General features: G+C 70.3%; 55 protein-coding genes (2 of these 55 running past the window's edge). 25 read left to right on the top strand and 30 right to left on the bottom strand.

Annotation, left to right across the window (positions count from 1 at the left end; translation table 11 throughout):
• On the bottom strand, window positions 1–405 hold the 5' portion of the coding sequence (locus FDA94_RS16485; RefSeq protein ID WP_137247944.1) for a MarR family winged helix-turn-helix transcriptional regulator. Its footprint begins 54 nt before the window's first position; the window shows 405 of its 459 coding nt (coding positions 1–405); the start codon lies at window positions 403–405; its stop codon lies off the left edge, out of view.
• Between the two features lie 74 nt (window positions 406–479).
• On the opposite strand from FDA94_RS16485, the gene FDA94_RS16480 reads away from it, so the two are divergent.
• Window positions 480–1844 carry a TrkH family potassium uptake protein gene (locus FDA94_RS16480; protein ID WP_137247943.1) on the top strand — a complete coding sequence of 455 codons (1365 nt, stop codon included), beginning with the start codon at window positions 480–482 and terminating at the stop codon, window positions 1842–1844.
• Window positions 1837–2496, top strand: a complete 660-nt coding sequence (locus FDA94_RS16475) for a potassium channel family protein (RefSeq protein ID WP_170990979.1) — start codon at window positions 1837–1839, stop codon at window positions 2494–2496. The genes FDA94_RS16480 and FDA94_RS16475 overlap by 8 nt, the downstream gene beginning before the upstream one ends.
• A 4-nt stretch (window positions 2497–2500) precedes the next feature.
• Here FDA94_RS16475 and FDA94_RS16470 read toward each other — a convergent pair whose 3' ends face one another.
• Both FDA94_RS16470 and FDA94_RS39915 read right to left on the bottom strand, forming a co-directional pair.
• Window positions 2501–4930: a hypothetical protein gene (locus tag FDA94_RS16470; RefSeq protein ID WP_137247942.1), complete on the bottom strand. Its 2430-nt coding sequence runs from the start codon at window positions 4928–4930 to the stop codon at window positions 2501–2503.
• Between the two features lie 219 nt (window positions 4931–5149).
• Window positions 5150–5410 carry a hypothetical protein gene (locus FDA94_RS39915; protein WP_212735358.1) on the bottom strand — a complete coding sequence of 87 codons (261 nt, stop codon included), beginning with the start codon at window positions 5408–5410 and terminating at the stop codon, window positions 5150–5152.
• Window positions 5411–5513: 103 nt separating this feature from the next.
• Here FDA94_RS39915 and FDA94_RS16465 point away from each other — a divergent pair, with 103 nt between their 5' ends.
• Window positions 5514–6647, top strand: coding sequence for an esterase-like activity of phytase family protein (locus FDA94_RS16465; RefSeq protein ID WP_137247941.1), 1134 nt, complete (start codon window positions 5514–5516; stop codon window positions 6645–6647).
• On the opposite strand, the gene FDA94_RS16460 is transcribed toward FDA94_RS16465, so the two are convergent.
• Both FDA94_RS16460 and FDA94_RS16455 read right to left on the bottom strand, forming a co-directional pair.
• Window positions 6638–7921, bottom strand: coding sequence for an ArsB/NhaD family transporter (locus tag FDA94_RS16460; RefSeq protein WP_137247940.1), 1284 nt, complete (start codon window positions 7919–7921; stop codon window positions 6638–6640). The two genes, FDA94_RS16465 and FDA94_RS16460, sit on opposite strands and share 10 nt — an antisense overlap.
• A 125-nt stretch (window positions 7922–8046) precedes the next feature.
• Window positions 8047–8490, bottom strand: a complete 444-nt coding sequence (locus FDA94_RS16455; protein WP_062336503.1) for a CBS domain-containing protein — start codon at window positions 8488–8490, stop codon at window positions 8047–8049.
• A gap of 182 nt (window positions 8491–8672) precedes the next feature.
• Between FDA94_RS16455 and FDA94_RS16450 the strand changes: the two genes are divergently transcribed.
• Complete coding sequence (locus FDA94_RS16450; RefSeq protein ID WP_137247939.1) at window positions 8673–9602, top strand: sensor histidine kinase; 930 nt, start codon at window positions 8673–8675, stop codon at window positions 9600–9602.
• Window positions 9599–10243: a response regulator gene (locus tag FDA94_RS16445; RefSeq protein WP_137247938.1), complete on the top strand. Its 645-nt coding sequence runs from the start codon at window positions 9599–9601 to the stop codon at window positions 10241–10243. Before FDA94_RS16450 ends, FDA94_RS16445 begins: the two co-directional genes overlap by 4 nt.
• Here FDA94_RS16445 and FDA94_RS16440 read toward each other — a convergent pair.
• From FDA94_RS16440 to FDA94_RS16415, 6 genes are all read right to left on the bottom strand, one after another.
• The gene (locus tag FDA94_RS16440) at window positions 10218–10754 is read right to left on the bottom strand and encodes a hypothetical protein (protein ID WP_137247937.1); all 537 of its coding nucleotides are present in this window, start codon (window positions 10752–10754) and stop codon (window positions 10218–10220) included. The two genes, FDA94_RS16445 and FDA94_RS16440, sit on opposite strands and share 26 nt — an antisense overlap.
• Before the next feature lie 42 nt (window positions 10755–10796).
• Window positions 10797–11690, bottom strand: a complete 894-nt coding sequence (locus tag FDA94_RS16435; RefSeq protein ID WP_137247936.1) for a GlxA family transcriptional regulator — start codon at window positions 11688–11690, stop codon at window positions 10797–10799.
• Window positions 11687–12214: a cysteine hydrolase family protein gene (locus FDA94_RS16430; protein WP_137247935.1), complete on the bottom strand. Its 528-nt coding sequence runs from the start codon at window positions 12212–12214 to the stop codon at window positions 11687–11689. The genes FDA94_RS16435 and FDA94_RS16430 overlap by 4 nt, the downstream gene beginning before the upstream one ends.
• A gap of 70 nt (window positions 12215–12284) precedes the next feature.
• Window positions 12285–13010, bottom strand: coding sequence for an amino acid ABC transporter ATP-binding protein (locus FDA94_RS16425; protein ID WP_137247934.1), 726 nt, complete (start codon window positions 13008–13010; stop codon window positions 12285–12287).
• The gene (locus FDA94_RS16420; protein WP_137247933.1) at window positions 13007–13891 is read right to left on the bottom strand and encodes an amino acid ABC transporter permease; all 885 of its coding nucleotides are present in this window, start codon (window positions 13889–13891) and stop codon (window positions 13007–13009) included. The genes FDA94_RS16425 and FDA94_RS16420 overlap by 4 nt, the downstream gene beginning before the upstream one ends.
• On the bottom strand, window positions 13852–14721 hold the full coding sequence (locus FDA94_RS16415; protein ID WP_137247932.1) for an ABC transporter substrate-binding protein: 870 nt from the start codon (window positions 14719–14721) through the stop codon (window positions 13852–13854). Before FDA94_RS16415 ends, FDA94_RS16420 begins: the two co-directional genes overlap by 40 nt.
• Before the next feature lie 155 nt (window positions 14722–14876).
• Between FDA94_RS16415 and FDA94_RS39910 the strand changes: the two genes are divergently transcribed.
• Together FDA94_RS39910 and FDA94_RS16405 are read left to right on the top strand one after the other, a co-directional pair.
• The gene (locus FDA94_RS39910) at window positions 14877–16220 is read left to right on the top strand and encodes a hypothetical protein (protein ID WP_212735357.1); all 1344 of its coding nucleotides are present in this window, start codon (window positions 14877–14879) and stop codon (window positions 16218–16220) included.
• On the top strand, window positions 16217–17635 hold the full coding sequence (locus tag FDA94_RS16405; RefSeq protein WP_137247931.1) for a hypothetical protein: 1419 nt from the start codon (window positions 16217–16219) through the stop codon (window positions 17633–17635). Before FDA94_RS39910 ends, FDA94_RS16405 begins: the two co-directional genes overlap by 4 nt.
• Here the strand turns inward: FDA94_RS16405 and FDA94_RS16400 are convergent.
• The gene (locus tag FDA94_RS16400; RefSeq protein WP_137248008.1) at window positions 17577–18539 is read right to left on the bottom strand and encodes a zinc-binding alcohol dehydrogenase family protein; all 963 of its coding nucleotides are present in this window, start codon (window positions 18537–18539) and stop codon (window positions 17577–17579) included. The two genes, FDA94_RS16405 and FDA94_RS16400, sit on opposite strands and share 59 nt — an antisense overlap.
• Window positions 18540–18646: 107 nt before the next feature.
• Between FDA94_RS16400 and FDA94_RS16395 the strand changes: the two genes are divergently transcribed.
• Entirely contained in the window at window positions 18647–19810 is a 1164-nt protein-coding gene (locus FDA94_RS16395; RefSeq protein ID WP_137247930.1) for a hypothetical protein, read from the top strand.
• Here the strand turns inward: FDA94_RS16395 and FDA94_RS16390 are convergent.
• A complete protein-coding gene (locus FDA94_RS16390) occupies window positions 19788–20129 on the bottom strand; it encodes a winged helix-turn-helix transcriptional regulator (protein WP_342778487.1) in 342 nt (113 codons plus the stop codon). The genes FDA94_RS16395 and FDA94_RS16390 overlap by 23 nt on opposite strands.
• Before the next feature lie 156 nt (window positions 20130–20285).
• Between FDA94_RS16390 and FDA94_RS16385 the strand changes: the two genes are divergently transcribed.
• A complete protein-coding gene (locus tag FDA94_RS16385) occupies window positions 20286–21611 on the top strand; it encodes an MFS transporter (protein ID WP_246059964.1) in 1326 nt (441 codons plus the stop codon).
• Here FDA94_RS16385 and FDA94_RS16380 read toward each other — a convergent pair.
• Window positions 21608–23905, bottom strand: coding sequence for a phosphoketolase family protein (locus FDA94_RS16380; RefSeq protein ID WP_137247928.1), 2298 nt, complete (start codon window positions 23903–23905; stop codon window positions 21608–21610). The genes FDA94_RS16385 and FDA94_RS16380 overlap by 4 nt on opposite strands.
• Window positions 23906–23986: 81 nt before the next feature.
• On the opposite strand from FDA94_RS16380, the gene FDA94_RS16375 reads away from it, so the two are divergent.
• The 3 genes from FDA94_RS16375 to FDA94_RS16370 are packed head-to-tail and all read left to right on the top strand — an operon-like array spanning window position 23987 to window position 26494.
• Window positions 23987–25024: an acetate/propionate family kinase gene (locus FDA94_RS16375; protein ID WP_212735356.1), complete on the top strand. Its 1038-nt coding sequence runs from the start codon at window positions 23987–23989 to the stop codon at window positions 25022–25024.
• 43 nt (window positions 25025–25067) lie between these two features.
• A complete protein-coding gene (locus FDA94_RS39225; protein WP_170990976.1) occupies window positions 25068–25634 on the top strand; it encodes a hypothetical protein in 567 nt (188 codons plus the stop codon).
• Entirely contained in the window at window positions 25631–26494 is an 864-nt protein-coding gene (locus FDA94_RS16370; protein ID WP_170990975.1) for a PrsW family intramembrane metalloprotease, read from the top strand. Before FDA94_RS39225 ends, FDA94_RS16370 begins: the two co-directional genes overlap by 4 nt.
• Here the strand turns inward: FDA94_RS16370 and FDA94_RS16365 are convergent.
• The 7 genes from FDA94_RS16365 to FDA94_RS16335 all read right to left on the bottom strand — a co-directional run bounded on the left by FDA94_RS16365 (window position 26438) and on the right by FDA94_RS16335 (window position 31431).
• Window positions 26438–27082 (bottom strand): pentapeptide repeat-containing protein, encoded by a 645-nt coding sequence (locus FDA94_RS16365; protein ID WP_137247926.1) that lies wholly within the window; start codon window positions 27080–27082, stop codon window positions 26438–26440. The genes FDA94_RS16370 and FDA94_RS16365 overlap by 57 nt on opposite strands.
• Window positions 27083–27099: 17 nt before the next feature.
• On the bottom strand, window positions 27100–27630 hold the full coding sequence (locus tag FDA94_RS16360; RefSeq protein WP_137247925.1) for an EF-hand domain-containing protein: 531 nt from the start codon (window positions 27628–27630) through the stop codon (window positions 27100–27102).
• 86 nt (window positions 27631–27716) lie between these two features.
• Complete coding sequence (locus FDA94_RS16355; RefSeq protein WP_137247924.1) at window positions 27717–28439, bottom strand: dienelactone hydrolase family protein; 723 nt, start codon at window positions 28437–28439, stop codon at window positions 27717–27719.
• 12 nt (window positions 28440–28451) lie between these two features.
• The gene (locus FDA94_RS16350) at window positions 28452–29006 is read right to left on the bottom strand and encodes a TetR/AcrR family transcriptional regulator (protein ID WP_137247923.1); all 555 of its coding nucleotides are present in this window, start codon (window positions 29004–29006) and stop codon (window positions 28452–28454) included.
• Window positions 28999–29820 carry an alpha/beta fold hydrolase gene (locus FDA94_RS16345; protein ID WP_137247922.1) on the bottom strand — a complete coding sequence of 274 codons (822 nt, stop codon included), beginning with the start codon at window positions 29818–29820 and terminating at the stop codon, window positions 28999–29001. The genes FDA94_RS16350 and FDA94_RS16345 overlap by 8 nt, the downstream gene beginning before the upstream one ends.
• A 19-nt stretch (window positions 29821–29839) precedes the next feature.
• Window positions 29840–31048: an RNA polymerase sigma factor gene (locus FDA94_RS16340; protein ID WP_137247921.1), complete on the bottom strand. Its 1209-nt coding sequence runs from the start codon at window positions 31046–31048 to the stop codon at window positions 29840–29842.
• Complete coding sequence (locus tag FDA94_RS16335) at window positions 31045–31431, bottom strand: YciI family protein (RefSeq protein ID WP_137247920.1); 387 nt, start codon at window positions 31429–31431, stop codon at window positions 31045–31047. Before FDA94_RS16335 ends, FDA94_RS16340 begins: the two co-directional genes overlap by 4 nt.
• An 81-nt stretch (window positions 31432–31512) precedes the next feature.
• Here FDA94_RS16335 and FDA94_RS16330 point away from each other — a divergent pair, with 81 nt between their 5' ends.
• Window positions 31513–32259, top strand: a complete 747-nt coding sequence (locus FDA94_RS16330; RefSeq protein WP_137247919.1) for an MBL fold metallo-hydrolase — start codon at window positions 31513–31515, stop codon at window positions 32257–32259.
• 46 nt (window positions 32260–32305) lie between these two features.
• Window positions 32306–33325, top strand: coding sequence for an NAD-dependent epimerase/dehydratase family protein (locus FDA94_RS16325; protein WP_246059963.1), 1020 nt, complete (start codon window positions 32306–32308; stop codon window positions 33323–33325).
• Window positions 33326–33329: 4 nt separating this feature from the next.
• Here the strand turns inward: FDA94_RS16325 and FDA94_RS16320 are convergent, their stop codons facing one another.
• Window positions 33330–34775: an MDR family MFS transporter gene (locus FDA94_RS16320; protein WP_281286592.1), complete on the bottom strand. Its 1446-nt coding sequence runs from the start codon at window positions 34773–34775 to the stop codon at window positions 33330–33332.
• A gap of 51 nt (window positions 34776–34826) precedes the next feature.
• On the opposite strand from FDA94_RS16320, the gene FDA94_RS16315 reads away from it, so the two are divergent.
• The 5 genes from FDA94_RS16315 (at window position 34827) to FDA94_RS16295 (ending at window position 40978) form a co-directional block, all read left to right on the top strand.
• Window positions 34827–35414 (top strand): acyl-CoA-like ligand-binding transcription factor, encoded by a 588-nt coding sequence (locus FDA94_RS16315; RefSeq protein ID WP_137247917.1) that lies wholly within the window; start codon window positions 34827–34829, stop codon window positions 35412–35414.
• A 167-nt stretch (window positions 35415–35581) separates the two neighbouring features.
• Window positions 35582–37039, top strand: coding sequence for a class I adenylate-forming enzyme family protein (locus FDA94_RS16310; protein WP_137247916.1), 1458 nt, complete (start codon window positions 35582–35584; stop codon window positions 37037–37039).
• Window positions 37036–39483 carry an AMP-binding protein gene (locus FDA94_RS16305; RefSeq protein WP_137247915.1) on the top strand — a complete coding sequence of 816 codons (2448 nt, stop codon included), beginning with the start codon at window positions 37036–37038 and terminating at the stop codon, window positions 39481–39483. Before FDA94_RS16310 ends, FDA94_RS16305 begins: the two co-directional genes overlap by 4 nt.
• Window positions 39480–39716: a phosphopantetheine-binding protein gene (locus tag FDA94_RS16300; RefSeq protein WP_137247914.1), complete on the top strand. Its 237-nt coding sequence runs from the start codon at window positions 39480–39482 to the stop codon at window positions 39714–39716. Before FDA94_RS16305 ends, FDA94_RS16300 begins: the two co-directional genes overlap by 4 nt.
• Entirely contained in the window at window positions 39713–40978 is a 1266-nt protein-coding gene (locus tag FDA94_RS16295; protein ID WP_137247913.1) for a condensation domain-containing protein, read from the top strand. Before FDA94_RS16300 ends, FDA94_RS16295 begins: the two co-directional genes overlap by 4 nt.
• On the opposite strand, the gene FDA94_RS16290 is transcribed toward FDA94_RS16295, so the two are convergent.
• The 4 genes from FDA94_RS16290 to FDA94_RS16275 are packed head-to-tail and all read right to left on the bottom strand — an operon-like array spanning window position 40975 to window position 44573.
• A complete protein-coding gene (locus FDA94_RS16290) occupies window positions 40975–41544 on the bottom strand; it encodes a carboxymuconolactone decarboxylase family protein (protein ID WP_137247912.1) in 570 nt (189 codons plus the stop codon). The genes FDA94_RS16295 and FDA94_RS16290 overlap by 4 nt on opposite strands.
• A complete protein-coding gene (locus FDA94_RS16285) occupies window positions 41544–42335 on the bottom strand; it encodes a class I SAM-dependent methyltransferase (RefSeq protein WP_137247911.1) in 792 nt (263 codons plus the stop codon). The genes FDA94_RS16290 and FDA94_RS16285 overlap by 1 nt, the downstream gene beginning before the upstream one ends.
• A gap of 12 nt (window positions 42336–42347) precedes the next feature.
• The gene (locus FDA94_RS16280) at window positions 42348–44141 is read right to left on the bottom strand and encodes a tetratricopeptide repeat protein (RefSeq protein ID WP_137247910.1); all 1794 of its coding nucleotides are present in this window, start codon (window positions 44139–44141) and stop codon (window positions 42348–42350) included.
• Window positions 44142–44186: 45 nt separating this feature from the next.
• Window positions 44187–44573 (bottom strand): rhodanese-like domain-containing protein, encoded by a 387-nt coding sequence (locus FDA94_RS16275; protein ID WP_137247909.1) that lies wholly within the window; start codon window positions 44571–44573, stop codon window positions 44187–44189.
• A 125-nt stretch (window positions 44574–44698) separates the two neighbouring features.
• Between FDA94_RS16275 and FDA94_RS16270 the strand changes: the two genes are divergently transcribed.
• The 4 genes from FDA94_RS16270 to FDA94_RS39220 all read left to right on the top strand — a co-directional run bounded on the left by FDA94_RS16270 (window position 44699) and on the right by FDA94_RS39220 (window position 49617).
• Window positions 44699–46663, top strand: a complete 1965-nt coding sequence (locus FDA94_RS16270) for an ATP-binding protein (RefSeq protein ID WP_137247908.1) — start codon at window positions 44699–44701, stop codon at window positions 46661–46663.
• Window positions 46664–46699: 36 nt separating this feature from the next.
• Window positions 46700–48637 (top strand): serine/threonine-protein kinase, encoded by a 1938-nt coding sequence (locus FDA94_RS16265; protein ID WP_170990974.1) that lies wholly within the window; start codon window positions 46700–46702, stop codon window positions 48635–48637.
• 141 nt (window positions 48638–48778) lie between these two features.
• Window positions 48779–49285: an excisionase family DNA-binding protein gene (locus FDA94_RS16260; protein WP_137247906.1), complete on the top strand. Its 507-nt coding sequence runs from the start codon at window positions 48779–48781 to the stop codon at window positions 49283–49285.
• Between the two features lie 86 nt (window positions 49286–49371).
• Window positions 49372–49617 carry a VapC50 family PIN domain-containing toxin gene (locus FDA94_RS39220; protein WP_170990973.1) on the top strand — a complete coding sequence of 82 codons (246 nt, stop codon included), beginning with the start codon at window positions 49372–49374 and terminating at the stop codon, window positions 49615–49617.
• Here the strand turns inward: FDA94_RS39220 and FDA94_RS16255 are convergent.
• From FDA94_RS16255 to FDA94_RS16250, 3 genes are all read right to left on the bottom strand, one after another.
• A complete protein-coding gene (locus FDA94_RS16255) occupies window positions 49614–50747 on the bottom strand; it encodes an acyl-CoA dehydrogenase family protein (protein ID WP_137247905.1) in 1134 nt (377 codons plus the stop codon). The genes FDA94_RS39220 and FDA94_RS16255 overlap by 4 nt on opposite strands.
• 387 nt (window positions 50748–51134) lie before the next feature.
• The gene (locus FDA94_RS39215; RefSeq protein ID WP_170990972.1) at window positions 51135–51311 is read right to left on the bottom strand and encodes a hypothetical protein; all 177 of its coding nucleotides are present in this window, start codon (window positions 51309–51311) and stop codon (window positions 51135–51137) included.
• A gap of 119 nt (window positions 51312–51430) precedes the next feature.
• Window positions 51431–51805 (bottom strand): hypothetical protein, encoded by a 375-nt coding sequence (locus tag FDA94_RS16250; protein ID WP_137247904.1) that lies wholly within the window; start codon window positions 51803–51805, stop codon window positions 51431–51433.
• 433 nt (window positions 51806–52238) lie between these two features.
• Between FDA94_RS16250 and FDA94_RS16245 the strand changes: the two genes are divergently transcribed.
• The gene (locus FDA94_RS16245; protein WP_212735354.1) at window positions 52239–54458 is read left to right on the top strand and encodes a rhamnogalacturonan lyase family protein; all 2220 of its coding nucleotides are present in this window, start codon (window positions 52239–52241) and stop codon (window positions 54456–54458) included.
• Between the two features lie 132 nt (window positions 54459–54590).
• Window positions 54591–55664: a hypothetical protein gene (locus FDA94_RS16240; RefSeq protein ID WP_137247903.1), complete on the top strand. Its 1074-nt coding sequence runs from the start codon at window positions 54591–54593 to the stop codon at window positions 55662–55664.
• A 23-nt stretch (window positions 55665–55687) separates the two neighbouring features.
• On the opposite strand, the gene FDA94_RS16235 is transcribed toward FDA94_RS16240, so the two are convergent.
• Window positions 55688–55778: the end of a hypothetical protein gene (locus FDA94_RS16235; RefSeq protein WP_137247902.1), read on the bottom strand. The gene runs 95 nt beyond the window's last position; only the last 91 of its 186 coding nucleotides appear in the window; its start codon lies off the right edge, out of view — the gene reads right to left on this strand; it ends in the stop codon at window positions 55688–55690.

Here is a 55778-nt window from a genome sequence, read left to right as displayed (position 1 = left end):
GCGGGCGGCGCACTCGCGGAAGACCTCCCGCTGGTCTTCCGTGAGGCCGCCGAGCACCTGTTCCTCGGCGTCGGCCATGCGCTCCTCGCCCTCAGCCTGGACCTTGCGCCCCTGCTCGGTGGCGACGATCCGGCGGGCCCGCCGGTCGCGCGGGTCGGGCTGACGCTCGATCAGCCCGGCCTTCTCCAGGTCATCGATCACATAGGTCAGGACGGTCCGGTCGACGGCCAGCCTGGTCGCGAGCGCGCCCTGGGTGCGGACCTCCTCGTGCACCACCACCGACAGCAGGTTGAACCCGCGAGCCCCGTGGGGGAGGTCTTTGAACGTCTCGTCGGCGAACTGCTGCCAGTGTCGCAGGACCACGCTCATGGACCAGCCGAAGGTGGATGCATGCCGGGGAGCCATGCGATCCACCCTAACCCGGCCGTTGCTGTTAGCGTGGGGGCCGATCACGCCGCGCTCCCGGAGGCGTTTCCCCAATGGCTGGGTTGTTAACGGCGCGGCGCGTCCGCCGGCCGTCGATCTTTCACCATCCCGCTCGTGTGGTCGTCGGCGGGTTCGGGTTCGCCATCCTGGTCGGCACCCTGCTGCTGTCGCTGCCGATCGCCACGACGTCCGGGACCTCCCCCGGGCTGATGCCGGCCCTGTTCACCGCCACCTCGGCGGCCTGCGTGACCGGTCTGGTCATGGTCGACACCGCGGCCCACTGGTCGGTGTTCGGCGAGATCGTGATCGCCGTGCTCATCAAGATGGGCGGCCTCGGGATCATGACCCTGGCCACCCTGTTCACCGTCCTGATCGCGCGGCGGCTGAAGCTGCGCACCCAGATGATCGCGCAGGTCGAGACCCGCGCGATGAACATGAGCGACGTGCGGCGGGTGGTCCGCAACGTCGTGCTGTTCAGCCTCCTCTGCGAGACCGTGGCGGGCACGATCCTGACCGTCCGGTTCGTCGTCGCCTATGACGAGTCCGTGCTGCGGGGCGCCTACCTGGGCTTCTTCCACGCGATCTCGGCGTTCAACAACGCCGGTTTCGCCCTGTGGCCCGACGGCCTGATCAGGTTCGCCACCGATCCGTGGATCTGCCTGACGATCGCGATCGCGGTCATCGTCGGCGGCCTGGGGTTCCCCGTCATCTTCGAGCTGGTGCGGATCTGGCGCCACCCCGGCCGCTGGTCGGTGCTGACCCGGATCACCCTGTTTGTGACGACCATCCTGCTGGCCGGGGGAACGCTCGTCTTCCTGTCGGCCGAGTGGCACAACCCGAAGACGCTGGGCGCGCTCGACGACCCCGGGAAGCTGCTGGCGGCGTTCTTCACCGCCGTGATGCCACGATCGGGCGGGTTCAACAGCATCGACATCGCCTCGATGGAGCCGTCGAGCTGGCTGGCCACCGAACTGCTGATGTTCATCGGCGGCGGCAGCGCCGGCACGGCCGGCGGGATCAAGGTGACCACCTTCGGGCTCATCATCCTCATCGTGTGGGCCGAGATGCGCGGCGAGAACCACGTCAACGTCGGCCATCGTCGGCTGTCGTCGTCGGTGCAGCGGCAGGCGATCGTCATCACGGCGATGAGCGCGGCGCTGGTGGGCCTGTCGACGTACGTGCTGCTGGTGATCAGCCCCCATCCGCTGGGCGAGGTGCTGTTCGAGGTCGTGTCGGCCACCGGCGTGGTGGGCCTGTCGACCGGCATCACGGCTGATCTGCCGCAGGCGGGGCAGGTGCTGCTGCTGATCCTGATGTTCATCGGGCGCATCGGGCCCCTCACTCTTGGCTCGGCGCTGGCGCTGAAGGAACGCACGCGCCGTTACGAACTTCCCGAGGAGCGTGTGATCGTTGGCTGACAAGAGCGACGCCGTCGTGGTGATCGGCCTGGGCCGGTTCGGGAGCTCGCTGGCTCTCGAACTCACCCGCCGCGGCACCGAGGTGCTGGCCATCGACAGCAATGCCAAGACCGTGCAGCATCTGGCCGGGAGCATCACCCACGTGGCCACCGCCGACGCGACCGACCTGGAGGCGCTGCGCCAGCTGGGCGTGCCCGACTTCTACCGGGCCGTGGTCGCGATCGGCACCGGCCTGGAGGCGAGCATCCTGACCGCCGCCCTGTTGGTCGAGATGGAGATCGAGGACATCTGGGCCAAGGCCATCACCAAACAGCACGGGCAGATCCTGCGCCGCATCGGCGTACACCACGTGGTGTTCCCCGACAACGACATGGGCGAGCGGGTGGCCCGGCTGGTGAGCGGGCGGATGCTCGACTACATGCAGGTCGACGACGACTTCGCGCTGTGCAAGACCCGCCCGCCGCGCGAATACGTGGGGCGCCCCCTTGGGGAGTCGAACCTGCGGCGCAAATACGGGGTCACGGTGGTGGCCGTGAAGAGTCCGAACGAGGATTTCACGTACGCGACCGCCGACACCGAACTCAGCTACGGCGACGTGATCCTGATCTCCGGCCGAACCGACGACGTGGAGCGCTTCGCCGAACTCCCATGAGCGCTCACGAGCGGCGGAGAGTGCGGCCGGCGGCGGCGATGACCACCGTGGTCAGCACCCAGCCGCTCATGGTCAGCGCGAGCGCCACCAGCTTGGAGACGCCGAGCGGGTCCCAGGCCTTCTCGTGGCCGAGGTCGACCAGCGGGATCAGCAGATCCAGCGAGTAGAGCCAGGCGTCCCAGGTGGGGTGTTCGTCGGCCTTGACCGGGCACAGCCCCGGACTCGCCGGCAGGCAGCCGGTCACGCCGACCGTGAACCACAGCCCGGCTCCCAGCAGGAGCAGCACGGAGATCGCGAGGGCCCGGCCGGGCGCGTAACCGTAGCCGACCACGAGATCCTGCAGGTTGCCCCACAGCCGGATCACCGGGTTCTTCGCCTGGTAGGAGCGCCGGATCGAGGCATGGCGGACGACGCGCGCGTCCGCGTCCTGCCCGGCGAGTTCGAGACAGGCGGCGAGCTTCTCGTAGGGGCCGGCGGCGTATACGGGGGTCGCCCGGCGTAACAGGTTCAGCCGGTCTTCGACGGGGAGGTCGGAGTCGAGCCGCTCATAGTGGAATCCGGAGAGGTTGATCGGCGCCGTGGACGGCCAGGAGGCCGCTCCGTCGACCAGTTCCGTGACGTGCGCCGACGCCAGCGAGACAGCGTGGACGGGCGGTGCGGCAGGCTTCAGGACGAGGGTCTCCGCGACGAGGCCGTCGGCGGTCAGTGCCGACGGGCCTTCCGCGGCCAGATGGGTGCCCTCGATCCGGACCGTCCGCCCGACGTTCACGCCGTTCAGCCCGAGTTCCCGGTGCAACTGCGCGCCCCGCAGATCGACGTCGCCGTCGACGCGCGCGCCGGTGCAGCGCACGGCCAGGCCACGCCACTCGCCCTTCGGGTCGACGACCGTGCCGCGCGAGGCTTCGTCGGCGCTCAGGCCCTTCAGTTCGGCGTCGACAAGACGCAGATCACCCTTGATCGCGCTGCCCGCGAGATCGATCAGCCCTGCGGTGGTGCATCGGTCGGCGATGAGGTCACCGGCGACCTGGAGGCCCGTGGCCGCCATCGCCTTGCCCCGGGGATTGGTCAGCGTCGCGTCTCTGAGCACGAGGTCGACGCCCACGGACGCGTTGGTGAGCGCCATCGTCCCGGTGACGGTCAGTGACCCCCCAGCCTGCAAGGAACCCTTGAGAATCGCTCGGCGCAGGTCGAAGGCCACCGCGGCGCCGTTTCGCAGCGTGGCGTCGATGAAGTTCGTGTTGCCTTCGATCTCCGCAGCGGTCAGCACGACTCCACCGTCGGCGGTGCAGTCCCTGGCGATGAGATGGTTTCCGATCCGCGCGCCGTCGGCGTTGAACGCGGCCTGCTTCTCCACACCACGGAGTTTCGCCCCGGAGAGGATCAGGTTGCAGGCGATCTTTGCGCCGTGCAGGTTGAGTGGGCCGTCCAGATCCACGTCGGCGAAGACCGCGGTACCGTCCACTTCGAGATGGTCGGCACGGACCGCGTCGACGCCCTTCTTGACCTGGGTGATCCGGGTGTTCTGCAGATCCACCTGGCAGCCGACGATCATGTGGTGGAGGCGTATGGCGCCGTGGATTCTGCCGTTCAGGCACTTGAATCCCAGCGCGAAGCGGCTGTGGTCGAGGTCGAGTGCCATCTCCAGCGGCCGCGAGATCTCTATTCGATCCAGCAGTACTTCGCCCGCCACACTGGATCCCCCAAGCATCACCCCTCCCGTCACCCGGATGCCCGACTCGCCGAAGACGGAGCCGCCGACGACAAGCCTCGGGGCGTGGACGGCCCAGCCTCCCGGCATGTCGAAATGGGCGTCCCTGAGGACGAGATTTCCGTCGGCCCGGAGGTTGACCATGCTGATCGCACCGATCGTTCGGGCCCCGTGCAGGACGAGATGGTTGGCGACGTGCGCGGCGTCGAGCTGGATGGCCACGCGGTCATGACCCGCGTCCACGGTCGTCGCCTTGATCCGCAGATCGCCGCCGATCTCGGTGTCCTCCAGCACGACAGGACCGAAGAACCGGGTGTCATCCAGCCACACCGGGCCGTCACAGCGGATCCGCGCGGCGTCGAGACCCGGGAGGCGGCACTTCTGAAACCCCATGAACTGGAGTTTCGCGTCGTTCATGAAAGGCGTCTGGTCGAAGACACACTCGATGAAGAGGAACGACGCGAGCTCGGCGCACCCGGCGTCGAAACGACCGGTTATCCGGGCGCCCTTGAGGATGAGCCGGGGCGGCTTGCCTGGTTCTTGTTCGGGGCCGTGGATCAGCAGGTGGGCGAGGGCCTCGGCGCGGATGATCTGGTCTTCGCCCCAGTACTCACCGTTGGGTGAGCCGACGACCGGACTCAACCCGCCCAGGTCGAGCTGGGTGCCGTGGGTGAAGGCGGTCCACAGCCGCTGCTCTGCCGGGCTCCAGTCCGCGGGCGCAGACATGTCACGCATATCGGTCACGTCTTCATTCTCTGCCGAAGACATCGCCTTGGATGGCAAATCGCCGCAACCGGCCCCCTCCGGAAACCCTGCACAATTCCATGGAATGGCCCGAATATTCGCAGTAGTTGAAATAAACATACTGTGTCACCATTATTTCATGCGTCGCCTCCTGATCGCATTGTTGGCCGCGGTATTGCCGCTTTCCGGATGCGGCTGGTTTCAGGGCAAGGTCTCCATCACTCCACTGGCGCTGCCGATCGAGATCGGTTTCGACCTGGTGAAGATGAATTCTGCGCCGCGACCCGGGAGCGGTGTCCCGCCTTCATGCCGGTGATCGACGGAAAGGGCGTTCCCTACCGGTACGCCATCGAAGCCCTCCACGGACGCATCCCCCCACTGCCCGGTGGAACCAAATTGCTCGTCGGATAGGGCTTTGGTGGCGGCATGCACGATATGCGTAAGCACGCCCAGGATTTCCACGCGTGACTTGTGCCGTCAAACGCGATCTCATAACCACGAACGGATTGTTCGGGGAACGAGGAGAATCGTGCGACACAATATTGCCCGGATTGCCGTGGTCGCTATGGCGTTGGCCGGAATGGCGCTCCCGGCGCTGCCCGCGCTGGCGGCCGACCGGCCCGATTTCCGGATCACCCGGTTCCTCGGTGAGCAGCGGCTGCCGCACCTGACCCAGGTCGAGGGGACCACGTTCGGCGGGATCTCCGGGATCGACCGTGACCCGGCCACCGGGACCTGGTATTTCATCTCCGACGACCGCTGGCGCTACCAGCCGGCCCGGTTCTACACGGGCAAGCTCGACATCAACAAGCGGACCGGCGAGTTCCGCGGGGTGTCGCTCGACAGCGTCTACACCCTGAAGCGGCCCGACGGGTCGCCCTATCCCGCCTACGCGCAGCCCGAGTCGGCCGATCCGGAGAGCATTCGCTGGGATCCGCTGAGCCGCAAGCTCATCTGGTCGAGCGAGGGTGACCGGCCCGATCCGCAGAACACCGCCATTCCGCTGTCGCAGCAGTTCATCCGCTGGGTCAACCGGCAGGGTGAGCACGTCCGGGGCCTCCAGCTGCCCGGCAACCTGCTGCTGACGAGCGAGAACCGGGGGCCGCGCCGCAACTTCGGCATCGAGGGCCTGACGCTGACCAAGCACCGGATCGCCGCGATCGTCGAGGGGCCGCGTTTCGAAGACGGGACCCCGCCGGCCGTCGACGGCGGCGCCCCGGCCCGGATCACCGTGTGGAACCGCAACGGCCGGGTCCGCGGTCAGTACGCCTACCCGATCGAGAAGCTGCCCGCCGCCCCGATCCCGCCGACGGGGGCCACCGACAGCGGGGTCTCGGAGCTGCTGGCCATCGACGACCACCGCTACCTGGCGCTGGAGCGGTCGTGGATCGAGGGCGTCAACTACCGGGTGCGCCTCTACGAGATCGACCTGCGCGGCGCGACCAACATCCTGAACCGCGACAGCCTGATGACCCGCATGTTCTACCGGCCGGTCCGCAAGACGCTGGTCCTCGACATCAACCGGCCCGAGCCCACGCAGAACCTCGAGAGCCTGGCCTGGGGACCGCGCCTGAAGTCGGGTGAGTGCACCCTGGTGATCGGTTCCGACGACAACTTCTCCGCCGAGGAGTCGACCCAGTTCCTCCTGTACGCGGCCAAGGGCTGCCCCGTCGGACACGCGAAGGCCCGTCAGAAGTAGCGGAGCCAGATGTAGGCCCACGCCATGGTCGTGCTCAGCAGGGTCACCACGATTCCGTACCGGGTGAACTGCCAGAACGAGATCGGGTTGCCCGTCCGGGCGGCGATGCCGATCGCGACCACGTTGGCGCTGGCCGCGACGGCCGTGCCGTTGCCCCCGAAGTCGGCGCCGAAGGCGAACGACCACCAGAGGGCCTGTGAGGTCTGCGGGTCGGGGGCGGCGGCGGCCATGCCCTCGACGACGGGGGCCATCGTGGCGACGTACGGGATGTTGTCGAAGAACGCCCCCAGCACGGCCGAGCCGAAGAGCAGTGACGTGGCGGCGGCGAAGTGGTTCTGGCCGAACAGGTCGACGGTCCACTCGCCGATCGCCCGAATCGCCCCGGTGTGGGTGAGGCCGGCGACCATCACGAACAGGCCCATGAAGAAGACCAGCGTGGGCCATTCGACCTCTTTGAGGACGTCCGAGAGGTCGACCTTGGTGACCAGCAGCATCACCCCGGCGCCCACGAGCGCGATGATCGACGGCTGCAGGTGGACGACGGCGTGCAGCCCGAAGGCGACGACCACGGCGCCCATGACGATCAGCGACTTGACCAGCAGCCGCTTGTCGGTGATGGCCCGCTTCTCCTGGAGGGCCATGACGGCCGCGACGTGCTCGGGGTGGTACTCGAAGGACTTGCGGAACAGCGGATAGGTGAGCAGCACGAACGCCACGAAGATCACGACGACGGCCGGGGCCATGTGGATCAGGAAGTCGTTGAAGGTCAGGCCCGCGCGGCTGCCGATGATGATGTTGGGCGGGTCGCCGATCAGGGTGGCGGCGCCGCCGATGTTCGAGGCGAGGATCTCGGCGATCAGATAGGGCTGGGCGGGGATGCGCAGCCGGTTGCAGACCATCACCGTCACCGGCGCGACCAGCATGATCGTGGTGACGTTGTCGAGGAACGGCGAGGCGACGGCCGTGATGGCCATCAGCATCACCATCAGCCGGTACGGCCGCCCGAGCGACCGTTTCGCCGCCCAGATGGCCAGGTAGTCGAACAGCCCGGTCTGTTTGACCACCCCGACGATGACCATCATGCCGAGCAGCAGGAAGATGACGTTCCAGTCGACGCCGGAGTGCTCGGAGAAGAACACTTCCGCTCCGGGCGCGAATCCGAGGACGGTCATGACCCCGGCGGCGATGAGAACGACCTTGACCTTGTTCGCCTTCTCCGTGGCGATGAAGTAGAACGCGATCACGAAGACGACGACGGCGAGGATTGCGCTCATCCCGGCCTGACCAGCGGAACGGTGGGCATGCGAAAACGACCTCCGGGCAAGTGAGGGGTTGGGCGCCGGCGGGGACCGCCCGCACAGTCGCGGCCGCCGGCGCCCAAGTCAGAAAAGGTCAGGCCTCAGATGGACAGGCTGATCAGCAGTCGTTCGAGCGTGATCGCGCCATGGAGTGTGCCGTCGTCGCGGACCACCGCCACCAGCGGGCTGCGGGCCCGCGCCATTAGCGCGGCGATCTCCAGCAGCGTCGCCCCCATCGGGACGGTCACGGGTCGGGCCACGGGTTTGGGCAGGCAGTCGCCCACGGTCAGGTTGCCGATCTCCTGCCAGAACACATCGGCGTGGGTCTCGTCCAGCGTCCGCGCCAGGGCGGGGTCCTCGTGGATGCTCAGCGGGATGGCCAGCCGGAGCACCTGGGTGCCCGGCAGGACCGTCCAGGGCCGGGACTGCCCGTCGACCACGATCAGGCCGGGGAGCCGGTTCAGGACCATGATCCGGACCGCGCGGACGACCGAGTCGGTCGACGTCACGGTCGGCAGGGTCGCTGCGATGTCGCGCGCTTGCATGTCACCATCCACTCGCGCCGGACGGTAGGGCGCGTAGATTTCGGTCACGGCCTGTCACCTCCGGATTAGGAACTCCTTCAGTCTTCCTGCTGGCCTTTTGTCCGACTATGGGGTCTGGCACCCATCTTTGCCGCCCCACAACCTGCATGGACAGAACGGGCAATGCTTGCCAACCTGGAGCCATGGGGCCCTTGTTCTGGCGACTGTGTGTGATCAACGGCGCGGTGTTCACGATCGGCACGCTCGCGCTGGCGTTCTCTCCGGCCACGGTGTCGTCGCCGGTCCTGCTCCGCGAGATCCTGGTGCTGGGCGCCGGGCTGGCCATCATCCTGATCACCAACGCGCTGCTGCTGCGGCGCAGCCTCGCCCCGCTGACCACCCTCACGGCCCTCATGCACCGCGTCGACCTGCACACCCACGACCGGGCGGTCGACCGGGGCAACGGCGACCTGACCTACCTGATCGACTCCTTCAACACCATGCTCGAACGGCTGGAGACCGAGCGGTCCTCCGCCAGTGCGCACGCCCTGGCCGCCCAGGAGAACGAACGCCAGCGCATCGCCCGCGAACTGCACGACGAGATCGGCCAGAGCCTGACCGTAGCGCTGCTCGGCCTCAAGCGGGTCGCCGACCGCGCGCCCGCCGAACTGTCGGAGGAGCTGCAGCTGGTCAGAGACACCGTCCGGGGCAGCCTCGACGAGGTCAGGCAGGTCGCCCGGCGGCTCCGCCCGGGGGTGCTCGAAGACCTCGGCCTGCACAGCGCGCTGACCGCGCTGGCCGCCGACGTGGCCCCCGCCGTCGACGTGACCCGCCGGATCGAGGCGCTGCCGCCGCTCACCCCCGAGGTCGAGCTGGTCATCTACCGCATCGCCCAAGAGAGCCTCACCAACGTGGTCCGCCACTCCAAGGCCTCGTCGGTACGGCTCTCGCTCCGCCCCGACGGCCCCGACCTGGTGCTCAAGATCACCGATGACGGAATCGGCGGCGCGCGTGCCGAAGGGGCCGGAATGCGGGGTATGCAGGAACGGGCGCTGCTGATCGGCGCCCGCCTGACCGTGACGTCGGCGCAGGGCACCGAGGTCACGCTGACCATACCCGGGGTGATCGGATGACGCGGATCCTGCTGGCCGACGACCATGCGCTGGTGCGCCGGGGGGTGCGGCTGATCCTCGACGCCGAACCCGACCTGGAGGTCGTCGCGGAGGCCGCCGACGGCGCCGAGGCGGTCGAGGCCTGCCGGGGGGAGGACGTCGACCTCGCCGTCCTCGACATCGCGATGCCCCGGATGACCGGCCTGCAGGCCGCCAGGGAGATCTCGAAACGGTGGCCGGGGATCCGCATCCTGATCCTGTCGATGTACGACAACGAGCAGTACTTCTTCGAGTCGCTCAAGGCCGGCGCGTCGGGCTACGTGCTCAAGTCGGTCGCCGACCGCGACCTGATCGAGGCCTGCCGGGCCGCCGTACGCGGCGAGCCGTTCCTCTACCCGGGCGCGGTCACCGCGCTGATCCGCGACTACCTCCATCGGCACCGCCGGGGCGAGGCCCTCCCCGACCAGATCCTCACCCCGCGCGAGGAGGAGATCGTCAAGCTGATCGCCGAGGGCAACTCGGCCAAGGCCATCGCCGAGACCCTGGTCATCAGCCCGAAGACGGTCGACCGCCACCGGGCCAACATCCTGGCCAAGCTCGGCATGAGCGACCGGCTCGACCTGACCCGCTACGCCATCAGGTCCGGTCTGATCGAGCCGTGATCGACGTCTCGTCGAGCACGACGGCGTCGCGCCAGGGAGCTCGCCCGGAGAACTCCACGAGACCGACGGCCAGCGCGATGAGACCCACGAGAGAGGAGATCACCGCGAGGCCCAGGCTCGGCGGAGTGGCGGCGTTCCAGACTTGCACGACCTCCGTGGACGGCGGGCCCTCCATGTAGAGGATCTCCAGTTGCCCGCCCACCCGCGCGCCCGACACCGTCTCGGTGCTCCCTGTCTGGGGCACACCCTCGGCGGTCGTGAAGGCGACCTGCATCCCCCGTCCGCCGACTTCGGTGATGGTCCCGGTCGCGGGCGTGCCGTGGGTCGGGGCGTACCAATCGCCGTAGAACATGGCGGCGGCACCCAGCAGGAAGAGCAGGGCGAAGACCATGGCGGCGGCGCCGCGGACACGGTGGCTCACCGAGGAGGGGGCGACCCGCGCGCTCTCCTTCGCCTTGGCGAGGGCCTCGTGATATTCGGCTAATCCGGCGTCTCGGTCGAACGCTGCCATGGCACCCCGCTTAATTGTGAAGATCACCCCATTCGTTCGGTTTTACCCAGGAGGTACCGGGCGGAAACGGGAGCGCAGGCGGCGCAGCATGCGGGCGTCGTCGAAGCCGGACTCTCTCGCCGCCGCCTCGACCGTCGTGCCGTGGCCGATCAGGTGTTCGGCGTGTTCCACCCGGAGGGCCTGCTGGTAGCGCAAGGGGGTGAGACCGGTGGCGCGGGTGAACAGACGGGTCAGGGTGCGTTCGCTGACCCCCGCGTGGGCGGCCAGGCGGGACAGCGGCAGGGGTTCGGTGAAGCGGGTGTCGATCAGGTCCTGGACCTGGTGGACGGTGTCGTCGAGGTGATTTCGATGCCGGAGCATCGCGCTGGCCTGCGGTTCCGCGCCGTTGCGGCGGGCGTAGACGACCATCTCGCGGGCCACCTGGGCGGCTCTGGCCGGGCCGTGGCGGGTGGCGACCACGTGGAGGGCCAGGTCGACGCCGCTGGCGATGCCGGCCGAGGTGATGACGCGGTCGTCCACGGTGAACAGCACGTCGCGGACCACGGTGGCCCCGGGGTGACGGCGGGCCAGGTCGTCTTGAAGGTCGTGGTGGGTGGTGCAGCGGCGGCCGTCGAGCAGGCCGGCCGCGCCGAGCGCGCGGGCGCCGGCGCAGACGCTCGCGACCACGCCGCCCGCCTCATGGTGGCGTCGCAGCCGCGCCAGCAGGCGCTCGGAGAGATCGGTCTCGCCGCGCCAGCCGGGCACCACGACCAGGTCGTCCACGCCCAGGGCGGGCAACTCCCGCGCGGCCACGACTGGCAGGCCCTGGGCGCTGGTCACCTGCGGTCGGTCGGCGACGTAGGCCAGGCGGTAGCCGGCCGTGTCGAACACCTGGGCCGGACCGGCCAGGTCGAGCAGGTGCACGTTGTCGACCAGGGCGAAGACGACCAGTGTCATACCAGCTCGGACACCGTCGCGATGCGAGCGAAGCGGTCGCGGAGCACGGCCTCGGTGCGGGCCGTGATCTCCTCGGGGGAGAAGCCGCCGACACCCTCGGTGGTGGTCGCGTCGGTCACGAAGACGACCTGATAGCCCAGGTCACCGGCCAGGCGGGCGGTGGTCTCCACACACTGCTCGGTACGGATCCCGCACACCACCAGCTCCCCCACTCCGGCCTCGGTGAGCTTCTGCTGAAGGTTGGTCGTGGTGAACGCGTTGTGAGAGGACTTCTCGATCAGCAGGTCGCCGGGGGCGGGCCGGTCGAGCTCGGGCATGAGCCGGACGAACCCGTTCTCCGGGTCGAACACCCCACCGCTGCCGCGCTCGGCGTGCAGCACCCACACGACGAGATCGCCGTTCGACCGGGCGGCCCGGACCAGCCGGTTCACCGGGTCGAAGATCTTCGGGTTGCCGATCGTGTCCCACTCCGGGCGGGCGCGGAAGGATTCCTGGACATCGATGACGACGAGGGCTCGCTTCATGTCCACCAGTCTCACCTCAGCGAACGCGCCGACGACAGACCGGATCGGGTCCCGCCCCGGACCGATCCGGTCACGTGCGCGACAGGAACTCGCGGGTGCGCGGGTGCTTCGGCGCGCCGAAGATCTGGTCGGGATGCCCGCGCTCCAGCAGCACCCCGTCGGCCAGGAAGCACACCGTGTCGGCGATGTCGCGGGCGAAGCCCATCTCGTGGGTGGCCAGGATCATCGTCATGCCCGACTGCTTGAGCTCCCTGATCACCCCGAGCACCTCGTTGACCAGCGTCGGGTCGAGCGCCGAGGTCACCTCGTCGAGTAGCAGCAGGCGGGGCTGCGTCGCGATGGCCCGGATGATCGCCACCCGCTGCTGCTGGCCGCCGGACAACTGGTCGGGGTAGTCGCGCGCCTTCGACTCCAGCCCGAACCGGGCCAGCAGCTCGCGCGCCTGGTCTTCGGCCTGGACGCGGCCGACGCCGTGCACCTTCCGGGGCGCGAGGGTGATGTTGTCCAGCACGGTCATGTGCGGGAACAGGTTGTAGGCCTGGAAGACGATCCCGATCCGCTTCCGTACGTCGTCCGCGTCGGCCCGGACGTCGGTGATGTCCACGTCGTCGAGCAGGATCGCGCCGTCGTCGACGGTCTCCAGCAGGTTCACGCAGCGCAGCAGGGTCGACTTCCCCGAGCCGGAGGCCCCGATGAGGCAGACGACCTCGTGGGTGTCGACGGTGAGATCGACGCCCTTGAGGACCTCGTGGTCCCCGTACCGCTTCCAGACCCCGTCGATCGTGAGGAGGGTCATGACGCGCCTCCGCGCTGACGTGCCGCGCGGGCGGCCAGGTGGTCGGTGAAACGGGCCATCGGCACCGTCAGCGCCACGAACAGCAGCGCGGCGGTGACGTAAGGGGTGTAGTTGAACATGTCGGCCGCGTGGATCTGCGCCTGCCGCAGCGCCTCCAGGGGTCCGAGAAAGGCGACGAGCGCGCTGTCCTTCTGCAGCGACGCGAAGTCGTTGAGCAGCGGCGGCACGACCCGCCTGACGGCCTGCGGGACGACGACGTACCGCATCGTCTGCCCGTGCGACAGCCCGAGCGACCGCGCGGCGGCCTTCTGGCTCGGGTGGATGGAGTCGATCCCCGACCGGAACACCTCGGCGACGAAGGAGGTGTACGACAGGATCAGCCCGATCGTGCCGAGCACCACCGGATCACTCGGCACCCCCTGCAACTGGAGCGCCGGTACGCCGAACCCGGCCAGGTAGACCAGCAGGACGACCGGGATGCCGCGGAACACGTCGGTGTAGATCGCGGCCAGCGCCCGCAGCGGGAAGAACACCGGCGAGCGCAGCCCGCGCAGCAGCGCCACCCCGAGCCCGAGCAGGAGGATGACCGGCTCGGCGATCAGGAAGATCACCACGTTCAGCAGGAAACCGCGGAGGATGTCGGGCAGCGACGTGACCAGGGCGTCCCAGCTGAAGAAGGTCTCCCGCACCCGGGGCCAGCCCGGCGAGGCGAGCAGCCCGAACACGACCAGCCCGGCCACGACGACCGTGGAGATCGTCGCGACCGACACCGAGCGCCGCCCCTGGGCCCGGAGAAGCTTCTCGCGCTCCTTCTGGCGGTCGCTCTTGACCCAGGTGGTCGTCACGAGAGTTCGGGCGCGCCCGCGGTCGAGGTCAGCCACTGCTGCTCGATCGCGGCCAGTTCACCAGACGACTTGAGGTCGGCCAGCGCCTTGTCGACGCAGCCGACGAGGGTGTTGCCCTTCTCGAAGAGCAGCCCGAACTCCTCGGGGGTGCCGCTGGACGCGGCGAACTGCCCGACGATCTTCGAGCCCTCGACCTGCGCGGCGGTGACGTAGAACGCGGTCGGCAGGTCGACCACGATGGCGTCGATCTGCTTGTTCTTCAGCGCGCTGACGGCGTCGATCTGCTGGTTGAAGACGCTCGGGTCGTCACCGGGCTGGATGACCTCGCGCACCGCGCTCAGCGCGGTCGTCCCGGCCTGTACGCCGATCTTCGCGTCCTTGAGCGCCGCGAGGTTGGCCGCCGAGGCGAACTTCGAGTCGCCGAGCGCCACGACCGCCTGCTTGACGGTGTAGTAGCCCTCGGAGAAGTCGACCGCCTTGGCCCGCTCGGGCGTGATGGAGATCTGGTTGATGTCGAAGTCGAACTTCTTCGGACCGGGCGCGAACGAGGAGTCGAACGGCACGGTCTCCCAGGCGACCTCCTGCGGCGTGAACCCGAGCCCCTTGGCGACGGCCGCGGCGACCGCGCCCTCGAAGCCCTGCCCGTTGGCGGGGTCGTCGTCCTTGAACCAGGGCTCGTACGCCGGCTTGTCGGTGCCGATGGTCAGCTTGCCGGGCGTGATGAGCTTGAGGCTCTCCTTGGCGCACGCGTCCACGGCCGGGCCCGAGGGGGTGAGCTCCGCGACCGCTGGCGCCGTCTCTTCGGGAGCGCAGGCGGTCGCGAGGATGAGCACACCGGCCGCCAGGAGAAGCGTGGAACGGTGCATGAGGGAGCCTCCGGGGTCGTACGTGACTAACCCCCCGATGATGTCGGAAATGTCCGACCTCGGCAAATACCTGGGGCGCATCGGCGCACGTACGATCCGGTTCCAAAATGATCACGGGTATCGGTTTCGGCGAGTTTGGCGCGTTCCCTTAGGGAGTGCGGCATACGTGGATAGGCCAGCCCCTGACCGTGCTGGCCCTGGTCGTTCTCGTCGTGAACGATCACGTGCTGAAAGCTGCCTGGCCCGGGTTCGTGACCGGGAAGCTGAGTGACGTCGCCGGGCTGATCCTCTTTCCCGCGCTGCTCGACCTGGTGGTCAGGCGCGCGAAGGTCTCCATCGCCGTCACCGGCGTCGGGTTCGCACTGGTCAAGACGACCGCGACCGGCGCGTGGCTGGCCTCAGAGGCGTGGACGGCCGTCTGGGGGCCGTCGCGAGTCCTCGCCGACCCGACCGACCTGCTGGCGCTGCCCGCGCTCTGGGCGGCGTGGTGGGCGTACACGCATCCGGTGCCGGTCCACAAGGCGGTGGTGTTCCTGGTCGTGCCGCCCGCCGTGCTGGCGGTGGCCGCGACGAGCGCCGCGCCGTTCGACTGGCCCTACAGCGCCTACGCCGTCGAGGCGGACGGGGACGCGATCGTCGTCCACACCCGGGGCGGCTACGGCATGGGCGACGACCTGGTCTCCTACCGGACCCGCGACGGAGTCACCTGGGACAAGTGGATCCAGCACAAGGAGGCCTGGCCGACGGCCAGGGACTGCCACGGCACGGCCTGCTACCGGGTCGTGCCCGGTCACCTGCGGGTCCAGGAGATCCGGGACGGACGCTGGACCACCGTGTGGGAGATCCCCGACGAGGCCCGGGACCGGCTGCTGCGCCGCAACGCCGACCCCGCGTTCGGCCATTCGGAACCGACGGAGTCGCTGGCGGTCGCGGTGACCGAACGGCTGGTGGTGGCCGCCAACGGCACCGACGGCATCGCCCTGCGGGACGCCCGGGGCGCCTGGCACCGGCTCGGCGTCGGCCCCGACGGCCTGACCGCCTCCGGCGCGGTGCCCCTGACCACGCCGGGCCGTTACGAGGTGTACGACCTCGTGGTACTGGGAGCACTGGCCGCCGCATTGCTGGCGCTGTGCGCGGGCGCCCGCCGCCCCGCGATCCTCTTCGGCGGAATCCTGCTGCTCGCGGGCTTGCGGATGGGACTGACCATGGTGGAGTCGACGTTGGGATTCCTGGGCATGCCGCCCGCGATCATGTTCATGGTGGGAGGGGTCGGGCTGTTGTCGTGGGGCGTCAGCCGGGCCAGGCCGCCCGGACGGCTGATCGTGGTGAGCCTGGTCTCCGGACTGGTGGCCGGGACGGCGGTGCTGGCGCCCTACGCCGCCTGGAGCGCGGGCGCGCTGGCGTTCTACGACGACGCCGATCAGGCGGCGCTGTTCGCGTTCGTGCTGGTGACCGCGGCGGGAGTCGCGGGCGGATTCCTCACGGGGAGCCGGCGATGAGCCGCGCGTCGTGGCTCGGCCACCCCCTGACGGTGCTGGCCCTGGTCGTGCTCGTCGTCAACGACCACCTGCTGAAGTACACGTGGCCCGGCCTCGTCACCGGGAAGCTCAGCGATGTCGCCGGGCTGATCCTGCTGCCCGCCGTGCTCGACCTGGCCCTCCGCAGGCCCGCGGTCTCGATCGCGGTCACCGGTGCCGGGTTCGCCCTGGTCAAGGCCACCGCCACCGGGGCCTGGCTGGCCTCCGAGGCCTGGACGCTGGTCTGGGGCCCCTCGGTGGTCCTCGCCGACCCGACCGACCTGCTCACCCTGCCCGCCCTGTACGTCGCCTGGTGGGCCTCCCGGCACCCCGTGCCCACCGGGCGGACCGTCGTCGTGCTGCTGACCCCGGCCGCCGTGCTGGCGATCACCGCGACCAGCCCCGCGCAGCCCTATGTGCCGCCCATGGCGTTCGCCACCGAGGTGCGCGACGGTGCGATCATCGTCGAGCTCAAAAGCGACGAGCGCTTCGTCTCGCGCGCCTACCTGACCCGCGACGGGGTCACCTGGGAGGAGTGGACGAGCGCCGTCCGGAGTTCCCCGACGCCGTCCTCCTGTGCCGGCGATCGATGTCTCCGCGTCGTCCCGGGACGTCTGAAGGTCGAGGAGTCGACGGGCGGCGGGGCTTGGACGACCGCGTGGGAGCTCTCCCCCGAGGTGCAGGACCGGCTGGTCCGGGCCTACCCGCCCGACGAGCCCGAGGACCTCCAGCCGGTGGAGTCGCTCAGCGTCTCGGCGATCCCCGGCCTGGTCGTCGTCGCCAACGGAGCCGACGGGGTCGCGGTCCGCGACGCCTCCGGAACCTGGCGCAGGATCGGCATCAAGGACTATCAGCTCGATCCGGCCGCCACGGTGCCCACCGACGCCCCGGGTCGCTACGACACCGCCCTCCCCCAGAACGCCCTCTTCATCGGCGTCGTGGTCGGGCTGTTCGCGCTCGCGACGGGCATCCGCACGCTCGGGTTCATCGTCGGCGTGGCGGTCGGCTGGGTGGCCGCGTGGTTCTGGCTGGCTCCCCGGGCGGAGTTCCACGACATCGTGTCCGGGGGATACGCGCCGCCGCTCTATCCCGATGTCAAAGTGCTGGCTCTCGCGCTGATCCTCCCAGTGGCGGCCTTCGCCCTGATGATGTTCTTCGCCGTCCTGGCCAGGCCGCCTCTGTGGATCCTGCCGGTCGGCCTGGCCACGGCCGGGCTGACCTGGCTCGTCATCATGGCCCCGTTCGCGGCCTGGAGCGTCGGTTGGGTCCCTGCCTACGCCCAGGCCACGGTGCTGGCCGTGGTGCTCAGCACGGTGGTGGGGGCGTCGGCGGCCTGGGTCACGGGGCGATACTCAACACCGCGGCCCCATTCACTCGGTCAGCGGCCAGGTCCCTGAGCGCCCGGTCGGCGCGGTCGAGCGGGTAGGGCGTGGTCTCGACGGTGAGCGGGTGCTCGGCGACGAACTCCAGGAAGGCGCGGCCGTCGGCGCGGGTGTTGGCCGTCACCGAGCGCAGGTCCCGCTCCTGGAACAGGTGCCGGTCGTAGTTCAGCACCGGGATGTCGGTCAGGTGGATGCCGGCGACGGCGAGGGTGCCGCCCCGGTCGAGGGCTTCGAGCGCGGTCGGCACCAGGTCGCCGACCGGCGCGAACAGGATCGCGGCGTCGAGCTTCTCGGGCGGCTGGTCGTAGGCGCCGCGCGCCGACGCCGCGCCGAGTTCGAGGGCCAGCCGCCGCGCCTCCTCCGCCCGGGTCAGCACGTGGACCGTCGCCCCCTGCGCGATCGCGACCTGAGCGGTCAGATGGGCGGACGCGCCGAACCCGTAGACGCCCAGCCGCCCGCCGGGGGGCAGTTCGGCCCGCAGCAGCGACCGGTAGCCGATGATCCCGGCGCACAATAGCGGCGCGAGTTTCTCGGCCGGATAGTCGTCGGGCAGCGGATAGACGTAGTCGCGCGGCGCGACGAGATATTCGGCGTAACCGCCGTCGGCGTCCCATCCCGTGTACGTCGAATTCGGGCACAGATTCTCGTCGCCGCGCAGACAGTAACGACAGCTCCCGTCGGTCGACCGCAGCCACGCCACCCCGACGCGTTCACCGGTGCCGGCGATCCGCCCGACCGCCTCGTGTCCGGGCACGGTCCGGGGCCGGTGGACGTCGAGGTCGCCGTCGCGAAGATGCAGGTCGGTACGGCACACGCCGCACACCTCGACCTGGACGAGCACCTCGTCCGGCCCCGGCTCGGGAACCGGCAGCCGGGTGAACTCCAGCGTGCCCGGCCGGGCCACCACCCAGGCGTTCATCTCCACACGTCCGACGATAGGCGGCACCCCGCAAGGAATTGACAAAAGGTGGCCAATAGCCGCATTTGCCGGAAGACAAAACGAATATCGCACCCCTTACTGGTGCTGTGGCCACCATCATGTCGAACACGACGCGTTATCTCTGCGCGGCCGGATATCTCGACACCCGGTTCCGCGAGGCGGTCCTCCGGGAGCTGACCCGCGACCCCTACCGGGGCGTGGCCCCCTCGGCCGGCGACTTCGACGTGGTCCCGGTGGTGCGGCACTGCCTGCGGGCGCGGCGGTTGATGGCGTACCGGGATCTGCTCGTCTCCCTGGTGATCGCGGCCGGGATGGTCCTCGACTTCTGGCGGATGGTGAGCTGGCTCGTCGTGCTGGGCGGGTTCGTCTGGTTCCGGCACTCCCGCCGGGGCGGCCCGGTCGTCGTGATGACCCTCGGTGTGCTGCTGATGGTCAAGGTGCCGTGGCTGGAGGCGCTGGTCAGCGGCCAGCCGGTCGACCTGGGCACCATGCCGGTCGGCATGTCGGCGATCGCGCTCACCCTGGTCGTGGTGGCCGGATTCCGGGTGAGGTCGGGGGTGATCCTGGCGAAGCGGCTGCGGGCCGGCGCGGCCGCGCCGCCGGTCGACGACCCGAGGCTCGACTACCTGGCCCGCGCCCAGCACGGCAACCTCACGCTGTCGAAGCGGGCGTTCATCGGGTGGGGAGAGGTCAGGGAGACGTGGCCCGCGCCCGGACTCGAACCGCCCGAGGGGACCGACGTCTTCGTCGCGCCGGGGGTGCTGGAGCCCACGTCACCGCTGCTCGACCACGCCCGCCCGGTGATCACCGTGACCGAGGGCGCCCGCTGCTACCGGCGGGTGGTCCTCCAGGACGACGAGATCATCGTCACCGCCTTCCTGCGCGCCGACGGCCGTTACGGCGAGGTCGTGGTGACCGTGCTGCCGCCGGTGGCCGACGACTACCGGCTGGCCGACCTGCTGCCGCGCGGCCTGGTGAAGATCGCGCGAGGCGCGCTGTCGGTCCGCCGGGAGGAGCTGGCCGTGGACGTCCTGCTCGCGCCGCTGCGGCTGGTCCGGCTCCTCGCGCCCAAGGCCAGGAGACCCGACGTCGCCCATGACTACGGGGCCCGCCTGTCCGTACGCGAACTGGGTGCCGGACCCCTCACCTGCCTGCAGGAACTCGACGTGCAGCGGCAGGTCACCCAGCTCAGGGAACGGCTGCAGCCGCGCACGCGGCTGACCCAGATCATCCCGGAGAAGATCCACTGACCACGCGGTCGTAGTTCTCCCGGGCGGCGGCGATCTGGGTCTGGTGGGCCTCGGTCCAGGTCACCAGGGCCTGGATCGTCTCGTGCAGGCTCTCGCCGAGCGGGGTCAGCTCGTAGTCGACCCGGGGCGGGACGACGGGGAAGACGGTGCGCTTGACCAGGCCGTCGCGTTCGAGGTGGCGCAGGGTGCGGGCGAGCATGCGCTGGCTGATGCCGTCGATCTCCCGCTTCAGCTCGGTGAAACGCATCGTCTTGTTGTCGAGGAGCGCGATCACCAAGAGCGACCATTTGTCGGCGATGCGGTCGAGAATCTGCCGCACTTCGCAGTCTTCGCGGCTGTCCCATTGGAATGCGTCGTAGTCGGGGCCGGTATCTCCACAGTGACCGGGTGTCAAAAAAGTCCCGTCTTCCATAGCTCGCAATGGTTACCCAGGATGGAGTCGCTTACAAGAGGTAACCGACTCAGGGGGCCACACATGCGCACGTGGGGTGTGCTTTTCGTGCTGTGCGGGACGATTTTCATGGAAGGCGTCGACGTCGCTCTGCTGAACGTCGCCCTTCCGGCCATCAGGGCCGACCTCGGGTTGTCGACGGGGGTGCTGAGCGGGGTGGTGTCGGCCTACGTGCTCGGGTTCGGCGGGTTCATCCTGCTGGGCGGGCGGGCCGCCGACATGCTGGGCCGCCGGCGGATGTTCCTGCTCTGGCTGGGGATCTTCGCGATCTTCAGCGGCTTGGGCGGGCTGGCCACCGAGGGGTGGATGCTGCTGCTGGCGCGGTTCGTCACGGGGGTGGCGGCGGCGTTCATCGCCCCGGCCGGGCTGTCGCTGATCACGACCAACTTCGCCGAGGGGGCCTTACGGAACCGGGCCCTGATCATCTACGGCGCGGTCGGCGGCGCCGGATACTCGCTCGGCATGGTCACCGGGGGCGTGCTGACCACGTTCGGCTGGCGGTGGGTGTTCTTCGCGCCGGTCATCTTCGCCTCGCTGCTGCTCGCGGCGGCCATCCCGCTGATCCGCGACAACGGCGAACGCGCCGGGGGCCGCTTCGACCTCGCCGGGGCGTTCACCGTGACCGGCGCGATGCTGCTGCTCATCTACGGGGTGGTCCGGCTGGAGCGGCCCGACCTGTGGGCGGTCCCGATCTTCGCGGCCGGGCTCGGGCTGGTGGCGGCGTTCGTCGCCGTCGAGCGGCGGGCCGCGTACCCGCTGCTCCGACTGGGCCTGCTGAAGACCGGCACGATCGCCCGCACCAACGTCAGCGCGATCCTCTTCATGGGCTCCTTCTCGGCGTTCCAGTTCCTGGTCACCCTGCATCTGCAGGAGGAGCGCGGCTGGTCGACGCTGGAGACCGGGCTGATCATGGCGACGATGGGCGTCGACGCCGTCCTCGGGCCGACGGTCACGCCGTGGCTGATCAGGAAGTACGGCACGGTCCGGGTGATCTGCGCGGGAGCGGGTGTCGGGGCGGTGGCCTACCTGCTGTTCCTGCCCACGGGCATCGACCGGGCCGCGCTGGTGATGCTGCCCGCGCTGCTGCTCGTCGGGGTGGCGTTCGCGCTGGCCTACGGGCCCTACACGATCGCCGCGACCGACGGGGTGGCCGACCGGGAGCACGGCCTGGCCGGGGGGCTGCTCTACACGTGCACCCAGTTCGGCATGGCCCTCGGGATCTCGGCCGCCACCGCCGTCTACGCGACCGGGTCGCTGCACGCCGCCCTGTTCATCCCCGCGGTGGGGGCGGCCCTGGCCGGCGCGCTCGTGCTCTCCCGGCGGCCGGCCCCCGTGCTCGAACCCGCCTAGAAGGTCCAGTCGCGGATCTCGGGCGCGTCCTCCCCGTGTGCGCGGGTGTGGGCACGCGCCCGCAGGCGCGCGTCGGTCATCTCCTGGCGCAGGGCGGCGTACCGGACCCCGAGCCCCTCCACCCGGTCGATCACGTCTCTGACCAGGTGGAACCGGTCGATGCCGTTGAGCATGGCCATGTCGAACGGGGTCGTGGTGGTGCCCTCCTCGCGGTAGCCGCGCACGTGGAAGTTGTCGTGGCCGTTCCGTTTGTAGGTCAGCCGGTGGATCAGCCACGGGTACCCGTGGAAGTTGAAGATGACCGGCTTGTCGGTGGTGAAGAGGGCGTCGAACTCGGCGTCGGGCAGGCCGTGGGGGTGCTCCCCGGGAGGCTGCAGGCGCATCAGGTCGACGACGTTGATGACGCGTACCCGCAGGTCGGGCAGTTTCTCCCGGAGCAGCGAGACGGCGGCGAGGGTCTCCAGCGTCGGGACGTCGCCCGCGCAGGCCAGCACCACGTCGGGCTCCTGCCCGGCGTCGTTGGAGGCCCAGTCGACGATGCCGAGCCCGCGGGTGCAGTGGACGACCGCCTCCTCGCGGTCGAACAGGTCGAGGACCGGCTGCTTCCCGGCGACGATCACGTTGACGTAGTCACGCGAGCGGAGGCAGTGGTCGGCGACCGAGAGCAGCGTGTTGGCGTCCGGCGGCAGGTACACCCGCACGACGCTCGCCTTCTTGTTCAGCACGACGTCGAGGAAGCCCGGATCCTGGTGGGTGAACCCGTTGTGGTCCTGCCGCCACACGTGCGACGACAGCAGGTAGTTGAGGGAGGCCACCGGCCGCCGCCACGGGATCTCCCGCGCGGTGTCGAGCCACTTGGCGTGCTGGTTGAACATGGCGTCGACGATGTGGATGAACGCCTCGTAGCAGTTGAACAGCCCGTGCCGGCCGGTCAGCAGATAGCCCTCCAGCCAGCCCTGGCACAGGTGCTCCGACAGCACCTCCATGACCCGCCCGCCCGGCTGGAGGTTCTCGTCGGTCGGCAGCGTCGCCGCCTGCCACGCCTTGCCGGTCGCCTCGTAGACCGCCTGGAGCCGGTTCGACGCGGTCTCGTCGGGGCCCATCAGCCGGAACGAATGCGGGTTGGCCGCGATGACGTCGCGCAGGAAGGTGCCGAGCACCTGCGTCGGCGAGGTCGACGCCGTGCCGGGCCGCTCGATCGCCACGGCGTAGTCGCGGAAGTCCGGCAGCACGAGCGGCCGGAGCAGCTCTCCCCCGTTGGCGTGCGGGCTGGCGCTCATCCGCTTCGGACCCTTCGGCACCAGCCCGACGACCTCGGGATAGGGCCTGCCCTGGTCGTCGAAGAGCTCCTCCGGCTTGTACGACCGCATCCAGGCCGCCAGCTGCTCCCGATGCTCGTCGTTGGTGCGGACCTCGGAGAGCGGCACCTGATGGGCCCGCCACGTGCCCTCGACGGGCTTGCCGTCGACCTCCTTGGGGCCCGTCCACCCCTTCGGCGTCTTGAGGATGATCATCGGGAGGTGTTCCGGGCGGGTCGCGATCTCGTTGAAGACGGCGTCGAGGGTGCTCGCCATCAGAGGGTGGACGGCGTCGGGGTCGTCGCCCTCGACGACGTAGGGGCGGTAGCCGTACCCCTCCATGAGCTTGGCGAGCTCGGCCGGGGGGATCCGGGCCAGGAACGACGGGTTGGCGATCTTGTAGCCGTTGAGGTGGAGGATCGGCAGCACGACCCCGTCCTTGCGGGGGTGCCGGAACTTGTTCGAGTGCCAGCTCCCGGCCAGCGGCCCGGTCTCGGCCTCGCCGTCGCCGATCACGCAGGCCACGACCAGGTCGGGGTTGTCGAACGCGGCGCCGTACGCGTGTGCCAGCGAATAGCCCAGCTCACCGCCCTCGTGGATCGACCCGGGCGTCTCCGGGGCGGCGTGGCTGGGGATCCCGCCGGGGAAGGAGAACTGGCGGAACAGGCGGCGCATCCCGGCGGCGTCCTGGGAGACGTCGGGATAGAGCTCGCTGTAGGTCCCCTCCAGCCACGCGTGCGCCACCGTCGCCGGGCCGCCGTGCCCCGGACCGGCGATGTAGATCATGTCCTGGCCGCGCTCGGTGATGATCCGGTTCAGGTGGGCGAAGACGAAGTTGAGGCCCGGGGTCGTGCCCCAGTGGCCGAGGAGACGCGGCTTGATGTGCTCTGGAAGGAGCGGCTCGGTCAGCAGGGGGTTGTCCAGCAGATAGATCTGCCCGGCCGAGAGATAGTTGGCGGCACGCCAGTAGGCGGAGACCTGCTGCAAAGCGTCCATGTCCGGGCTCTACCCGGGTTCGCGGTGGAGTGTCGCGGTTTTCGAGGTCTTCACCGGATATCGCGGGGAAGTCTCCATGTCGTGAGAGTTCTGACGGTCAACGCCGGTTCGTCGAGTCTGCAGCTCCACCTCGTCTCCTCGGGGGAGGTGCTCGCCACCCACCACGTGGAACAGGCCCCGACCTCGGCCGACGCGCTCCTGGAGTTCCTCGACGAGAGGCCCGACGCGGTGTCGCACCGGCTGGTGCACGGAGGGCCGATCGTACGGGAGCCCACGCGGGCCACGCCGGAGCTGGTCGACCGCCTGTCGGAGATCTCCGACCTCGCCCCGCTGCACCTGCCGCCCGCGCTGAAGCTGATCAAGGCGTCGCTGGAGGCGCTGCCCGACGTCCCACAGGTGCTCTGCCCCGACACCGCCTTCCATGCCGGCCTGCCCGACGTGGCCTCGACCTATCCGATCCCCGCCGACTGGCGGGCCCGCTTCGGCCTGCGCCGATACGGCTTCCACGGCCTCTCCTACGCCCACGCGCTGCGCAGGGCCGGCGAGCTGGTCGAGGCGTCCCAGCTGGTCATGTGCCATCTGGGCGGTGGGGCCTCGGTCTGCGCCGTCCGCGACGGACGGTCGATGGACACCTCGATGGGCTTCACGCCCCTTGAAGGCGTCCCGATGAGCAAGCGGTCGGGCAGCGTCGACCCCGGCATGCTGCTCTGGCTCCTCGACGGTCGGCTCACGCTCGCCGAGCTGCGCGACGGGCTGGAGCGGCACTCCGGTCTGCTGGGCCTCTCGGACGGGTTCTCCGGCGACACCCGCGACCTGGTCAAGGCGGGCGACACGTTCACCATCGACGTCTACTGCCACCGCGTCGCCCGCGAGATCGCCGCCGCCGCTACCTCGCTCGACCGCCTCGACGCCCTCGTCTTCACCGGCGAGATCGGCTGGGACCAGCCGGAGGTCCGCGCGGGGGTCTGCCGACGCCTGGGCCTGCTGGGGGTGCGGGAGCCGGTGGGCAGCAACCGTACCGACGACGGCCTGATCAGCACCGACGGGGTGCCCGTGCTGGTCGTCGAGACCCGGGAAGAGCTCCAGCTCGCCCGGGAAGCAGGTTTTGTTCTGACGTAGCCGGTTATGAGTCGGGGCATCCCCCCTGGTCTTTAGGGGTCTCATGTCGCGCACCGGATGGCCCGGATCGATCGCGATCCTGGTGATACTCGGAATCCTGGCCATCGGCCTGCCACTGGCGAACGCCGTCGTCGCCGACGACGCCGTGCCGCTCGCGGCGGGCACGGTCATCGAGGTCGGCCAGGAGTTCGACGGCGGCTCGCGGCCCGTCTCCATGCTCGTGCCCGCCGGATGGGCGCTCGACGAGGGCGCGTCGTCGCTGTCGGAGTCGGTGTCGCTGGTCAGCGGCGGGGCGACCGTCCAGCTCAGCGTGATCGACGCCGAGGCGGCCACCCCGCAGGAGCTCTGGACCGGCCAGCACCTGATCTTCAAGGCGCAGGGCGTGCCCGTCAAGGCCGAGAGCCCCGTCCCGATCACGACCACGCAGGGGGTCCCCGGCCTGGCCGCCATGATCAGGGTGGACGACCACATCGGCACCCAGGCCGTCTTCGCCGCCCCCGAGCAGGGCGCGAGCGTCCTGGTGGCCGGCGACCCGGCCGCCATCGCCTCCCGCAGCGACGACATCACCCGGATGATCGCCTCGATCCAGTTCGCCGGAGCCCCCCGATGACCGGCCGCCCGGCCTTCTGGGTCTGGCTTCTCGGCGTCGTCATGGGCGTCCTGCTCGTCTACACGACGCTCGTGCCGCAGGCCCGGGTGTTCACGATCGGCACCCTGATCGCCCTGTGCGTACTGGTGCCGGTCCTGCTGGTCGCGTTCTGGCTGTTCACCCGCATCCGCCCGCTGCGCGCCGCGCCGATCGGCTACGCGTGGATGGCCCTGGCCTGGGGCGGCCTGGCCGCGTTCGCCGTCGCGTTCCTGGCCAACACCGCCTTCAGCGCCATCCTCAGCAAGACGACCGCCCCCCTCTTCGCCGACCGCTGGGCCGACGCCATCGTCGCGCCGCTCGACGAGGAGACCGCGAAACTGGCCGGCGTCGCCCTGATCGCGCTGATCGCCCCATGGGTCATGTCGGGCGCCCTGGCCGGATTCGGCTACGGCGCGATCATCGGCCTGGCCTTCCAGATCGTCGAAGACCTCCTGTACGTCTTCAACACGATCATCGCGACCGGCGGCATCGAGCAGAGCGGCGACACCGTGGAATCGCTGATCGCCCGGCTGGTGTATTCGGCCTGGTGGAGCCACTGGGCCATGACCGCGGTCGCCGGAGCGGGCCTGGGCTACGCCATCGCCCGCACCGACCGCACGCCCGCCACACGGGTCACGGTGGCCGTCTCGGCCTGGATCGTGGCCATGTTCATGCACGCCTGGTGGGACTCGCCCCTGCTCCCCGACTCGACCTTCGCCAAGGGGATCCCCCTGCTGGTCATCGCGATCGTGGTGTTCATCGCGGCACGCCACCTCGACCGGCGGTCAATCGCGTACGGAGATCCCCAGCGCGTGAGCCATACGTGGGGCAAGGTCGAGTAGCTGGGTCATCGAGATCGTGGCCCCCCGCAGAGACTCGACGCCGTCGGCGATCCCGATCGACCGGGCCTTCCTGAAGTCGACCTTGGTGAACGTGGCCTTGTCGAACCTGACGTCCTCGAGGTCCGTGCCGGGAAAGGTGACCTCTCTGAGCTTGGCGCCGGCGAAGTCGACCTCCCGGAGCAGGCAGTCTTCGAAGGTGACGTTCCGCAACGTGGCCTGCCGCAGGTTGACGGAGTCGAGTTTGCAGTTGTGGAAGACGACCTGGTGAACCTTCGACCCGAACATGGGGACACCGGACATGGCGCTGGAGAGGACCTCGACGTCGAACCAGTCGCTCTCGGCGAGGTTCACCCCGATCCACCGGACGGTGTGGAACCAGACGTCGTTGTAACGGCTCCGGTCCATGCGGCTGTCGTTGATCGTGACCTGCTGGACCGCCGACTCCATGAACCGGGCGCCGACCGTGTTGACGTCGTCGAACGTGGCGTCACGAAGGTGGACGCCGTCGTAGTCGCCCTCCCGCTCGAGCTCACCGGTCAGAAGTTCGAGGTAGGGGGCGTAGGGGAGGTCTTCGAGTTCGCGCGGCATCGCGCCATTCTCGCAATTTAGCGCGCCGGTACGTCGATCCGCCCGAACACCAGCGACCCCGACGCCCGCTGGTCGTCGCCCGACCAGAACTCCGCCCACAGTTCGCCGAACTCCGTGCGGGACAGGTAGCCGTCGTCGTCGCCGTCGAGTTCGTCGAAGACGTCGTCGGTGTCGGTCGGCACGCCGGTCCAGCCCACGATCATCTGGTTGTACTCCCGGGCCGAGATCAGGCCGTCGCCGTTCGCGTCGACCGCGTCGAACATCGACAGCGCCGTGGTGGCCATCGCGTGGGGCATCTCGTTGAGCCGGTCGACGATCACCATCACGTCGTCGAGGGTGACCCGCTCGTCGCCGTCGCGGTCGGCCGTCAGGAGGGTGGCCCACCAGTTCATCATGATCGAGTAGATGCGGCCCTTCGGCTGCCCCTGGATCGCCGCCCACCGGCTCGCCAGCGCCTCGAAGTCGGACTCGGTCAGGTAGCCGTCGCCGTCGACGTCCATCGCGCGGAAGACACCGGTGATCTTGCGGTACTGGAACTTGGTAGCCATCGGGCCACTCCCTTCACAGGTGGGGGGACCTTGATGGTCACCAACCCGGGCGAGCGGCCACGATGACACCCTGAGTGACAGTTGTCTTACTGGGAGTGATCCGCCGTGAAGCCCATGATCTGGCGCCACGCGTCGTCGCAGGCCTCGGCCCATTCGGCGAACGAACGGTCGAAGAACGAGTGGGGGGCGCCGTCATAAATGACAGACGTGTTGGGTGTGCCTGCGGCGTCGAGGGCGGCGGTGAAGCCGTCGAACTCCTCCGGGGTCGACGCCGTGTCGGCGCCGCCGCGCAGCAGCAGGATCGGGGCGCCGGGCGTGGACGGCACCTCGCCGATGCGGCGGATGGCGCCGTAGAAGCCGATCGCGCCGGCCAGTCCGCTGCCGTGGGCGCCCAGCCGCCACGAGTGGGAGCCGCCGAAGCAGAAGCCCACGGTGAAGACCGGGGCGGGCAGTTCGGCGCGGGCGGCGGCGACGTCCTGGTCGACCTGTTCCGGGGTGACCTGGGCGATGTGGGGCTGCCAGTCGAAGTCTTCGCCCCGATCGTCGGTTTCGGCGGTGCGGCCGAAATAGTCGATGGCGATGGTGTGGAAACCCGCCTCGGCGAACCGGACGGCCAGGTCCCGGTAGTAGGGATGGAGGCCGCGGATGTCCGGCAGGATGATCACCGAACGGCCGTTGGGCTCGGCGGGTTCGGCCCGGTAGGCCAGGAAGCGGGTGCCGTCTTCGCTGGTCAGCGTGGTCTGCTCATGAGAGGCGACCGCCCCCGCCACCGGCGGCGCGGGTGGCCTGCTGTCGGTGCTGTGACACATGGGGCGATCTTGTCACACGGGTTTCGGCAGGCCCGCGATCACCATCCCGATCAACTGGTGGTAGCTCTCGTCGATGGCGTACGGGAGACCGAAACCGCCGACCGTCTCGATGACGACGAACCCGTGGATGGCGGCGCGCAGGGCACGCGTCGCGTGGATGGCCTGTTCGCCTTCGAGCCCGTACGACCGCAGCGCGGCCAGGATGATGTCGATGATTTTCTGGCCGGCCTTCGACAGCTCCGGCGAGGCGGTCTGGATCATGGCGGCGTAGCGGCCGGGGTGGTCTTTCGCGTAGCCCCGCCAGGCGTCGGCGTAGGCGCGCAAAGCGTCTTCGCCCGACCGGCCGGCGACGGCGGCGGAGCCTCGGTCGGCCAGTTGGTCCATCACCCTGATCGACACGAGTTCGGTGAGTTCGGCCAGGTTGCGCACGTGCTTGTAGAGCGAGGGCGTGGCCACTCCCGCCCGGGCCGCGACCGCCGACAGGGTGACGGCGGCCGGGCCGTGCTCGTCGACGATCGCCATGGCGAGGTCGACGACGATCTCGGGCGTCAGGCCCGCCCTAGCCACGCGTGTGCTCCGCGAGGAACGGCAGCATGACGTCGGCGACTTCGTCGGGGTACTGCGCGTGGGGGTAGTGCCCGGCGCCCGGGATCATCGCGACGGTCCCCGCCGGGGTCTCCGCGACGATCCCCTCGGCCTCGGCCCTCGGGTCGCCCCAGTCGGGGTCGCGGTCGCCCATGACGACCAGCGCGGGGGCCTTGAGCAGGGGCAGTTTCCTCCCCGCGTCGACCGGCGGGTTCATGCCCATCTTCGCCACGACGTCCATGTGCAGCGTGGTCTCCAGAGTGCTCAGGTAGGCCTGCCAGTCGGCGGGCTTGCGGCCCGGGTAGGCGTGGTCGAGGTATTTCTTCCACAGTTTCACGCTGCGCAGGGCGGCGGTCGCCATCAGCAGCATGATCCCGCGCCGGTGGTGCCCGTCGCGCAGCAGGGCGCCGAAGTCCGTCTTCTGCGCCCGCGTGAACGGCCCGACCAAAACGACCGCGGCGACCAGCTCGGGCGCGTCGACGGCCGCGATCGTCGCCGACCCGCCGGCGAACGAGTGACCCACGACGACGGCCGGACCGCCGAGCTCCCTGATCAGCGCGACGAGGTCGTTCGCGATGTCGGTACGCGTGTAGGAGGCCCACGTGGTGGACGAGTCGCCGTGGCCGCGCAGGTCGACCGAGGCGACCCGGTAACCGGCCGCGACCAGCTTCGGCGCCAGGAACCGGAAGGCCTTGCGGCTGTCGCCCATCCCATGGGCCAGGACGACCAGAGGGCCGTCGCCGTCGATCTCGTAGGCGATCCGGCCACCCTCGTGCTCCAAATAGCTAATGCTCATAGCTGAGAAGCTAATAGCTTTAGCCGCTCTCGTCAAGGCAGCGGGCGGCCCTGCTCTGGAAGTAGCGCTGTCGCGGCAGGCTCGTGGACGCCTCCGCGGCGTCGAGATAGGCCTTCCGCGCCGCCGTGCGATCGCCCGACATCTCCAGCAGATGGGCCCGTACGCCCAGCACCCGGTGGTCGACCGGCGAGATCGTCTCCAGCGCCGCCAGGCCGGCGGCCGGCCCCTCGCTCATGGCCAGGGCCACCACCCGGTTCAGGGCCACGACCGGGGTGGGGGTCATCTCGTAGAGGACGTCGTACAGGGCGCGGATCTGGGGCCAGTCGGTGGCGGCGGGGGCCGGGGCCTCGTCGTGGAGGGCGGCGATGGCGGCCTGGAGCTGGTAGGGGCCGGGCTCGCCGCATGGGAGGGCCTCTTCGAGCAGGGCGACGCCTTCGGCGATCTGCGCCGGGTCCCACAGCGAGCGGTCCTGCTCGTCCATGGGGATCAGGGCGCCGCCGGGACCGGTGCGGGCGGCGCGGCGGGCGTCGGTGAGGAGCATCAGGGCCAGCAGGCCCGCCACCTCGCCGTCGCGGGGCAGCGTGCGGCGGAGCATCCGGGTCAGCCTGATCGCCTCGCGGGCCAGTTCGACCCGTTGCAGGTCGGGGCCGGAGGTGGTCGCGTAGCCCTCGTTGAAGATCAGGTAGAGGACGTGCAGCACCACGCCCAGGCGGTCGGCGCGGTCGCGGGGCAGGCCGAAGGGCTGGCCGCTCTCTTTGACGGTCTTCTTCGCCCGGGTGATGCGCCGGGTCATGGTCGCCTCGGGGACCAGGAAGGCGCGGGCGATCTCGGCCGTGGTCAGGCCGCCGACGGCGCGCAGGGTCAGCGCGATCTGCGACGCCGGCGACAGCGACGGGTGGCAGCACATGAACAGCAGCACCAGGGTGTCGTCCCCGGCGGCGGGCGGGTCGGCCGGCACGGGGGTCCAGCGGGCCGACGCCTCCTCGCGCTCCCGGCGGGCCTGCTGGCTGCGCAGCAGGTCGGTCAGGCGGCGGGCGGCGACGGTGATCAGCCACGCCTTCGGGTTGTCGGGCACCCCGTCGGCCGGCCACTGGGTGGCGGCGGCCAGGAGCGCCTCCTGGACGGCGTCCTCGGCCGTGTCGAAGTGGCCGTAACGGCGCACCAGCGCGGCGAGGACCTGCGGCGCGTGCTCGCGCAGCAGGTCCTCCACGCCGGGCCGGTCGGTCATTCGAACATGTCGTCGAAGTGCTCCATGATGGGCCGCACGTCGACGTACTGGCCCTCGGCCTCCTGGCCGGGCGTGCGGGCGAGCCGGGCGGCGATCTCGGTGGCCCGGTCGAAGCCGGCGCACTCGACGATCGTGTAGCCGACCAGGACCTCCTGGGTCTCCGGGTAGGGGCCGTCGGTGACGACCGGCACCCCGCCCTTCATGGAGATCCGGCGCGCGTGGACGGGCGCCGACAGGCCCTTGGCGTCGACGAACTCGCCCGACTCGACCAGGTCGTTGTTCCACTTCTCCATGAACGCGTGCATCTCGGCCACTTCGGGGCCGCCGGTCGCCATGGCGTCGAAGTCACGCTGTGAGCCGTACAGCATGATCATGTATTTCATGATCTGTTCTCCCTTCGCTCACCCGATACGTCGGAGCCGGGGACTCCCGCCGGACATGTCCGGAACGACAAAATACGGGGCATGACGGAGGTCACATTCACCCATGTCGGCGGCCCGACGTTACTCATCGAGTTCGAGGGTCTCCGGTTGCTCACCGATCCGACCTTCGACGCGCCCGGCCGGACCTACGACTTCGGCTTCGGCACCTCGTCGACCAAGGTCGCCGGACCGGCGCTCACGCCGGAGGAGATCGGGCCGGTCGACGCGGTGCTGCTCACCCACGACCACCACGACGACAACCTCGACGCCGCCGGGCGGGCCTTCCTGAAGGACGTCCCGCTGGTGATCACCACCCACTCGGGGGCCGGCCGGATCGGCGGCACCGGGCTGCGCCCTGGCGAGAGCACCCGCCTGAACGACGTCAAGATCACCGCCACCCCCTGCCGGCACGGGCCGCCGCTGAGCCACCCCATCGTCGGCGACGTCATCGGGTTCGCCCTCGAATGGCCCGGCCAGGCGCACGGCCCGTTGTGGATCACGGGAGACACCGTCCTGTACGCCCCCCTGCGCGAGACCGCCCGCACGCTGAAGCCGGGCACGGTGGTCTTCCATCTCGGCGGCGTCCGGTTCCCGATCACCGGGCCGCTGCGCTACACGATGACCGGTCGTGACGCGGTGACCCTGCTCGGCGACATGGCTCCGGCCAACGTCTTCGCGGTCCATTGGGAGGGCTGGTCGCACTTCCGCGACGGCCGGGAGGGCATCGTCCAAGCTCAGCTGCCGTTGACCTGGTTCCCCATGGGCGAGGCGCTGACGGCGGAGGTCTAGTTTTCGAGCGCACGGTCTGGGGCATTCGCCCGATATGCGAGTAATCGTGGTTGGTGCGACCGGAAACGTCGGCACGAGTGTCCTCGCGGCGCTGGAAGCGGATCCCGAGGTCACCTCGATCATGGGGGTGGCCCGTCGGCTACCCGGATTCACAGGGGGGAAGACCAGCTTCCGCGCGGCGGACATCTCCACCGACGATCTGGTGGAGATCTTCACCGGGGCAGACGTGGTCATCCACCTCGCCTGGCTCTTCCAGCCCATGCGCAACCCGATCCTGACCTGGCGGAACAACGTCATCGGTGGGATCCGGGTCTTCAACGCCGTGGCCGAGGCCGGCGTGCCCGCGCTGGTGTACGCCTCCTCCGTCGGCGCCTACTCGCCCGGCGGTCTCGTCGACGAGAGCTGGCCCACCCACGGCTGGCCCGGGGCGCCCTACGGCCGCGAGAAGGCCTACCTGGAGCGGGTCCTGGACGTCTTCGAGCGCGACCACTCCGGCATCCGGGTGGTGCGGATGCGCCCCGGGTTCATCTTCAAGCGCGAGGCCGCCACCCAGCAGCGCCGGCTCTTCATGGGCCCGCTCGCCCCCCGGCCGGGCCGGATCCCGGTGGTGCCCGACATCCCGGGGCTCAAGTTGCAGATCCTGCACACCGACGACGCGGCCCAGGCCTTCCGTCTGGCGGCCACCCGGCCGGTGCGCGGCGCGTTCAACATCGCCAGCGAGCCGGTGCTCGACATGCCCATGGTGGCCGAACTGGTCGACGCCCGGCTGGTGCCGGTGCCCGCCGGGCTGGCCCGCCTCGCGGTCTCGGCGGCCTGGCGGCTGCGGCTGATCCCGACCATGCCGGGGATGCTGGACATCGCCCTGCACATCCCGGTCATGGACACCTCGCGGGCCCGCGAGGAGCTTGGCTGGACGCCGACCCACGACTCCCAGGAGGCGATCCTCGCCTTCCTCAAGGGGCTGCGCGAGGGCGCGGGCATGGACACCGGCCCACTCAAGCCGGAGGAGGGCCTGCCGGGACGCGTCCGCGAGGTGTCGTCGACGGGGGTGGGCAGCCGCCCCTGAGAGGTCAGCTCACACCGGCCGGGACCGGGGTGTCCTCCTTCTCCACGGTCTCGCGCAGCGGGGCCGGGCGGAAGAACAGGGTCGCGATGACGCCGAGGGCGGCGATCACGGCCGAGACGAGGAAGATGTGGCCGGTCGCGTCGGCGAAGGCCACCGGGAGCGGGTTCTTCACCGCGTTCTCGGCGACCTGGTCGGCCAGGATCGCGCCGAGGACCGAGACGCCGATGGTGCCGCCGAGGGAGCGGAAGAAGGTGATCGCGCCGCTGGCGGCGCCCAGGTCGTGCAGGGCGACGGTGTTCTGCAGGGCCAGCACCAGGTTCTGCATCGACATGCCGACGCCCGCGCCGACCAGGACCATCGCCGGGATGATCCACCAGATCGAGGTGGTGTGGTCGATCCGGGACAGGCCGAGGAAGCCGACGGTGAGGATGACCGAGCCCGAGATGATCCACGGGCGGACCTTGCCGGTGCGGGAGATGATCTGGCCCGAGATCGCCGAGGAGAGCAGCACGCCGGCCATCATCGGGATCGTCATGAGCCCGGCCTCGGTGGGCGTGAAGCCCCGGCCGACCTGGTAGTACTGCCCGAGGAAGACGGCGCCGCCGAACATCGCCATGCCGACCGCGAGGCTGGCGAGGATGGCCAGGGCCGGGGTGCGCCGCTTGATGACGTGCAGCGGGACGACCGGGTCCTTGACCCGCGACTCCACGAAGGTGGCCAGGCCGAGCAGGACGACCGAGCCGCCGACCATGACGGCGCTCTGCCAGGAGATCCAGTCGAACGAGTTGCCGACGAAGGTGATCCAGATGAGCAGCACGCTGACGCCGGCCGCGATGAGGCCCGCACCGGCGTAGTCGACGGTCACGTCGCGGCGGACGGTCTCGACCTTGAGGGTCTTGAACAGCAGGGCCCACGCGATCACGCAGAACGGCACGGCGATCCAGAAGCACCAGCGCCAGCCGAGCCACGAGGTGTCGGCGATGACGCCGCCCAGCAGCGGGCCGCCGACCGTCGCCACGGCCATCACGCCGCCGAGGTAGCCGTTGTACTTGCCGCGCTCCTTCGGCGGGATCATCGCCGCGATGATCACCTGGACGAGCACCTGCAGGGCGCCCATGCCGAGGCCCTGGACCGCCCGGAAGCCGATCAGCTGCGCGGTGTTCTGCGCGAACCCGCAGGCCAGCGAGCCGAGGAGGAACAGGCCGACGGCGACCTGGAGGAGGGTCTTCTTGTTGTAGAGGTCGGCGAGGCGCCCCCAGATCGGGGTGGTCGCGGTCGCGGTCAGCAGAGAGGCGGTGACGACCCAGGTGTACTGCGACTGGGTGCCCTTCAGGGCCGTGATGATCTGCGGCAGCGCGACCGAGACGATCGTGCTGGAGATCATCGCGACGAAGAGCACGAGCAGGAGGCCGCTCAGGGCCTCCAAGATTTGGCGGTGATTTTTGCTCACGAGGCAAGTTTACCCATTGCGCAAATTTGCGTGCCCAGTAGGGTGCCACTCGTGGGACTGAGAGAGCGGAAGAAGGCCGAGACCCGGCAGGCGGTCCACGAGGCCGCGCTGCGGCTGACCGTCGAACTGGGCTTCGACGCGGTGACCGTCGAGGCCATCGCCGACGCCGCCAACATCTCGCGGCGGACGTTCTCCAACTACTTCGCCGGCAAGGAGGACGCCGTCCTCTACGGCGAGGAGCAGCGCATCCAGGACCTCGTCGAACGCATCCGCCGCCGCCCCGAAGGCGAACGCGCCTGGCCCGCGCTCTGCCGCGCCTCCGCCGAGCTCTACGAGGACCAGGGCAAGGAGGCCGACCGCGAATGGGCGATGCGCACCCGGCTGGCCCGCCGGCACCCGGCGCTGCTCGCCCGCCAGCTGGCCAACCAGGCGCTGCTGGAACAGGAGATCGCCGTCGAGGTCGCCGCCCGCGAGGGCCTCGACGATCACACGCTGCGTCCGCGCGTGATGGCGACGGCCTTCCTGGCGGCGCTGCGCGTCGCGATCATCGTGTGGCTCGACGAGCGCGAGTCACGCCCTCTGGGGGAGGTCCTTCAGGCCAGCCTCGCCGAGATGGGCGACAGCTTCACCGGGACCTGAAAGTTTCGGAGTAACGTCTCAAACATTTCTCTGTCGTTTCCCGCTGGCAATGCCTATCCTGCCGATACGAGAAATTTCACTGCCTGTCCTGCCTGGGCAGGCTGTCACTTTCCGTGCCCCCTGACCGGGTTCATGGTGGCTCGAAATATTTCGAAACGGTGGTGGCCGTGCGGGTTGACCGACACCTCACGCTTCCCGACCTGCTCGCCCGCCGGGCCGCCGAGCAGGCCGAGAAGACGGCGATCGTGGTGGCCGACGTCGGGGAGATCACGTTCGGCGACTGGGACCGGCGGGCCGACGCGACGGCGCGGTCACTCGTCGAGCGGGGGCTGTCGCCCGGCGACCGGGTGGCGCTCGTCTTCGGGGAGCGCGACTGGATCGACTACGCGGTCGCCTGGTGCGGGGTGCTCCGGGCGGGCGGTGTGGCGGTGCCGCTCTCGGAGCGATTAGCCCCCGCGGAGATCGACCACGCGATGGCCGACTGCGGCGTCGTACAGACGATCTCCAAAGAGACCTCGGCCGAACTGGCCGCGAACGACACCGCCCCCATGGGGCGGGGACTCGGGCCCGAGAAGCTGGCCCAGATCATCTACACCTCCGGCACGACCGGCCGGGCCAAGGGCGTCGGCGCGACCCACGCCAACCTGGCCTTCGGCACCGATCCCCGCCATCGCCGGCTCGCCCATTCCCGGCACTTCCTGCACGCCTTCCCGATCGGCACCAACGCCGGGCAGAACATGTTGGTCAACGCCCTCGACGCCCACCCGGCCGCGCTGACGACACCGATGTTCACGCCGGGGCGCTTCGCCAGGCTCATCGAGACCCACCGGGTGGGCACGGTGTTCGTGGTCCCGTCGCACGCGATCCAGCTGCTCAACGCGGGCGTGCACGAACGGCACGACTTCAGCTCGGTCAGGCTGCTCGGCTCGACGGCCGCGAACCTGCCGCCGTGCGTGGCGGCCGGGATGGCCAAGGCGTTCCCGAATGCGACGATCGTCAATTACTACACCTCGACCGAGGCCGCGCCCGCGCACACGGTGATGATCGTCGACCCGGCCCGGCCCGCCTCGGTCGGCCGCCCCACGCAGGGCGGCGACCTGCGGATCTCGGGGCCCGACGGCGAGACGGTGAAGCCGGGGGAGACCGGCGAGATCTGGCTGCGCTCCCCCGCCGGGAGCCGCGTCTACTACGGCGACCGGCAGGCCACCGACCGGGTGTTCCGCGACGGCTGGGTGCGCATGGGCGACCTGGGCTATCTCGACGACGACGGCTACCTCTACCTGGTCGACCGCGAGGGCGACGTCATCGAGTCGGGCGGGCACAAGGTGTCGACGCTCCAGGTCGAGGCGGCGCTGCACGAACACCCCTCGGTCGCCGAGGCGGCCGTGGCCGGCCTGCCGCACCCGGTGCTCGGCCGGGTGACCGGGGCGGCGGTGGTGACCCGCGCCCCCGTGACGCCCGCCGGACTGCGCGCCTTCCTGCTCGACCGGCTCGCGCCGCACGAGCTCCCCAGCCGGCTGGTGTTCGTGGCCGAACTGCCCAAGAACCACCTCGGCAAGGTGGTGAAGCCCCGCCTGCTCGACCTGATCGGGCCGGCCCACACGCCTCCGGGACGGACACGATGAAGGCCTCTCCCATGCAGCAGGGCATGTGGACCGCCGCCCGGCTCGGGGCCGGGACCGCCTACCACCTCCCGGTCTCGATCTGGTTCGACGGCGACCTCGACGTGCCCGCCCTGCTCGCGGCCTGCGCCGCAGTGGTGGCCCGGCACCGGGTGCTGTCGACGCTGGTGACCGAGTCGGGCGATGTCGTCGAAGGGCCGGCTCCGACGGTGTCGGTGACCGCCGAGGCGACGCCCGAGTTCGTCGCCGCCGAGGTCGCGCGGCCCTTCGACCTCGACCACGGCCCGCTCGCGCGCTTCACGCTCGCGCCCGCCGGCGAGGGCCGCCACCTGCTGCTCTTCGTGGCCCACCATCTGGTGTTCGACGGGCTGTCCCAAGACGTCCTCGTACGCGACCTCGCCCGCCACTACGGCGAATCGAGGGCGTCACGGGAGCCGGTCGACTTCGAGCCGCCGGCTCCGACGCCGCTCGACGTCCCCCCGGTCGGGTTCACGCTGCCCGGTCAGCGCCGGTCTGACCGGTTCGGGCCGGGGGAGCAGATCAGGGGCGACGCCGCGGTGCTCGCGTCGGCCGCCGCCGTCGCGGAGGCGGCCGGGGTGACGACGTTCGAGGCGCTGCTGGCGGGCGTCCACGCCCTGCTGTTCCGGTACGGGACCGAGACCCCCGCCGTCCTGGTCGACGTGACCACGCGCGGGCGCGAGACCCGCGACCGCATCGGCCCCTACGTCAACGAGCTGCCGGTCATCACCTGGCCGCGTGACGCGCTGCCCTTCGACGACTTCGCGCGGGAGGTGCGGGCCCAGGTCCGCGGCCTCGACCGCACGGCCCGGCCGTCGCGTACGCCGTCGACCCCCGTCTCGCTGAGCTACCGCCGCGCCGGGAACCCGCCGGACTTCCCCGGCCTCGACGTCACGGTCGAGCACGCGATGTTCGCCGGAGAGGTGCGCGGCCCGCTGCACCTCCAGGTGGTCGACGGGCTCGGCACCTGGCTGCGGTTCAACCCCGAGGCGCTCGACCGGGAGACGGTCGTCCGGTTCTGGGACGCGCTGGGCACGCTCCTCGCGCACGCCGCCGCCGAGCCCGGGGTGGCCGTCGGCGAACTCGACGTCATCCCGGCCGCCGACCGGGAGAAGCTGCTCGTCACCTGGAACGACACCGCCGTCGACCACCCGCCGGTCACGCTGCCCGAGCTGTTCGCGGCCCAGGTGCGGAAGGCCCCGCACGCGGTCGCGGTCCGCCACGACGACCGGACGCTGACCTACGCCGAACTCGACATGGCCGCCGGGCGGCTGGCCGGACGGCTGCGGCGGGCCGGGATCGGCCCCGGCGACCTCGTGGGGTTGAAGATCCCCCGCTCCGACGACCTGCTGATCGCGCTGCTGGCGGTGCAGCGGACGGGGGCGGCGTACCTGCCGCTGGATCCCGGCCATCCGGCCGAGTGGATCGAGATGATCGTGGCGGACGCGCAGCCGAAGCTGGTGCTGACCGACGCGCGTACCGACGACCACGAGGGCTATCTGCGGCTGATCGCGCCCGACGACCTCGCCTACGTCGTCTACACCTCGGGCCCGGCCGGGCGGCCGACGGGCGTCGAGGTCACCCACGGGAACCTGGCGAACCTGCTGCTGTCGATGCGGGACCTGCTCGGGCCGGGGCCGGACGACCGGTTGCTCGCGCTCACCTCACCGGCGGTCGACATCTCGGCGCTGGAGTTCTACCTGCCGCTGATCACCGGCGGCCGGGTGGTCATCGCGGGAACGGGGGCCCTCGCCGAGCCCGCCGAGGCGCAGGGGGTGACGTACGCACCGGCCACACCCTCGCCGACGCCGGAACTCGGGCAGCGGTTCGACCGCGTGGTCAGCCTCTACGGATCGGCCGAGACGACCATCGCAAGCATGCTCTCCGAAGACGGCTCCATCGGGCGGCCGATCGCCAACACCGTCGTCCGCCTGCTCGACGAGAAGCTCCGGCTGGTGCCGGTCGGGGCGCCGGGTGAGCTGTGCGTCGGCGGCGCGGGGGTGGCCGCCGGCTATCGATGGCAGCCCGAGCTGACCGCCGAACGGTTCGTGAAAGACCCGTTCGGAGGGCCGGACGACCGGCTCTTCCGGACCGGCGACCTGGCCCGTCACCGCGACGACGGCACCATCGAGTTCCTCGGCCGGACGGACGACCCGGCACCCGTGCGCGCTGCCGAGTTCGTCGAGCCCCGCACCGACACCGAGACGCTGGTCGCCGGCGTGTGGGCCGAGGTGCTCGGGCTGGCGGAGGTCGGCGTCTTCGACGACTTCTTCGCGCTCGGCGGGCATGCGCTGCTGGCCGAGCGGGTGGCCTCGCGGCTGCGGGAGGCGCTGGAGTTGGACGTACCGATGAAGACGGTCTTCGAACGGCCCACCGTGGCCGGGCTGGCACTGGCCGTCGAGCAACTGCGTGATCTGGAGATGGCATGACCGATGAGCTCAGGGTCCGGCTGGCCGGCATGATCGCGGACGCCTCCGGCGGCGTGATCAGTTCCGACGAGGTGCTGGCCGGGCGGCACACACTGTCGGCGCTGGGGCTGACGTCGCTGGCCCGGATCAGCCTGATCGACACCATCGAGGACGTCTTCGGCCTGGAGTTCGACCTCAGCGGCGACCTGTCGTCGTTCGAGGACGTCGACACCCTCGTCGCGGCGCTGAAATGAAGATCGAGTTCTCCGGCGCCACCGAGGGGGAAGCGCCGCTGACCTGGGGGCAGCGGCTGATGTGGCGGGCCGTCCACCTGATGGGCGCCAGCCAGAACTACCTGAACTGCCCCTTCGTGTTCCCGGTCTACGGGCGCAAGGACCTGTCGGTGGTGCTCGACGCGCTGCGGGTGCTGATCGAGCGGCACGAGGCGCTGCGGACCACCTTCTCCGACGCCGGGCAGCGGGTCTTCCGCGACGGCGTGCTGGAGGTCGAGCTGGTCGAGGCCGGCACCGATCGCGGGCTCCGGGTGGCCGACCGGGTGGCCGCCGAGATGGCGCACATCGTCTTCGACCACGGCGCGGAATGGCCGCTGCGCTGCGCGATCGTGCTCAAGGACGGCCGCCCGTTCGCGCTGGCCTGCGTCTTCACCCACCTGGCGGTCGACTACCAGGCCCTCGCCCTGCTGGCCGAGGAGTGGAAGGCCCTGTTGAAGGGGGCCGCGCTGCCGCCGGTGGCGTGGCAGCCCCGCGACCAGGCCGGGCTGGAGGCCTCCGACGCCTGGCAGGCCCGGTCGGCGCGGTCGATCGCCTACTGGCGCGACGTGCTCGCCGACGTCCCGCTCGACGTCTTCGACCATCCGCCGGGCGAACCGGAGGACCCCCGGTTCATCGAGGTCATCATGGACTCGCCCGCGCTGGCGGTGGCCGCCACCCGGCTGTCCAACCGGCTCACGGTCAGTTCGACCAGCGTGATCCTGGCCGCCTGCGCCGAGGTGCTGGCCGAGGTCAGCGCACGCTCGCGGGTGGTCATGCAGCTCGTGCACAGCAACCGCCGCGACGCCAGGACCCGGGGGATGGTCGGCACGGTCGGCCAGGACGCCCTGATCGTCCTCGACCGTCCGGAACACGACTTCGCCGAGTTCTGCCGCACCACCCATCGGGCCGCCCTGCAGGCCTACCGCAACGCCCACTACGACCCGGCCGCGATGACCGTGATGCGCGAGAAGGCCGGCGGTCACGACCTGGACGCCTTCTTCAACGACCGCCGGGCCGCCCCGGGCTGGCCGGCCCTCCCGCCCGACACCGACCTGTCGGTGGCGACGACCAGGACGTACACGAAGAACGCCTGGCCGGGCGTCAGGTTCAAGGTGTTCTTCACGGTCGGCGCCGACGCGGGCACCGGCCTGCTGAGCCTCATCGCCGACACCGCCTACCTCCCCAGGGACACGGCGGAGTCGATGTTGCGCAGTGTCGAGACCCGGCTGGTCGGGGCCGTCTAATCGGCGATCGGGCGGCCGAAGTCGATCGCCGCGAGGATGCCCTCGTGGGTCGTGGTCCGCAGCTGGGCGTCCGGCCGCAGGCCGAGCGCGTCGTTCACGGTCGAGAACGCGATCCGGAGCGCCACGAACGTCGTGATGTCGAAGATCTGCGCGTCGGTGAACCCGGCGGCGCGCAGCTCCTCGACGTCGGCCTCGGTCGTCGCGTGGGGCCGCCTGGTGACCTTGCGGGTCCACGCGGCGACGGCGCGCTCGTCCTCGGTCAGGCCCTCGTCGGCGCCGGTGAGCACCGTGACCGCCGTCTCCGGGTCGGCCCAGGACGCGAGCTTGTTGCCCCACGCGAGCGCGCAGTAGGAGTTCCCGTAGGCGACCGCGCAGGCGGCCACCATGATCCCCCGCAGCCGCAGCGGCAGCCCGCGCGTGACCACTCTGGCCAGGCCGAAGATGCCCTCGGCCACCTCGGGCCGGTAGCCCCAGAAGCGGGTGGCGTTCATGACGTACCCGAGCTCTTCGAGGTCGACCTGGGCCTCCGCCGGGTCGGCCTCCATGTCGGCCAGGAAGCTGCTCATCACGCCCCCTTCCGGGCCAGGTAGCCGACCACGTCGATGGCCGCCCGGAGCGGCAGGCCCGCGCGCAGCCGTTCTTCGGCCCCCTTGATCGCGGCGTCGGCGAACGCGTCCTCGCCGATGTTCTGGATCGCCTCGTACGCCGGCCCGGTCGCCGCCAGCGCCCGCGCGTAGGTCGCCGGGTCGGCGAACTCCCACGCGAACGGCACGGTCACCCGCCGGACGTCGGTGAACCCGAACGTCTCCAGCAGTTGCTCACCGGCCCCGGGACGTCCGAGGGCGACCATGTTCCGCTGGTTGTCGACCTTCGGCGCGGTGGCCAGCCGGAACGGCGCCAGCGCCCACGCGCCCGTCGACTTCTTGATGTGCCCCCACACGGTCAGCCCGAGCCGGCCGCCGGGCTTCAGCACCCGGTGGATCTCCCGCAGCGCCAGCGGCGTGGTGCCCCAGACCCCTCGGAAGCTGGTGACGGCGTCGAAGGACGCGTCGTCCCAGGGCAGGTCGTGCATGTCGCCGACGCGGACGTCCGCGTCGGGGTTGCGGTCGCGGGCCACCGCGACCAGCCGGGCCGAGGCGTCGATGCCCGCGCCCAGGGCGCCCCGGGCGGCGGCCAGCTCCAGGGCCAGCCCCGCGCCGCAGGCGACGTCGAGTATCCGGTCGCCGTCGCCGATGCCCAGGTGCTGGTGCATGGCGACGTATTCTCTGCAGTTCCCCGGTTCGCTGAGCGTCGCGAAGTCGACCGCGCGGCGACCCCACCCCTCGTCGACCAGCGTCCAGGCCGTCGAATCGTACATTTCCCCTGTTTCCTAACGAAGCAGCGCGGCGAGGGCGGGGTTGTCGATCCCCGCCCCGAGCATCCGCGCGGAGGCGAGCGCCGTCCGGTCCCCGAGACGGGCGTTGTGCAGATGGGCGCGCACCACCCATTCGCGCATGTCGCATCGGGCGGCCAGCGACCCGAGCGTGGTGACGAGCGGGCGGGCCCGCTCGGTGTCGCCTGCGTCGAGCGCGCAGGTGATCGTCGCGTCGAGCACGTTGGCGTGCACCCACTGGTAGCGGTCGGGCAGCCGGTTGCAGCTGTCGGTCGCCTGGCCCAACCAGCGGAAGGCGGCCACGTGGTCGCCCCGGTTGCGGCTGAGGAGACCGAGCCCCCGCGCGGCGGTCCCCTCCCAGCACGGGTCTTCGACCTGGCAGGCCAGCACCCACGCCCGTTCGAGGCCGTCGGCGGCGGCCTCGACGTCGCCCATGCGCAGGTCGATCTCGGCGTGCAGCGCGGTCGGCCACGGCAGGAACGCCATCCAGCGCTGCTCCTCGGTCAGCTCCAGCGAGCGTCGCAGCACCGTGTGCGCCTGCGAGCGTTCGTCGCGCATCAGGTGGACGCGCCCGAGGATCGACAGCGACCACGCGTGCTGCTTGTGGTCGCCGCAGCGGGCGGCCCGCTCGATCGACTCCTCCAGATGCCCGATCGCGGCCCGGTAGTCGCCCTGGTCGGAGGTGTTCTGACCGAGCACCCCGCAGATCGCCGCCGTCTCGGCGTCGGTCTCCGCCATCGCGGCGGCCTTGGTCAGCCACATGGTCGCGGCGGTCCGCCGGCCCGCCTTGACCTCGACGAAGCCGAGCTCCCGGTGAGCGGTCACCGCGACCGAACGGTCGCCCGCAGCGGCGGCGTGCAGGATCGCCTCGTGCAGCGCCAGCGAGCCCTCCTCGTCCCGCCCCTGCAGGGCGTGGACCAAGGCGCTGCCGAGCGCGCAGTAGGCCCGCGCCTTCAGCGCCGCGTCGCCGGTGCGGGAGGCCTCGGCGACCGCCGTCCGCAGACACTGGACGCCGGCCGCCACGGCCCCCGCCATGATCGCGGCCCGGCCGGCGTTGAGCTGGCTGACCGCGGCGGCCCGGCCGCTGAGCGGCGGCAGCATCGGCGAGTCGGAGCCGACCGTGGCCGCCTCCCGCAGCGCGGGGGAGGTCTTCACGCCCAGCTCGCGCCGCATCAGGTCTTCGCACACGGCGACCTGCTTCAGCGCGGCGGCCCGGTCGCCGGCCATGGTGAGGCTGCGGACCAGCAGCTCGTGGTTGCCCTCGTCGAGCGGGTTGTGCTCGACCGCGCGGGCGGCGTACACGACCGCGTCTTTCGCCCGGCCGGCGGCGAGCAGCCGGGCGGCGGCCTGCCGGAGCCGGGCCTCGATCATCCCCGCGACCCGGTGCCGGGCCACCAGGAGCCATGACTCGAACTCGAGGGAGGACGCCAGGTGCACACCCTCGAGCAGTTCTCCCCCGAGTTCGAGCAGCGGCGCCGGATCGGCGTCCTGGTCGAGGAGGACGCGCACGTCGACCGTGACGTCCTCGCCGAAGTCGGTGCGCACCGGGTCACCCGAGAGGGCCTCCTTGAGGCCCAGGGCGCGGCGCAGTTCGGCCAGCGTCCAGCGCAGCGCGCCCAGCGGGTCGTCGGCGTCGCCGAACAGCAGCTCGGCGAGGCGCTTACGATTGGGCGGCCGTTCGGCCAGCAGCAGATAGGCGAGCAGGGCCCACGCCTTCCGGCCGCGCGGCGGTTTCGCCGGCTCGCCGCCGATCTCGACGGCGGGCGGCCCGAGCAGCCGGATCGACACCATGAGCCCACTCTCACATCGATGGAGGGCGTTGGCCCAGATCCACTTTCAGTTCTCGTGGGTGGTCGGACGCCCGGCGTCCTTCCAGGCCTTCAACCCACCGTCGAGGTGGCCCACGTCCTGGTAACCGAGCGACTGGAGCGTGCGGGCGGCCAGCGCCGACCGGCCGCCCGAGGCGCAGAACAGGATCACGGTCCCGGCCGGGTCGAACTCGGCGCGGTGGTACGGGCTGGCCGGGTCGGCGTAGAACTCGAGCATCCCCCTGGGAGCGAGGACGGCCCCCGGGATGGTGCCCTCCTTCTCGACCTCGCCCGGCTCCCGCAGGTCGACCAGCGTGACGCCGCCGGCGTCGACCGCCTTGGCGACCTCGTCGGCCGACAGGTTGTCGATCTGCGCGCGGGCCTGGGCGATCAGGTCCTTCACGGACTCGCTCATTGTGATGTCCCCCTCTTGGACTTCGTCTTCGTGACATCCCCGACTATCCGGGGGTGCCGTGTGAACCAGCGTGTGCGTTCTCACCCGCCCGCACATCCGTGGTGAGTACGGAGATACTCGGGCGTATGACCACCGAGCCGACCCCGCGCGAGCTGGAGATCCTCGGGCTCGTCGGGGAACGCCTGCAGAACCGCGAGATCGCCCGCCGCCTCCATCTCTCGGAGCGGACCGTGGAGAGCCACGTGTCGGCGCTGCTGCGCAAGCTCGGCGGCGAGAACCGGCTGGCCCTGGTCGAGCACGCCCGACGGCTCCGCCGCCGTGACCTGCCGGTGGCGCTGTCGTCGTTCATCGGCCGCGAATCGGAGGTTCCGCTGGTCGGCGAGCTGCTGGCGACCCATCGGCTGGTCACGCTCACCGGCCCGGCCGGGACGGGCAAGACCCGGCTGGCCCTGCACGTGGCGGCCACGCTGCCACGGGCGGTGCTGGTCGACCTGGCCGCGCTGTCGCCCGGCGACGACGTGACGGCCGCCTTCGAGGACGTGCTGCGCGGGGCGGCCGGGCAGACGCTGGTGGTGGACAACTGCGAGCACGTCCGGGTGGCGCCGCTACTCGCCGATCTCCTGCGGAGCGGGTCCGACGTACGGGTACTGGCCACCTCACACGGGCCGTTGGGCGTACCGGGTGAACGGGTCTGTGAGATCGGCCCGCTGCCGCTGCCGCCGGAGTCGTCGCGGCCGGAGGATGTCCTGTCGGCCGCGTCGGCGCGGCTGTTCGCCGACCGGGCCGCGTCGTCCTCGCCGGGTTTCGCGGTCACCGAGGACAACGCCCGCGACGTGGCCCGGGTCTGCATCCGCCTCGACGGCCTGCCGCTGGCGCTGGAGCTGGCCGCCGCCCGGGTGCGCGCGTTCACGCCGGCCGAGCTCGTCGGCCTGCTCGACAGCAGGTTCACCCTGCTCACCGACGGCCCGGTCGGCCGCCACCGCACCCTCGAAGAGGCGCTGCGCTGGAGCTACGACTTGCTGCACGCCGACGAGAAGCTGCTGCTGGCCCGCCTTTCGGTGTTCCCCGGCGAGTTCGACTACGACACCGTCACCCGGGTGCTCGCCTACGAGCCGCTCGACCGCCCGGCGATGGCCCGGCTGTTCCCCCGGCTGCTCGACCGCTCGCTGCTGTCTCGCCGCCGGGTCGGCGAGACGACGCGCTACCGGCTGCTCGACAGCGTCCGGCACTTCGCCGCCGCCCGCCTGGGCGAGGGCGCGACCGAGGCCCGCGACCGGCACGCCGACCACCACCTCACCCACGCGGTCTCGCTGGTCGCCGCGTTGCGCGGCGCCGACCAGGCCCGCGCCAACCGCTGGTTCAACCGGCACTGGCCCGACCTGCGCCAGGCCGTCAGGCACACCGACGACCCCTGGCCGTTCCTGACCGGCGTGGGCACCGCCTGGGAGATCATCGGGGCGCGGGCCGACCTGTTCGACTGGCTCGCCGACCCGGTCGCGACCGTGCCGGCGCTGACCACGGCCGCGATCGTGCACTGCTTCCAGGACGTCCCGAAGGCCCTGGCCTTCGCCCGGCAGGCCGCCGAGCTGGCCGAATCACCCGACGACCGAGCCATGGCCGCCCTCGCGCTGGGCTGGTGTCTCATGTACGCCGACCGCACCGCCGCCCTGCCCCATCTGGAAGACGCGGTGACCCGCTACGCGGAGACGGGCGACACGTGGCACCGCGCCCTGGCCCTGACGGCCCTGGGCCACGCCGCCGGGTCGATCGCCCCCACGGCGGAGGCGGCCGATCTCTTCGGCGACCTGGGCGACCAGGTCAAACGGGCCAACGCCCTCAACCACATGGCCCTGCGGGCGATCGAGTCGGGCGTACGCCTCGACGAGGCCGCCGTCTGGCTCACCGAGGCCGAGCGGCTGGCCGTGGCCAGCGACAACGACCACGAACGCCTGCACGCCCAGGTCTTCCGCGCCGCCCTGCTCGACCCGGACGAGGCCCGCGCCGACTACGCCAGGCTGCTTCCCGAGTTCCGGCGGATCGGCGATCTGCGCTGCGCCGACCGTTGTCTGCGCGGGCTGGCCGAATCGTGATCCTGCGGTTCGGTGGACCGCTCCTATCATGAGGTCGTGAACGCGGAGCCTGGCATACCGGCGTCGATCGACAGCTATCGCATCCTCCACCGCATCGGGCACGGCGGCCAGGGCGCGGTCTACCGGGCCGAAGACCCCGGCGGCGCCCCGGTCGCGCTGAAGGTCCTCCACGACGAACTGTCCAAAGACGCCGACCACCGGCGGCGCTTCCTGCGCGAGGTCGAACTGGCCCGCCGGGTCGCCCCGTTCTGCACCGCCCGGGTGCTCGACATGGGCGTCTTCGGCGACCGGCCCTACATCGTGAGCGAGTTCGTGCCCGGCGCGTCACTCCACCACGTGGTGCAGGAGGAGGGCCCCCGCACGGGCGGCGGCCTCGAACGCCTGGCCGTGGCGACCGCGACCGCGCTGGCGGCGATCCACCGGGCCGGCATCGTCCACCGCGACTTCAAGCCCAGCAACGTGCTGATGGGCCCCGAAGGCCCGGTCGTGATCGACTTCGGCATCTCCCGCGCCCTCGACCACACCGCGACGATGTCGGGCTCGATCGGCACCCCCGGCTACATGGCCCCCGAGCAGATCGAGAACGGCGAGGTCACCCCCGCCGCCGACGTGTTCGCGTGGGCGGCCACGATGGCTTTCGCCGCGACCGGCAGACGCGCCTTCCCCGGTACGACCGTGCCCCAGCTGATCAACGCCATCATGACCCGCGAACCCCGGCTCGACGGAGTGCCCCCGGGCCTCCGCCCGCTGATCGAGCAGGCCCTGAACAAGAACCCGGCGCTCCGCCCCACGGCCCCCGAGCTGGTCAAGGCGCTGACGGGCGACGAGTTCGCGGTCGAGACGATGCCGCTGGCGCCCCCGGTCAAGAACCGCAAACCGGCCTGGCTGGCCGGCGCCCTGGCGGTCGTGGTGGCCGGCGGCGTCCTGACCTGGCAGCTCTGGCCCGACGGAGACAGCGCCACGACCGGCGACGGCGCCCGCATGGGCACCACGCTGACCCCCGCCCCCGTGACCTTCGGTCAGCCGGTGGGCGGCCCGGTCGATGTGCAGGAAGACGACGTGCGCAACATCGGCTTCATCGACGTCGACGGGGTGCCGACAGCGGTGAGCGGCGGCGACGACAACACCGTCCGCGTCGTCGACCTCGACACCGGCTCGGAGCTCCACGCCATGGCGGGCCACGAGAAGTGGGTCAGAGACGTGGCCGTCGGCCTGCTCGACGGCACCGAGATCGCCGTCACCGCCGCCGACGACGGCTCGCTGCGCATCTGGGACCTCCGCAAGGGCACCCAGCTGAGCAACCCGATGCTCGGCCACGAGGGCGGCGTCAAGGGCGTCGACATCGGCACCCTGAACGGCGACCCCATCGCGGTCAGCGGCGGCGTCGACGGCACCGTCCGCGTCTGGGACCTGCACAGCGGCGAACAGATCGGCGAATCGATGACCGGCACCACGAAGGCCGTCTGGGCGGTCGCGCTGGCCGAGGCGAACGGCGTCCCGATCGTGGTCAGCACCGGCGACGAGGGCTGGGTCCGGGTCTGGGACCTGACCACGCGGCAGCAGCTCGGCGAGCCGATGACCGGCCACATCGGCTGGGCCAGGTCGGTCGAGATCGGCGAACTCGACGGCAAGCCCGTCGCCGTCACGGGCGGCGAGGACAAGACCGCCCGCATCTGGGACCTGACCACCCGCACCAGCCTCGGCACCCCGCTGACCGGGCACACGAGCTGGGTCTGGGGCGTGGCTCTGGGCGAGTCCGGGGGCAAGCCGATCGCCGTCACCGCCAGCGAGGACAAGACCGCCCGCGTATGGGACCTGGCCGCCGGCGCCGAAATCGGCGGCCCTCTGGAGGGCCACACCGACCGCGTGTACTGCGCGGCCTTCGGCTCGGTCGGCGGAAAACCGGTCGCCATCACCGGCGGCCGCGACGAGTCGATCCGCGTCTGGGATTTGTCGCCACCGCTACCCGGCTGACAACGCGATCAGGCAATTCGTCATCCGGAATCGCGGTTGCGACAATCGGGTGTTCCAACAGGAATTACCAAGTGCGTTTTCGATATTTTCGTTTCGGGGTAGAGTTCTGACTACGGCAACATGTGGCGATGGAGGTCTCGGATGGGCGACACGTCGTTGGCCGCCGGTGACACCAGGACATTCCTTCCGGAAGAAGATCCCGGCAACCAGGCCGCCATAGTCGATCTGGTCGTGGAACTACACAGGCGAGGGCGCCCGGTCGCCGACCGCCCCGCCCTCCTGACCGGCCCAGACGGTTCCCCGCAGCTGCCACTGCCCCCGGCGCTCTATGACGCTCTGCTGAAAGTGGCCGAGGCCCTCTCGCAGGGTCTGGCCGTGACGGTCGCGCCACAGCACACGACGTTGTCGACCTACCAGGCCGCCGAACTCCTCGGCATTTCCCGGCCGACTTTCGTCAAGCTCCTCGAAAGCGACGAGATCCCTTATCAGCGGTCGACCGACCGCCCGGGAGCACACCGGCGGGTAAAACTCCAAGATGTCCTGATTTATCAGGAAAAGCGACGCGCGGAACGACGTCGAATCTTGGATGAACTCACTCAAGAATCCGTGGAATCGGGCACATACGACAAGCCGTCGGACGATTTCTGAGACGTTTTCCCCGGAACTTACTTATGCTGTCTGCGTGCCATTCTCCGCCGTCTTGGACGCATGCGTTCTCTATCCGAACGCCCTGCGTGACACCCTTCTGCGGCTCGCGGAGCGAACCCTGGGATATCGAGCCGATCGACCCTGACACGTTCCTGCTCCATGAGCCGGAGTGCGCCCCGGCCGCGCTCCTCAACGTGTTGAAGGAGCAGGCCGGGGCGACCGGCAGACCGCCGCACCCCGCGATGACGCTCGAAGACGTCCTGTCGTCACTGGAGAAGTGCGGGGTCCCGGGGTTCGTCGCGGAGGTCCGTTCGCACCTGCACCGCGGTTAGCGGGCCAGGCCTCGGGCGATGACCAGGCGCTGGATCTGGTTGGTGCCCTCGAAGATCTGCATGATCTTCGCTTCGCGCATGTACCTTTCCACCGGGAACTCGCGCGTGTAGCCGTATCCGCCGAACACCTGGACCGCGTCGGTCGTCACCTTCATCGCCGCGTCCGTCGCCACGAGCTTGGCCACCGACGCCTGCCGGGAGAACGGCAGGCCCGCGTCCTTTCGCCGGGCCGCGTCGACGTACGTCGCCCGCGCCGAGTCGACCGCCGCGGCCATGTCGGCGAGCAGGAAGCCGAGGCCCTGGTGGTCGATGATGCGCTTGCCGAAGGTGGTGCGCTCCTTCGCGTAGGAGACCGCGGCGTCGAGGGCGGCCTGGGCCAGGCCGGTCGCGCAGGCGGCGATGCCGAGGCGGCCCGAGTCGAGGGCGCTGAAGGCGATCTGGAGGCCCTGGCCCTCGGCGCCGATCAGCCGGTCGGCCGACAGGACCGCGCCGTCCCAGTGGGCGCTCGTCGTGGGCACGGCGTGCAGGCCCATCTTCTCTTCGGGCTTGCCGAAGGTCAGGCCGTCGACCTGGCCGGGAGCCAGGAAGCAGGAGATCGACTTCTCGCCGGTCCGGGCGAACAGCGCGTAGAAGTCGGCCTTGCCGCCGTGGGTGATCCACGCCTTCGCGCCGTTGATCTCGTAGCCGTCGGCGACGCGGGTCGCGCGGCAGGTCAGGGCGGCGGCGTCGGAGCCGGCCTGGGGTTCGGACAGGCTGTAGCCGCCGACGAGGTCGCCGGCGAGCATGTCGGGCAGCCACCGTTCGACCTGCTCGGAGGTGCCGAACGTGGCCAGGGGATAGCACGACAGCGAGTGGACGCTCACCGCCACGGCGACGGACGCCCAGCGCGCGGCGAGTTCTTCGAGCACCTGGAGGTAGACCTCGTAGGGCTGGCCGCCGCCGCCGAACTCCTCCGGATAGGGGAGGCTCAGCAGGCCGGCCGCGCCGAGGGTGGCGAAGAGGCCCTCGGGATAGGTCTCGGCGCGCTCGTGCCGGTCCACGATGGGCAGCAGTTCCTTGTCCGCCACATCACGGGTGAGGTCGAGCAGGTCACGGGCCTCCGGGGTGGGGAGGAGCCGGTCGACGGCCACAGGGATCTCCTGACATCGGTCGTTGGTAATCCCGATGGTCTCAGAGGCCTGTCCGCTCCTTCGCGGTGGTCAACTCGTCGAGCAGGTCAGGCAGGGTTCCGAACGGCCGGGTCACGTCGACGGCCCGAAGCCGTCGAGTCTCGCCAGGTGGGTGGCGCCGGCCAGGACCGGTTCGACGTCCCGTTCGGGTTCGATCTTCAGCTTGATCCGCACCTATTCGTCGGCCACGTAGCCGGTGGCCGCGTCGAGAAGGTGCGGGATGGAATCCATGACCCCGGCGGAAGCGGGCGAGCGGTTCACCGGATTCGCGCAGTCGCGCGTCGAGGATCGCGTTCTCCAGCGCCGGGGCGACGTCGTATGCGTCGGCGGAATCGGGAAGGGAGGGGATCAGAAACGGCGCAGCACGTCGGCGACGCCGTTGACATGTTCGGGGCTGTAGCGCGGCTCAGCCATGGCCACGCATTCGCCCCACCCCTCGGCACCGCCGGTCACCGCGCGGGGCAGCGGGACGTCACGAGACGTCTCGACGCCGGACGAGGTGCGGAACGGGGCCGCCGGCGGCATGGAGATGCGCCGGAGTTCGATTCCTTCGAGCTTGATGGGGAGAGAAGGTACCGCTGTGCCCCCGTTGATGGGGGCACGCCAATCGTGATCTCTTATCGCGGTAGGTCTTTGAGTTCGACTCAGGTGTGAGGCGGTGCGCGGGCCCGATGTCCGGGGGCGCCGGCGACGTGGGCGGAGGTTGGCAGCCGCCACGCGCTGTGCACCTGAACCGGCCGACTATCTCTGACCAGAATCACCGGCACGAATTCGACGAGCAGATAATTTCTCGTTGTTTTTATCGTCCGCGTCACCGTGGCATCTCCGCCCGGCGCGAGATCGCCGGGCCACCGCGGTAGATTGATGCGCCCGGTGGCGGTCTCCTCAGCGTCGACCACCACGTCCGGCACCGGCGTCACCGACAGGGCAAGAGCCGTACCTGCGGGAACGAACAATCCGATGACGGCGACGGCGAGCGAGACGACAATCGCCCATGTTCTGTCGATCAGTCTGCTCACAACACACCCCCACAAATATCGAGCTCATTTGATTATCGCCCCGGGGGGTGGCGCCTTATTTAGTGACACCCCTGAACTACCCCCGGCGATCACGCCTGTAAACAAACTTCTGCAGGAAAAAATTCGAGCGCCGCGATGTGCGCTTGTGTCCCTTTTTTCGGCGTCGGTACGCTGGCTAAATCCGGATATCCCGGCGAAGGGTCAGCCATTGTCGGCCCCGCCCGACAGGTGCGCCGTGTGCCGACAGATCAGGCTTTCTCGTACGGCCCGGCCGCGAATCATAAAAGGACATGAGACCCATGAGTCCGAATCGGCTGATCTGAACGTTTCAGTCACGACCTCGGATGACATTACGGCGATGTCGACGATGGTTGACCGGTTGAGTCTGGATTTCTACGTTCTGGGCCTGACGCTCCCGCAGATTGGACCGGCTATGAAACGTTTCGCCCTAGTCGCGGCAGGGCTGCTGGTGGCCGCGGTCGCCTTCCAGGGTCCGGCCAGGGCCGCCGTCGCCTGCCGGATCGACTACTCCGTCGGCAGCTCGTGGCCGGGCGGCTTCTCGACCACCGTCACCATCAACAACCTGGGCGACCCGGTCGACGGATGGCGGCTGACCTGGACGTTCACGGCCGGGCAGCAGGTCACCCAGGCGTGGAACACCGCCCTGACCCAGAGCGGCGGCAACGTGACGGCCGACGACGCCGGCTACAACCGGCAGCTCGCGACGGGCGCCTCGACCGCGTTCGGCTTCAACGCCTCGATGAGCGGCACCGACAACCCCACGCCGACCAACTTCGCGCTGAACGGCGTCGCCTGCAACGGCACCCAGCCCAGCCCGACACCGACGCCGACCCCCACACCGACCCCGACCCCGACCCCAACGCCCACTCCCACGCCGACGCCCACGCCGACGCCCACGCCGACGCCCACGCCCACGCCGAGTGGCGCGAAGCAGGTCGAGGACCTCGACCGGGGGGTCATCTCGGTCCGCAGCGGCAGCGCGAACCTCGTGTCGTGGCGGCTGCTCGGCACCGAGGCCCGGGACACCTCGTTCAACGTCTACCGGTCGGGCACCCGCGTGGCCACCGTCTCCAACTCCACGAACTACCTGGACAGCGGGGCGGCCTCCGACGCCACGTACACGATCAGGGCTCTTAACGGCGGCGTGGAAGGGCCCAGCTCGGAGACGTCGCTGAGGTTCTCCAGCGGCTACCTGGACGTCCCGATCTCGCCGCCGAGCTCCAACTACACCGCCAGCGACGCCAGCGTCGGCGATCTCGACGGTGACGGACGCGTCGACCTGGTCCTGAAGTGGGAGCCGAACGACGCCAAGGACAACTCCCAGTCGGGCGTCACGTCCCCGGTCTACGTCGACGGGATCAAGCTCGACGGCACCCGGCTGTGGCGGATCAACCTCGGCCGCAACATCCGCGCGGGGGCGCACTACACGCAGTTCCAGGTGTACGACTACGACGGCGACGGCCGCGCCGAGGTCGCCATGAAGACCGCAGACGGGACCGTCGACGGCCGCGGCACCGTGATCGGCAACGGGTCGGCGAACTACGTGAACTCCGGCGGCTACATCCTCTCCGGCCCCGAGTTCCTGACCATGTTCAACGGCCAGACGGGCGCCGCGATGTCGACCGTCGACTACGTCCCGGCCCGGGGCACCGTCTCCAACTGGGGCGACAACTACGGCAACCGGGTCGACCGGTTCCTCGCCGGTACGGCCTACCTCGACGGCCAGCGCCCCTCACTGATCATGTCCCGGGGCTACTACACCCGGGCGGTCGTGGTGGCCTGGGACTTCCGCAACGGCTCGCTCACCCGCCGGTGGACCTTCGACTCCAACAACGCCACCTCCTACGCGGGCCAGGGCAACCACCAGCTGTCCATCGCCGACGTCGACGCCGACGGCCGCGACGAGATCGTCTTCGGCGCCGCCGTCATCAACGACAACGGCTCCGGCCTCTACAGCACCGGCCTCGGCCACGGCGACGCGCTGCACGTCGGCGACCTGAACCCGGCGCGGCAGGGCCTGGAGATCTTCAAGGTCAGCGAGGACACCTCGAAGCCTGGCTCGTGGATGGCCGACGCGCGGACCGGCCAGATCCTCTGGCAGACCGCCTCGGGCGGCGACAACGGCCGGGGCGTCTCGGGCGACGTCTGGGCCGGCAGCGCGGGAGCCGAGTCGTGGTCGGCCCGCGACACCACGCTCCGCTCGCCGACCGGCGCGAGCCTCGGCCGGGAGCCCTCGTCGATCAACTTCCTGGCCTGGTGGGACGCCGACCCGGTCCGTGAGCTCCTCGACGACGTCCGCATCGACAAGTACGGCACCGGCGGCGAGACCCGCCTGCTGACCGGCTCGAACGTCCACTCCAACAACGGCACCAAGGCGACCCCGTCGCTGTCGGGCGACATCCTCGGCGACTGGCGCGAAGAGGTGATCTGGCCGACCAGCGACAACCGGGCGCTGCGGATCTACTCGACGCCGACGGCGACCGGCGTCAAGATCCACACGCTGCTGCACGACCCGATGTACCGCGTCGCGCTGGCCTGGCAGAACACCGCCTACAACCAGCCGCCCCACCCGAGCTTCTTCATCGGCGACGGGATGGCGACCCCGGCCAGGCCCAACGTGTACGTCCGCTGATCGGCGGCAGGCGGCCCCTGAACGGGGCCGTCTGCGGGCAATGATCTTGGTCGTGCGCTCCCCGGAATCTACGCTTGATGAATGTGGCCGTGGCGGCGCAGACGCGTTCAAGATCATGTCATTGCCAAGCACATGCGGCGGTTCTACCGCCATGTGTCTCCCCAGGATCCCCCGGAGGAGGTCGCGCGGCGGTACGCGGTCTACTTCTGGGACGACTACAAGGCCACGCTGACCGACCGCGCCAGGATCGGCACCCACACGTTCGACGTCGGTCTCGGCGTCAGACGGGGCTCTTTCGACGTGATCACCAAGCGCGTGTCGCTCATCTCCGACACGCTGCTCCTGTCGGACGACTGGCGCGGGAAGTACCACGAGATTCACAGATACCGCTCGGACAAGCCGATTCTCGGCGACTTGCCGACGAACTACTTGGGAGTGGCGGAGGCGGCCCGGAAAAGGGACGGCTACGCCGAGGCCTGGGACGACCGGTACGTCGGATTCACCACGCCCGATCTCGCAGGTCTCGGCACCTGGATCAGAGACGCCGAGCCCCTGCTGCGCGCCGGACTGGCGTGGTACCTGCCCAGCTACAGCGTCCGCACCCAACGCCTGGAGGACGGACGCGCCGTCGGCAGGGCCAAGCCCGTCAAGCACAAGAACGCGATCGACTTCCTCGTCGAGGGACGCAGGGCGATCGAGGTCTCCGGCGACCGGCCGGTCAAGAGCAGAGTCGTCCGGCCGGTCCTGGAGATCGACCTGCCGTTCATCGACGGGGTCGGTCTGCGCGACTTCAGCAGGATCACCGTCGAGGAGTTCGGGTCCTACGAACGTCTCCGCAGCCACCTGCGTCAGACGTTCGACCGACTCGACCAGGCGCATGACGCCGTCCAGTCCGAGCGGGAGCTGGCCCGGATCGGCCTGGAGATCGAGGGGCACATCCTCGACTGCCGTGACGAGATGGCGAAGGTCCGGAGCACCCGGGCGGTCGCCGCGAGCGGGGCCGTCGTGGGCACGGTGAGCGCCACTCTCGTGGCCGTCCACGGACCGGCGCTCCTGCCCGCGCTGGGCATCCTCGGCGCGACGGGCGGACTGTGGGGCGTCATCCAGGCGATGAACCAGAACAGCCTCCACGCGATCCGCAGAGGCCCCTGGTACTACGTCTGGGCACTCGACCGAGCGGAGAAACGCCGCAGAGCGCGCGGCTGACGAGGCCGGACGTGCCCGTGCGGCTAGTTGCCGATCTCGCCCTTGCGGTTGCAGCGGGGGCAGATCCGGTAGCGGCCTTCGAGGACGCTTGACGGGAGAGTGCCCTTGCCTCCG

This window comes from Herbidospora galbida, from assembly GCF_005233835.1.
GTDB classification, from domain to species: domain Bacteria; phylum Actinomycetota; class Actinomycetes; order Streptosporangiales; family Streptosporangiaceae; genus Herbidospora; species Herbidospora galbida.
Note: the sequence above shows the minus strand (reverse complement) of the source record. Positions and strands in the feature narration are given on the sequence as shown.

Coding starts and splice junctions, on each gene's coding strand:
- FDA94_RS16480 (WP_137247943.1), top strand. CDS start 480: ATGGCTGGGTTGTTAACGGCGCGGCGCGTCCGCCGGCCGTCGATCTTT.
- FDA94_RS16470 (WP_137247942.1), bottom strand. CDS start 4,930: ATGTCTGCGCCCGCGGACTGGAGCCCGGCAGAGCAGCGGCTGTGGACC.
- FDA94_RS16465 (WP_137247941.1), top strand. CDS start 5,514: ATGGCGTTGGCCGGAATGGCGCTCCCGGCGCTGCCCGCGCTGGCGGCC.
- FDA94_RS16460 (WP_137247940.1), bottom strand. CDS start 7,921: ATGAGCGCAATCCTCGCCGTCGTCGTCTTCGTGATCGCGTTCTACTTC.
- FDA94_RS16455 (WP_062336503.1), bottom strand. CDS start 8,490: ATGCAAGCGCGCGACATCGCAGCGACCCTGCCGACCGTGACGTCGACC.
- FDA94_RS16450 (WP_137247939.1), top strand. CDS start 8,673: ATGGGGCCCTTGTTCTGGCGACTGTGTGTGATCAACGGCGCGGTGTTC.
- FDA94_RS16445 (WP_137247938.1), top strand. CDS start 9,599: ATGACGCGGATCCTGCTGGCCGACGACCATGCGCTGGTGCGCCGGGGG.
- FDA94_RS16440 (WP_137247937.1), bottom strand. CDS start 10,754: ATGGCAGCGTTCGACCGAGACGCCGGATTAGCCGAATATCACGAGGCC.
- FDA94_RS16435 (WP_137247936.1), bottom strand. CDS start 11,690: ATGACACTGGTCGTCTTCGCCCTGGTCGACAACGTGCACCTGCTCGAC.
- FDA94_RS16430 (WP_137247935.1), bottom strand. CDS start 12,214: ATGAAGCGAGCCCTCGTCGTCATCGATGTCCAGGAATCCTTCCGCGCC.
- FDA94_RS16425 (WP_137247934.1), bottom strand. CDS start 13,010: ATGACCCTCCTCACGATCGACGGGGTCTGGAAGCGGTACGGGGACCAC.
- FDA94_RS16415 (WP_137247932.1), bottom strand. CDS start 14,721: ATGCACCGTTCCACGCTTCTCCTGGCGGCCGGTGTGCTCATCCTCGCG.
- FDA94_RS16405 (WP_137247931.1), top strand. CDS start 16,217: ATGAGCCGCGCGTCGTGGCTCGGCCACCCCCTGACGGTGCTGGCCCTG.
- FDA94_RS16400 (WP_137248008.1), bottom strand. CDS start 18,539: ATGAACGCCTGGGTGGTGGCCCGGCCGGGCACGCTGGAGTTCACCCGG.
- FDA94_RS16385 (WP_246059964.1), top strand. CDS start 20,286: ATGCGCACGTGGGGTGTGCTTTTCGTGCTGTGCGGGACGATTTTCATG.
- FDA94_RS16380 (WP_137247928.1), bottom strand. CDS start 23,905: ATGGACGCTTTGCAGCAGGTCTCCGCCTACTGGCGTGCCGCCAACTAT.
- FDA94_RS39225 (WP_170990976.1), top strand. CDS start 25,068: ATGTCGCGCACCGGATGGCCCGGATCGATCGCGATCCTGGTGATACTC.
- FDA94_RS16370 (WP_170990975.1), top strand. CDS start 25,631: ATGACCGGCCGCCCGGCCTTCTGGGTCTGGCTTCTCGGCGTCGTCATG.
- FDA94_RS16365 (WP_137247926.1), bottom strand. CDS start 27,082: ATGCCGCGCGAACTCGAAGACCTCCCCTACGCCCCCTACCTCGAACTT.
- FDA94_RS16360 (WP_137247925.1), bottom strand. CDS start 27,630: ATGGCTACCAAGTTCCAGTACCGCAAGATCACCGGTGTCTTCCGCGCG.
- FDA94_RS16355 (WP_137247924.1), bottom strand. CDS start 28,439: ATGTGTCACAGCACCGACAGCAGGCCACCCGCGCCGCCGGTGGCGGGG.
- FDA94_RS16345 (WP_137247922.1), bottom strand. CDS start 29,820: ATGAGCATTAGCTATTTGGAGCACGAGGGTGGCCGGATCGCCTACGAG.
- FDA94_RS16340 (WP_137247921.1), bottom strand. CDS start 31,048: ATGACCGACCGGCCCGGCGTGGAGGACCTGCTGCGCGAGCACGCGCCG.
- FDA94_RS16335 (WP_137247920.1), bottom strand. CDS start 31,431: ATGAAATACATGATCATGCTGTACGGCTCACAGCGTGACTTCGACGCC.
- FDA94_RS16330 (WP_137247919.1), top strand. CDS start 31,513: ATGACGGAGGTCACATTCACCCATGTCGGCGGCCCGACGTTACTCATC.
- FDA94_RS16305 (WP_137247915.1), top strand. CDS start 37,036: ATGAAGGCCTCTCCCATGCAGCAGGGCATGTGGACCGCCGCCCGGCTC.
- FDA94_RS16300 (WP_137247914.1), top strand. CDS start 39,480: ATGACCGATGAGCTCAGGGTCCGGCTGGCCGGCATGATCGCGGACGCC.
- FDA94_RS16295 (WP_137247913.1), top strand. CDS start 39,713: ATGAAGATCGAGTTCTCCGGCGCCACCGAGGGGGAAGCGCCGCTGACC.
- FDA94_RS16290 (WP_137247912.1), bottom strand. CDS start 41,544: ATGAGCAGCTTCCTGGCCGACATGGAGGCCGACCCGGCGGAGGCCCAG.
- FDA94_RS16285 (WP_137247911.1), bottom strand. CDS start 42,335: ATGTACGATTCGACGGCCTGGACGCTGGTCGACGAGGGGTGGGGTCGC.
- FDA94_RS16280 (WP_137247910.1), bottom strand. CDS start 44,141: ATGGTGTCGATCCGGCTGCTCGGGCCGCCCGCCGTCGAGATCGGCGGC.
- FDA94_RS16275 (WP_137247909.1), bottom strand. CDS start 44,573: ATGAGCGAGTCCGTGAAGGACCTGATCGCCCAGGCCCGCGCGCAGATC.
- FDA94_RS16270 (WP_137247908.1), top strand. CDS start 44,699: ATGACCACCGAGCCGACCCCGCGCGAGCTGGAGATCCTCGGGCTCGTC.
- FDA94_RS16260 (WP_137247906.1), top strand. CDS start 48,779: ATGGGCGACACGTCGTTGGCCGCCGGTGACACCAGGACATTCCTTCCG.
- FDA94_RS39215 (WP_170990972.1), bottom strand. CDS start 51,311: ATGCCGCCGGCGGCCCCGTTCCGCACCTCGTCCGGCGTCGAGACGTCT.
- FDA94_RS16245 (WP_212735354.1), top strand. CDS start 52,239: ATGAAACGTTTCGCCCTAGTCGCGGCAGGGCTGCTGGTGGCCGCGGTC.
- FDA94_RS16240 (WP_137247903.1), top strand. CDS start 54,591: ATGCGGCGGTTCTACCGCCATGTGTCTCCCCAGGATCCCCCGGAGGAG.